This is a genomic window from Mesorhizobium sp. M3A.F.Ca.ET.175.01.1.1 (assembly GCF_004791945.1).
Taxonomy (GTDB): Bacteria; Pseudomonadota; Alphaproteobacteria; order Rhizobiales; family Rhizobiaceae; genus Mesorhizobium.
Genome location: NZ_SRTP01000005.1, coordinates 325,061 through 378,329, shown reverse-complemented (window position 1 = coordinate 378,329; position 53,269 = coordinate 325,061). Strand labels below are relative to the sequence as shown.

The 53,269-nt window shown below is 64.3% G+C and carries 68 protein-coding genes and 1 tRNA gene (1 of these 69 only partly in view); 23 read left to right on the top strand and 46 right to left on the bottom strand.

Features of this window, described 5'->3' with window-relative positions; all coding sequences use genetic code 11:
- Window positions 1-19, top strand: partial view of a nicotinate-nucleotide--dimethylbenzimidazole phosphoribosyltransferase gene (cobT, locus tag EN818_RS15560; RefSeq protein ID WP_095809443.1) — the final stretch only. Its footprint begins 992 nt before the window's first position; the window shows 19 of its 1,011 coding nt (coding positions 993-1,011); the start codon falls outside the window, past its left edge; its stop codon occupies window positions 17-19.
- A gap of 252 nt (window positions 20-271) precedes the next feature.
- Here the strand turns inward: cobT and EN818_RS15555 are convergent, their stop codons facing one another.
- The 4 genes from EN818_RS15555 to EN818_RS15535 form a co-directional block, all read right to left on the bottom strand.
- Window positions 272-664, bottom strand: a complete 393-nt coding sequence (locus EN818_RS15555; protein WP_135904772.1) for a hypothetical protein — start codon at window positions 662-664, stop codon at window positions 272-274.
- Between the two features lie 184 nt (window positions 665-848).
- Window positions 849-1,097 (bottom strand): ABC transporter permease, encoded by a 249-nt coding sequence (locus EN818_RS15545; protein WP_135904768.1) that lies wholly within the window; start codon window positions 1,095-1,097, stop codon window positions 849-851.
- A 3-nt stretch (window positions 1,098-1,100) separates the two neighbouring features.
- The gene (locus EN818_RS15540) at window positions 1,101-1,304 is read right to left on the bottom strand and encodes a hypothetical protein (RefSeq protein WP_135904766.1); all 204 of its coding nucleotides are present in this window, start codon (window positions 1,302-1,304) and stop codon (window positions 1,101-1,103) included.
- On the bottom strand, window positions 1,301-2,092 hold the full coding sequence (locus EN818_RS15535; protein WP_135904764.1) for a hypothetical protein: 792 nt from the start codon (window positions 2,090-2,092) through the stop codon (window positions 1,301-1,303). The genes EN818_RS15540 and EN818_RS15535 overlap by 4 nt, the downstream gene beginning before the upstream one ends.
- 99 nt (window positions 2,093-2,191) lie before the next feature.
- On the opposite strand from EN818_RS15535, the gene EN818_RS15530 reads away from it, so the two are divergent.
- Window positions 2,192-3,214, top strand: a complete 1,023-nt coding sequence (locus EN818_RS15530; protein WP_145972131.1) for an acyltransferase — start codon at window positions 2,192-2,194, stop codon at window positions 3,212-3,214.
- On the opposite strand, the gene EN818_RS15525 is transcribed toward EN818_RS15530, so the two are convergent.
- The 12 genes from EN818_RS15525 to EN818_RS15470 form a co-directional block, all read right to left on the bottom strand.
- Entirely contained in the window at window positions 3,211-5,532 is a 2,322-nt protein-coding gene (locus tag EN818_RS15525) for a glycosyl hydrolase family 28-related protein (RefSeq protein WP_135904760.1), read from the bottom strand. The two genes, EN818_RS15530 and EN818_RS15525, sit on opposite strands and share 4 nt — an antisense overlap.
- Window positions 5,533-5,590: 58 nt before the next feature.
- Window positions 5,591-10,600: an LPD38 domain-containing protein gene (locus EN818_RS15520; RefSeq protein ID WP_135904758.1), complete on the bottom strand. Its 5,010-nt coding sequence runs from the start codon at window positions 10,598-10,600 to the stop codon at window positions 5,591-5,593.
- A complete protein-coding gene (locus EN818_RS15515; RefSeq protein ID WP_135904756.1) occupies window positions 10,587-13,403 on the bottom strand; it encodes a transglycosylase SLT domain-containing protein in 2,817 nt (938 codons plus the stop codon). Before EN818_RS15515 ends, EN818_RS15520 begins: the two co-directional genes overlap by 14 nt.
- 15 nt (window positions 13,404-13,418) lie before the next feature.
- Entirely contained in the window at window positions 13,419-13,967 is a 549-nt protein-coding gene (locus EN818_RS15510) for a hypothetical protein (RefSeq protein ID WP_135904754.1), read from the bottom strand.
- Between the two features lie 12 nt (window positions 13,968-13,979).
- Window positions 13,980-16,025 carry a hypothetical protein gene (locus EN818_RS15505; RefSeq protein ID WP_135904752.1) on the bottom strand — a complete coding sequence of 682 codons (2,046 nt, stop codon included), beginning with the start codon at window positions 16,023-16,025 and terminating at the stop codon, window positions 13,980-13,982.
- A 1-nt stretch (window position 16,026) separates the two neighbouring features.
- A complete protein-coding gene (locus EN818_RS15500; protein ID WP_135904750.1) occupies window positions 16,027-16,644 on the bottom strand; it encodes a hypothetical protein in 618 nt (205 codons plus the stop codon).
- Between the two features lie 74 nt (window positions 16,645-16,718).
- Window positions 16,719-17,000: a hypothetical protein gene (locus tag EN818_RS15495; RefSeq protein WP_135904748.1), complete on the bottom strand. Its 282-nt coding sequence runs from the start codon at window positions 16,998-17,000 to the stop codon at window positions 16,719-16,721.
- A 71-nt stretch (window positions 17,001-17,071) separates the two neighbouring features.
- A complete protein-coding gene (locus EN818_RS15490) occupies window positions 17,072-17,947 on the bottom strand; it encodes a phage capsid protein (RefSeq protein ID WP_135904746.1) in 876 nt (291 codons plus the stop codon).
- Between the two features lie 162 nt (window positions 17,948-18,109).
- Window positions 18,110-18,973, bottom strand: coding sequence for a hypothetical protein (locus EN818_RS15485; protein ID WP_189523795.1), 864 nt, complete (start codon window positions 18,971-18,973; stop codon window positions 18,110-18,112).
- Between the two features lie 14 nt (window positions 18,974-18,987).
- Entirely contained in the window at window positions 18,988-19,332 is a 345-nt protein-coding gene (locus EN818_RS32705; protein WP_189523794.1) for a hypothetical protein, read from the bottom strand.
- 20 nt (window positions 19,333-19,352) lie between these two features.
- A complete protein-coding gene (locus EN818_RS15475; protein WP_135904739.1) occupies window positions 19,353-20,915 on the bottom strand; it encodes a portal protein in 1,563 nt (520 codons plus the stop codon).
- Window position 20,916: 1 nt separating this feature from the next.
- A complete protein-coding gene (locus EN818_RS15470; protein ID WP_135904737.1) occupies window positions 20,917-21,120 on the bottom strand; it encodes a hypothetical protein in 204 nt (67 codons plus the stop codon).
- 39 nt (window positions 21,121-21,159) lie between these two features.
- Here EN818_RS15470 and EN818_RS32700 point away from each other — a divergent pair, with 39 nt between their 5' ends.
- Window positions 21,160-21,336: a hypothetical protein gene (locus EN818_RS32700; protein WP_189523793.1), complete on the top strand. Its 177-nt coding sequence runs from the start codon at window positions 21,160-21,162 to the stop codon at window positions 21,334-21,336.
- A 160-nt stretch (window positions 21,337-21,496) separates the two neighbouring features.
- Here the strand turns inward: EN818_RS32700 and EN818_RS15465 are convergent, their stop codons facing one another.
- The 18 genes from EN818_RS15465 to EN818_RS15380 form a co-directional block, all read right to left on the bottom strand.
- Complete coding sequence (locus EN818_RS15465; RefSeq protein WP_135904735.1) at window positions 21,497-23,191, bottom strand: hypothetical protein; 1,695 nt, start codon at window positions 23,189-23,191, stop codon at window positions 21,497-21,499.
- Window positions 23,188-23,589, bottom strand: coding sequence for a hypothetical protein (locus EN818_RS15460; RefSeq protein ID WP_135904733.1), 402 nt, complete (start codon window positions 23,587-23,589; stop codon window positions 23,188-23,190). Before EN818_RS15460 ends, EN818_RS15465 begins: the two co-directional genes overlap by 4 nt.
- Before the next feature lie 364 nt (window positions 23,590-23,953).
- Window positions 23,954-24,526, bottom strand: a complete 573-nt coding sequence (locus tag EN818_RS15455; protein ID WP_135904730.1) for a hypothetical protein — start codon at window positions 24,524-24,526, stop codon at window positions 23,954-23,956.
- Between the two features lie 536 nt (window positions 24,527-25,062).
- A complete protein-coding gene (locus EN818_RS15450; RefSeq protein WP_135906534.1) occupies window positions 25,063-26,946 on the bottom strand; it encodes a hypothetical protein in 1,884 nt (627 codons plus the stop codon).
- Window positions 26,947-27,026: 80 nt separating this feature from the next.
- Window positions 27,027-27,689 (bottom strand): hypothetical protein, encoded by a 663-nt coding sequence (locus EN818_RS15445; RefSeq protein WP_135904726.1) that lies wholly within the window; start codon window positions 27,687-27,689, stop codon window positions 27,027-27,029.
- Between the two features lies 1 nt (window position 27,690).
- Window positions 27,691-28,005 carry a Gp49 family protein gene (locus EN818_RS15440; RefSeq protein ID WP_135904724.1) on the bottom strand — a complete coding sequence of 105 codons (315 nt, stop codon included), beginning with the start codon at window positions 28,003-28,005 and terminating at the stop codon, window positions 27,691-27,693.
- Window positions 28,006-28,009: 4 nt separating this feature from the next.
- Complete coding sequence (locus EN818_RS15435; protein WP_135904722.1) at window positions 28,010-29,164, bottom strand: toprim domain-containing protein; 1,155 nt, start codon at window positions 29,162-29,164, stop codon at window positions 28,010-28,012.
- Window positions 29,161-29,478, bottom strand: a complete 318-nt coding sequence (locus tag EN818_RS15430; RefSeq protein WP_135904720.1) for a hypothetical protein — start codon at window positions 29,476-29,478, stop codon at window positions 29,161-29,163. Before EN818_RS15430 ends, EN818_RS15435 begins: the two co-directional genes overlap by 4 nt.
- Window positions 29,478-29,783, bottom strand: coding sequence for a hypothetical protein (locus tag EN818_RS15425; RefSeq protein ID WP_135904718.1), 306 nt, complete (start codon window positions 29,781-29,783; stop codon window positions 29,478-29,480). Before EN818_RS15425 ends, EN818_RS15430 begins: the two co-directional genes overlap by 1 nt.
- Window positions 29,780-30,055 carry a hypothetical protein gene (locus tag EN818_RS15420; RefSeq protein ID WP_135904716.1) on the bottom strand — a complete coding sequence of 92 codons (276 nt, stop codon included), beginning with the start codon at window positions 30,053-30,055 and terminating at the stop codon, window positions 29,780-29,782. Before EN818_RS15420 ends, EN818_RS15425 begins: the two co-directional genes overlap by 4 nt.
- The gene (locus EN818_RS15415; protein WP_135904714.1) at window positions 30,052-30,492 is read right to left on the bottom strand and encodes a hypothetical protein; all 441 of its coding nucleotides are present in this window, start codon (window positions 30,490-30,492) and stop codon (window positions 30,052-30,054) included. The genes EN818_RS15420 and EN818_RS15415 overlap by 4 nt, the downstream gene beginning before the upstream one ends.
- Window positions 30,489-30,752 (bottom strand): hypothetical protein, encoded by a 264-nt coding sequence (locus tag EN818_RS15410; protein WP_135904712.1) that lies wholly within the window; start codon window positions 30,750-30,752, stop codon window positions 30,489-30,491. The genes EN818_RS15415 and EN818_RS15410 overlap by 4 nt, the downstream gene beginning before the upstream one ends.
- A gap of 129 nt (window positions 30,753-30,881) precedes the next feature.
- On the bottom strand, window positions 30,882-31,253 hold the full coding sequence (locus EN818_RS15405; protein ID WP_135904710.1) for a hypothetical protein: 372 nt from the start codon (window positions 31,251-31,253) through the stop codon (window positions 30,882-30,884).
- The gene (locus EN818_RS15400) at window positions 31,250-31,525 is read right to left on the bottom strand and encodes a hypothetical protein (RefSeq protein ID WP_135904708.1); all 276 of its coding nucleotides are present in this window, start codon (window positions 31,523-31,525) and stop codon (window positions 31,250-31,252) included. Before EN818_RS15400 ends, EN818_RS15405 begins: the two co-directional genes overlap by 4 nt.
- Window positions 31,522-31,869 carry a hypothetical protein gene (locus EN818_RS15395; protein ID WP_135904706.1) on the bottom strand — a complete coding sequence of 116 codons (348 nt, stop codon included), beginning with the start codon at window positions 31,867-31,869 and terminating at the stop codon, window positions 31,522-31,524. Before EN818_RS15395 ends, EN818_RS15400 begins: the two co-directional genes overlap by 4 nt.
- A complete protein-coding gene (locus EN818_RS15390) occupies window positions 31,866-32,111 on the bottom strand; it encodes a hypothetical protein (RefSeq protein WP_135904704.1) in 246 nt (81 codons plus the stop codon). The genes EN818_RS15395 and EN818_RS15390 overlap by 4 nt, the downstream gene beginning before the upstream one ends.
- Window positions 32,108-32,437 (bottom strand): hypothetical protein, encoded by a 330-nt coding sequence (locus EN818_RS15385; protein WP_135904702.1) that lies wholly within the window; start codon window positions 32,435-32,437, stop codon window positions 32,108-32,110. The genes EN818_RS15390 and EN818_RS15385 overlap by 4 nt, the downstream gene beginning before the upstream one ends.
- Window positions 32,434-32,703, bottom strand: coding sequence for a hypothetical protein (locus EN818_RS15380; protein WP_135904700.1), 270 nt, complete (start codon window positions 32,701-32,703; stop codon window positions 32,434-32,436). Before EN818_RS15380 ends, EN818_RS15385 begins: the two co-directional genes overlap by 4 nt.
- Window positions 32,704-32,820: 117 nt before the next feature.
- Between EN818_RS15380 and EN818_RS15375 the strand changes: the two genes are divergently transcribed.
- The 9 genes from EN818_RS15375 to EN818_RS15340 all read left to right on the top strand — a co-directional run bounded on the left by EN818_RS15375 (window position 32,821) and on the right by EN818_RS15340 (window position 36,735).
- Window positions 32,821-33,270, top strand: coding sequence for a hypothetical protein (locus tag EN818_RS15375; protein WP_135904698.1), 450 nt, complete (start codon window positions 32,821-32,823; stop codon window positions 33,268-33,270).
- A gap of 102 nt (window positions 33,271-33,372) precedes the next feature.
- Entirely contained in the window at window positions 33,373-33,627 is a 255-nt protein-coding gene (locus EN818_RS15370; RefSeq protein WP_135904696.1) for a hypothetical protein, read from the top strand.
- A complete protein-coding gene (locus EN818_RS15365; protein ID WP_135904694.1) occupies window positions 33,624-33,887 on the top strand; it encodes a hypothetical protein in 264 nt (87 codons plus the stop codon). Before EN818_RS15370 ends, EN818_RS15365 begins: the two co-directional genes overlap by 4 nt.
- A complete protein-coding gene (locus EN818_RS15360; protein ID WP_135904692.1) occupies window positions 33,884-34,216 on the top strand; it encodes a hypothetical protein in 333 nt (110 codons plus the stop codon). The genes EN818_RS15365 and EN818_RS15360 overlap by 4 nt, the downstream gene beginning before the upstream one ends.
- Window positions 34,213-34,374 carry a hypothetical protein gene (locus EN818_RS32695; protein ID WP_189523792.1) on the top strand — a complete coding sequence of 54 codons (162 nt, stop codon included), beginning with the start codon at window positions 34,213-34,215 and terminating at the stop codon, window positions 34,372-34,374. Before EN818_RS15360 ends, EN818_RS32695 begins: the two co-directional genes overlap by 4 nt.
- Before the next feature lie 139 nt (window positions 34,375-34,513).
- Window positions 34,514-34,780 (top strand): hypothetical protein, encoded by a 267-nt coding sequence (locus tag EN818_RS15355; RefSeq protein WP_135906532.1) that lies wholly within the window; start codon window positions 34,514-34,516, stop codon window positions 34,778-34,780.
- A 44-nt stretch (window positions 34,781-34,824) separates the two neighbouring features.
- Complete coding sequence (locus tag EN818_RS15350; protein ID WP_135904688.1) at window positions 34,825-36,204, top strand: hypothetical protein; 1,380 nt, start codon at window positions 34,825-34,827, stop codon at window positions 36,202-36,204.
- Entirely contained in the window at window positions 36,201-36,398 is a 198-nt protein-coding gene (locus EN818_RS15345) for a hypothetical protein (protein ID WP_135904686.1), read from the top strand. Before EN818_RS15350 ends, EN818_RS15345 begins: the two co-directional genes overlap by 4 nt.
- 37 nt (window positions 36,399-36,435) lie before the next feature.
- Entirely contained in the window at window positions 36,436-36,735 is a 300-nt protein-coding gene (locus tag EN818_RS15340) for a hypothetical protein (protein ID WP_135904684.1), read from the top strand.
- Here EN818_RS15340 and EN818_RS15335 read toward each other — a convergent pair.
- Window positions 36,732-37,292 (bottom strand): hypothetical protein, encoded by a 561-nt coding sequence (locus tag EN818_RS15335; protein ID WP_135904682.1) that lies wholly within the window; start codon window positions 37,290-37,292, stop codon window positions 36,732-36,734. The genes EN818_RS15340 and EN818_RS15335 overlap by 4 nt on opposite strands.
- A gap of 59 nt (window positions 37,293-37,351) precedes the next feature.
- On the opposite strand from EN818_RS15335, the gene EN818_RS15330 reads away from it, so the two are divergent.
- On the top strand, window positions 37,352-37,615 hold the full coding sequence (locus EN818_RS15330; RefSeq protein WP_135906531.1) for a hypothetical protein: 264 nt from the start codon (window positions 37,352-37,354) through the stop codon (window positions 37,613-37,615).
- On the opposite strand, the gene EN818_RS15325 is transcribed toward EN818_RS15330, so the two are convergent.
- On the bottom strand, window positions 37,612-37,815 hold the full coding sequence (locus EN818_RS15325) for an Arc family DNA-binding protein (protein WP_135904678.1): 204 nt from the start codon (window positions 37,813-37,815) through the stop codon (window positions 37,612-37,614). The two genes, EN818_RS15330 and EN818_RS15325, sit on opposite strands and share 4 nt — an antisense overlap.
- A 308-nt stretch (window positions 37,816-38,123) precedes the next feature.
- On the opposite strand from EN818_RS15325, the gene EN818_RS15320 reads away from it, so the two are divergent.
- Window positions 38,124-38,333 (top strand): hypothetical protein, encoded by a 210-nt coding sequence (locus EN818_RS15320; protein ID WP_135904676.1) that lies wholly within the window; start codon window positions 38,124-38,126, stop codon window positions 38,331-38,333.
- A gap of 111 nt (window positions 38,334-38,444) precedes the next feature.
- On the opposite strand, the gene EN818_RS15315 is transcribed toward EN818_RS15320, so the two are convergent.
- A tRNA-Lys gene (locus EN818_RS15315) sits at window positions 38,445-38,520 on the bottom strand.
- 106 nt (window positions 38,521-38,626) lie between these two features.
- Window positions 38,627-39,529 (bottom strand): PhzF family phenazine biosynthesis protein, encoded by a 903-nt coding sequence (locus EN818_RS15310; protein WP_095809444.1) that lies wholly within the window; start codon window positions 39,527-39,529, stop codon window positions 38,627-38,629.
- A 135-nt stretch (window positions 39,530-39,664) separates the two neighbouring features.
- On the opposite strand from EN818_RS15310, the gene EN818_RS15305 reads away from it, so the two are divergent.
- The 4 genes from EN818_RS15305 to EN818_RS15290 all read left to right on the top strand — a co-directional run bounded on the left by EN818_RS15305 (window position 39,665) and on the right by EN818_RS15290 (window position 43,189).
- Window positions 39,665-40,954, top strand: a complete 1,290-nt coding sequence (locus EN818_RS15305) for an efflux RND transporter periplasmic adaptor subunit (protein WP_095809445.1) — start codon at window positions 39,665-39,667, stop codon at window positions 40,952-40,954.
- 4 nt (window positions 40,955-40,958) lie between these two features.
- Window positions 40,959-41,663 carry an ABC transporter ATP-binding protein gene (locus EN818_RS15300; RefSeq protein ID WP_095809446.1) on the top strand — a complete coding sequence of 235 codons (705 nt, stop codon included), beginning with the start codon at window positions 40,959-40,961 and terminating at the stop codon, window positions 41,661-41,663.
- Complete coding sequence (locus EN818_RS15295; protein ID WP_095809447.1) at window positions 41,660-42,877, top strand: ABC transporter permease; 1,218 nt, start codon at window positions 41,660-41,662, stop codon at window positions 42,875-42,877. Before EN818_RS15300 ends, EN818_RS15295 begins: the two co-directional genes overlap by 4 nt.
- An 81-nt stretch (window positions 42,878-42,958) precedes the next feature.
- Window positions 42,959-43,189, top strand: a complete 231-nt coding sequence (locus tag EN818_RS15290) for a hypothetical protein (RefSeq protein WP_095809448.1) — start codon at window positions 42,959-42,961, stop codon at window positions 43,187-43,189.
- Between the two features lie 13 nt (window positions 43,190-43,202).
- Here EN818_RS15290 and EN818_RS15285 read toward each other — a convergent pair whose 3' ends face one another.
- Together EN818_RS15285 and EN818_RS15280 are read right to left on the bottom strand one after the other, a co-directional pair.
- Entirely contained in the window at window positions 43,203-43,919 is a 717-nt protein-coding gene (locus tag EN818_RS15285; RefSeq protein WP_095809449.1) for a hypothetical protein, read from the bottom strand.
- Between the two features lie 2 nt (window positions 43,920-43,921).
- Entirely contained in the window at window positions 43,922-45,034 is a 1,113-nt protein-coding gene (locus tag EN818_RS15280; RefSeq protein ID WP_135904674.1) for an endonuclease/exonuclease/phosphatase family protein, read from the bottom strand.
- 163 nt (window positions 45,035-45,197) lie between these two features.
- Between EN818_RS15280 and EN818_RS15275 the strand changes: the two genes are divergently transcribed.
- Both EN818_RS15275 and EN818_RS15270 read left to right on the top strand, forming a co-directional pair.
- Entirely contained in the window at window positions 45,198-45,782 is a 585-nt protein-coding gene (locus tag EN818_RS15275; protein ID WP_095809451.1) for a BA14K family protein, read from the top strand.
- A 171-nt stretch (window positions 45,783-45,953) separates the two neighbouring features.
- On the top strand, window positions 45,954-46,238 hold the full coding sequence (locus tag EN818_RS15270) for a PilZ domain-containing protein (RefSeq protein ID WP_095809452.1): 285 nt from the start codon (window positions 45,954-45,956) through the stop codon (window positions 46,236-46,238).
- Between the two features lie 330 nt (window positions 46,239-46,568).
- On the opposite strand, the gene ilvC is transcribed toward EN818_RS15270, so the two are convergent.
- The 3 genes from ilvC to EN818_RS15255 form a co-directional block, all read right to left on the bottom strand.
- Entirely contained in the window at window positions 46,569-47,588 is a 1,020-nt protein-coding gene (ilvC, locus tag EN818_RS15265; protein ID WP_095809453.1) for a ketol-acid reductoisomerase, read from the bottom strand.
- Between the two features lie 128 nt (window positions 47,589-47,716).
- Window positions 47,717-48,394 carry a TetR/AcrR family transcriptional regulator gene (locus tag EN818_RS15260; protein WP_095809454.1) on the bottom strand — a complete coding sequence of 226 codons (678 nt, stop codon included), beginning with the start codon at window positions 48,392-48,394 and terminating at the stop codon, window positions 47,717-47,719.
- A gap of 134 nt (window positions 48,395-48,528) precedes the next feature.
- Window positions 48,529-48,984, bottom strand: a complete 456-nt coding sequence (locus EN818_RS15255; RefSeq protein ID WP_095809455.1) for a MarR family winged helix-turn-helix transcriptional regulator — start codon at window positions 48,982-48,984, stop codon at window positions 48,529-48,531.
- A 95-nt stretch (window positions 48,985-49,079) separates the two neighbouring features.
- Between EN818_RS15255 and EN818_RS15250 the strand changes: the two genes are divergently transcribed.
- Both EN818_RS15250 and EN818_RS15245 read left to right on the top strand, forming a co-directional pair.
- A complete protein-coding gene (locus EN818_RS15250; RefSeq protein ID WP_095809456.1) occupies window positions 49,080-49,385 on the top strand; it encodes a Rieske (2Fe-2S) protein in 306 nt (101 codons plus the stop codon).
- 1 nt (window position 49,386) lies between these two features.
- Window positions 49,387-50,100, top strand: coding sequence for a glutathione S-transferase family protein (locus EN818_RS15245; protein ID WP_165350016.1), 714 nt, complete (start codon window positions 49,387-49,389; stop codon window positions 50,098-50,100).
- On the opposite strand, the gene EN818_RS15240 is transcribed toward EN818_RS15245, so the two are convergent.
- The gene (locus tag EN818_RS15240) at window positions 50,054-51,283 is read right to left on the bottom strand and encodes an NAD(P)/FAD-dependent oxidoreductase (RefSeq protein ID WP_095809458.1); all 1,230 of its coding nucleotides are present in this window, start codon (window positions 51,281-51,283) and stop codon (window positions 50,054-50,056) included. The two genes, EN818_RS15245 and EN818_RS15240, sit on opposite strands and share 47 nt — an antisense overlap.
- A 92-nt stretch (window positions 51,284-51,375) precedes the next feature.
- Window positions 51,376-51,783: a helix-turn-helix domain-containing protein gene (locus EN818_RS15235; protein WP_095809459.1), complete on the bottom strand. Its 408-nt coding sequence runs from the start codon at window positions 51,781-51,783 to the stop codon at window positions 51,376-51,378.
- Between the two features lie 136 nt (window positions 51,784-51,919).
- On the opposite strand from EN818_RS15235, the gene EN818_RS15230 reads away from it, so the two are divergent.
- Window positions 51,920-52,813, top strand: coding sequence for an SDR family oxidoreductase (locus tag EN818_RS15230; protein WP_095809460.1), 894 nt, complete (start codon window positions 51,920-51,922; stop codon window positions 52,811-52,813).
- A gap of 66 nt (window positions 52,814-52,879) precedes the next feature.
- Here EN818_RS15230 and EN818_RS15225 read toward each other — a convergent pair.
- The coding region (locus EN818_RS15225) for a KUP/HAK/KT family potassium transporter (protein ID WP_189523974.1) at window positions 52,880-53,269 on the bottom strand (390 nt) is incomplete at its 5' end.

The window sequence follows — 53,269 nt, the reverse complement described above, 5'->3', positions numbered from 1 at the left end:
GGGTGTTTCGGAGAAGTAGTTCGGCAAACAAAGTGGCGGGCTGCCTTTCTGGCAGCCCGCCAGGCAAGCCTCAGACAGTCACCAATCGCCCAAGTGCCAGCCGTCTTAGACAGCGGATTTTCCATCGGATCTGAGAGAAATTTGGTGGGTGTGCACAGGATCGAACTGTGGACCCGCTGATTAAGAGAACTCTGGGCACTAAGCAATATCAATCACTTGGCTTTTCGCCCTGTGAGCTTTGCCGGAAAAATCAGCGGGTTTGCTCACGCTGTCAAGCCCGGGATCTGGCCCTGTCATCAGAGAGCTTTTCCAACCGCTCGCCGAGCTCGTCGATCGCCTTGACCAGCCGGGCCTCCATGTCGCGCAGCGCGACGTGGCCTGCATAGTTCTTGGCCACTTCGAGCTTAAACTCGGCGAGCTCGTGCGCTCCCTTGGCGCGCACATCTTCGATGCGGTCCTGGATGATCTTCAGACTGCCGTTCATAGCCGCCGTCGACAGCGCAGACGCATTGCGCTCCGCCTCGAGCGCCTTCTCGATCCGGCCCACAGCCGTCTCGATCGCGGCGACGCGCCAACGCAACGTCACCCAGGCGGCAATGCCGCCGGCGAGCGCAAACGCGATCGTCAGCACGTGGCTGATGCTGATGGTCCAGTCGATCGTCATCAGGCCTTCCATCCGCATAGCTTCTGGCCCTTGCGATTGTGCGCAAGCAGTGCCCGGGCCTGGGCGTCGGTTAGTTGGTCGACCGCAGCTGCCGAAAGCCGCGCCGGCGTAGACACGTCACAGAAGCTCCCTCTTGCTGCGGTACAGCCGGCGAGAGCGAGAAGGAGCAGGATCCCGAGCGCGATCACTTTTCCCATGTCTTCAGCTCCTGACGCACCGCTTCGGCCGGCAGTGCGCCAACGTCGTTGTCGACCTGGTCGGCGACGTCGCGCGCCTTCGCTTCCTCGGCCGCCTGGCGAGCCTTCACGGCGGCCGCGCCCTTGGCCCGGGCGCGCCAAAGCGCCACGCCAAACGCCGCCAGGGCGGCGGCGCCGGCGACGAGATACGGCAGCACTTTTTCGATGATCGGGGCGAAAATCGGCACTAGCTCCATGGTTCAGTGCTCCCAGCCGAAGCGGCGCGCCAGGTAGTGCCAGCCCTCGACGGCCGCGCCGATCGCCGCGCCGGCGCCGGCCTCGATCGCGGCGGCGATGTCCGGATCCGACGAGAAGGCTGCAGCGTCGTCAGCGCCGAGCAGGCCGCGCGCGACCAGGAAGCCCGCGCCATAGCGCAGGCCAATGCGAATGATCAGACCCGTCATGCTTGCCTCCCGTGTAGCCAAACGCCGACGACAACGACCAGGACTAGGGCGAGCCCGCCGAACAGGATCCACTCGCCGGATTGCCAGCCGGCACCGCCCGCCCCGACGCCGATGCCGAGAGCGGCGAGGATCCCGGCGAACCACTTCTTTTTCGTCGGCGGCGGGAGAGGCGCAGGAACGCGCTCCGCTGGGCCGGCCGGTGCCGAGCTCGTCGGCGCCGGCGTTTGCGCTCTGGCGGGCGCCTGTGCCGGCGCGCCGGCCATGGCAAGCACCTGGGCGAGCATCGCCTCAACGCGCTCGGGCGCCACAAGCGCCTTGTTCAAGCCGTCGCCGGCGTAGTAGCTCTGCCCACGCTTCAGCGAGCGCGTCGCGCCCCTGGTGGCGGAGAGCACGGGAAAGGATGCCCATTCCTGCGCCAGCGCCTTGCCGAACGCTATCGGGCCGATCTTGCCGGCGACGAAGTCGGAATAGCCGCGCTCGATAAGCAGCTGGTAGCCGAGCCTGTCCTGCATGTCGGCGTCCAGCAGCTCGGCGCCGGAGAGCATGAGCTTCTTTTTCAGCCGCTGCAGCGTGGCGCGCATGAACTGCAGCTTGCCGGCGGCCGAGCTGCCAAACGTCTTCGACCAGCCGAGCCCGGCCGCGATCACCTCGTCGATCGTCATCGTGGTGAGCGGCTTTGGCAGCTTCGCCTGGTTGTTGCCGTAGACGGTGTCGTAGCCGCGCGGGGCCTCGATACTGCCGATGAAATCGAGCAGCGCCAGCGCCGCTTTGGGGATGCTCTTATCCATGCCACCGCCATCCTTCGAAGGTTTCCGCTAGGCTAAGGCGGCGGCGATGGCGTCAACTCGAGGTTGACAATCGAGGCTGTTCGCTGGCTATTCGGCGGGATGGCAACACTTCGAAACTACGACCTGGACGGCCTTCGCGGCCTGGCCGCCTTCAGCGTCGCGGTCGGGCACTGCGCTTCCGTCGCTGGCGGCATAGGGCCAGCGCTGCGAATGACGGTCGCAACCGTTCCGGACGCGACCCTGCAGGATGCGATTTTCCGGTTCCTGCATATCGTTTTTCACGCCGACGCTGCTGTCATCGTGTTCTTCGTGCTATCGGGCCTCGTGCTCTCGAGATCTCTCCGACGGAAAGACGATGGGTTCGTGCCCTATATCGTCCGCCGAGCTTTCCGCCTCATCCCCGTCGCTGCAGCGTCGGCGCTCATCATTGGGTTTCTGACTCCTTCAAGCACCTGGTCGCAGATTTTCGGCGCAGCGATCCTCTATGACACCTCGCTTAACGGGGTATTGTGGACCTTGCAGATCGAGGTTTGGGGAAGCCTATGGGTCTTTGCCGCGGTGACGGCCCGGCGCCTGCATCCGGCCCTATTTGTTGCGTTTCTGGCCACTACGTTCGCAGTGTCCTATTTCGACAATCGCCCGGTGCCGCTGTTCATGAGCGCCTTTGCCCTGGGCGCGATCGTCGACGATCTACCCGCCGCCGCGACCAATCGCATAATCGCTTTGCTAGGTCTGGCCGCCCTGATGACGGCGGACTTCCTGCTCGGCCCGGGCTTCGCCATGCGTTGCTGGCAAATGGCCGGAGCCTTCTGCGTCGTGGCATACGTCGCCCGGCATTCGATCTGGGTCACGACCAATCCAGTCGCACACTTCCTGGGGCGGATCAGCTATCCGTTCTACTTGCTGCACCTGGCCGGCGCGCTGATCATCGTCAAGCTCGGAGTGAGGTCCCTGGATCTCGACCCCTACGCGCTGTTTGCCGTCTACAGCCTCTCGTCGATCTCGATAGCGATCGGACTGGCGTGGCTCACTCACGCCATTGTCGAGGTTCCGGGCATGGTCATCGGCGAGAAGGCTCGGCGCATGATTGCAGCGCCGAGGCCGGAGCCGGTCGCGGCCTAGTCCAAGAGCTCGACCGTGAAGCCCTGACAGGTGATGTCGCCGGCGCTGGCGGTTCCGTTCTGGCCCGTGCATTTCACCGTGATCGCCACGCCATCATCGTTCGCCATGGTACCCTGCCGGACTGACGGAGTGTTGGCGGACGCAAACGCCACTCCGCTGTATTCCTGGGCATCGACGCCCGTGATGTAGATATCAGCCTGCAGCCGCCAGGGGACATTGTTCCAGGCGCCGTTGTGATCGACGATCGAGTTCGCGCCGAACCAGAGCCGGATTGTCTTGGTATTGGCGTTGGCAGCGGTAACGCCCCAGGCCGTGAGCCGGACCTTCTGCCCGACCTTCAGCACGTTGGCTGGGATTGAATAGGTCATCAGGTCTTCTGTAGTGGTGACCGCCGTGGTGGCGGCCGAGCCGGTATTGCGGCTCACTTCATTCGACGTGACGCCATTCACCACACGCTGGCCGGTTGCGTTGACGCCCGCCGTGCCGAGCACGTTTTTGCCGAATAGCCGAACGTCAACATAAGGCGACGCGCCAAGATCGACATCATAGAACGCGCCGGCAACTTGGTTGTTGTTTTCAGCGGTGAAGTTACTGACGCGGATTTTCTTAGCGCCGTTCTGCACCACCAGGCCCGACTTCTGGTCATAAGCGAAAAGCGCGTTCTCGATCACGATGTCAGTGCAGGTCGACTTGAGCAAGCACGCCTGCCCAGTGTTGGTGCGAACGTAGCCGTTCGCAAAGTTGGCGTTGGTGATGAACCACGTGCGCCCCTCGATCTCGGCGGCGCTGGTCGTATGCTGGTCCACGCCGATGTTCGCCATGTAGACGTAGGCCGGCTTCAGCGTGTCGGTCCAAGTGAGCGAATTGATGCCGATCTTCGGCCAGACGAACGTCGAGTTCGTGACGAACACGCCCTGGCAGTCGCCGCGCAGCCGCAATCCGTCCGCGCCACCGTCGAGCGAGCCAGACCAGCAGTTGTTGATCGAAAGACCTACAGCCCGCCGGCCCTCAATCCAAAAGTCGTTTTCCCAATTGGCGGCCGAACCTGTTCCGACCTGATGAATGTTGTTGAGTTCGATGTGGAACAGATACTTGGTATCGTCGAAGCCGTAGAAGGCCCACGACCCGCCGCCGTACTGCCTGATGTTGCTGATCTGTATCCAGCCTGTCTGGGTTGCCAGGACCGAGCCGCCGATGAACGACGCGCAGAAATACATCTGCGTGAAGGTGCAGCCGTCGATGGTCGTCCCGTAAGGGGACGCCTCATGCACGCCACGGACGCCAGTAAACCCGCCGCCGTGGAAATGCAGGCCGGAAACGGAGAACGGCTTGTTTGTCGTTCCCGCCACCGCGCCAGTCAGCACACACAGGATGGTGTTGTTCGCGGTCGCGCGAAGCATTGCTTGGCCACGACCGCGCCACCCACCACCAGCAGATCGGTTGACCGTGATGTTCGCGGCGCTGATCTGGTAGGTGCCAGGCGGAAAGATTAGCTCGCCGGCGACCGCCGCTCTTGCGTTTTCCGCAGCCTGGATGGCAGCCGTGTCATCAGTCACGCCGTCGCCCACGGCACCGAAGTCCTTGACCGACAGCGTCTCCGTGAACTTGTTTTGGATGGTGCGCTGCACGGCGCCCGCGCCGGTCTGCGTATTGACGAGCGTCGCCGACAGCGCTGGCAGGCTGACCGAGCCGAGCAGGCTAAGGCCGAAGGCCGTCGCAATGGCCAGCGGGATGGCATACCCCTTGACCGCATGCTCTGTCGGCACTTCGTTGTGGCTGTCGCCGGCAAGCGTTGGGTCATCACTGATCGCCACGAGGCCGAGCTGGGCCGCCGTCTTGTTCTCGAGGGCCGTAGCGTCAGCGTTCCAGCCGAGTAGCTTATCGGCCTCGGCCGGCGGCAGATCCGCGCCGGCCGTGCCGTAAGCCGCCTTCACGGCCCGCCCGATGTCTCGATCGTGCTCCTGGGCGATGATCATCAGCCGGTCGAGATCTTCGTCGGTCGCGGCGGAATTGTAGCGGCCGCCGCGCACGATCGAGAGCACGCGCTCGAGCACCGCGTTGCCGATCGGCATGAACTTCTCGCCGGCGGCCGCCGGCACTGTCAGGGTGAAGCTGCCGCCGGCGGGATTGTCGGCGCCGGCTACGGTGTAGTCCGCCGGAAGGGCAAGCGTCGTGACGGCGCCATTGAGCGCGATCTTCAGGATGGTGATGTCATCAGCGTCCTGGAATGGAAACGGGATCGCGAAGACCGTTTGCGCTGCAGCGGCCGTATAGCTGCGCCAGCGGGCATCCGGATTGACGGGGAAGACTGCGCTCATGGTTCGGGTCCCGATTGTGATCGGGGCCGATCATGAGGCCCCCGCAGTGCCGTCAACTTCACGGCACCAGGGCGGGCTTTTGCTTCCTCTTGATCTTGGCCCCGCCCTCGATCGGGTTGCCGGCCGACTGCACTTCGCCGACCAGGTCGAGCACCTGCGCCTGCGACCCTTCCTCGAGGACGCGCTGGCGCAGATCCGGCCAAGCCTCTTTCACAGCCTCATAGGTCCAGACTTTGTTTGTGGCGAAGCCGTCAGCCAGGCGCTGCGCCAGATCGGGCGATACCGCCTCGAGCTCGCGATAGAACCCGTCTTCCGGGATCTCCTGCCGCTGCGCCCAGCCCGGCACACCCGCCAGCGCGAGAGCGTTTCGCGCCATGGCCATGCTCAAGGTCGACAGGATGTCGTCGGCGGCCGTCCGCGCGGCCGAGCCGACCTCGAGCGGGTTGCCCTGCCCGTCCGTCAGCCGGTTCATGGCGAGATCTCGCCGGATAGCGCCGATCGCCTCGATCGCGCCGCGCGCGCGCAGAAGCGGGTGCAGCCGGCGGGCCTTCGCATCCATCGCCGACATGCCGATATAGACCTTTGCGATGTCATCCTGCGACGCATAATAGTCGGCCGCGCCGGCAGGATCTCCGCTTTCGATCATCGATCGCCAGCTCTTGGCCTTTCCCTCGAGGGTGCCCTGGCGCTCGCCCACCGTCTGCCAGAACATGGTCACGGATTGCGAGCCCTTGGCCGCATCCTTGATGAACCGTCGAGAGATCGGCGCATCGTCCCAGGCAAAGCCGGGCGCGTCCGGCTGTGCCAGGTCATACAGCGAAAGCGCCGATCGGCCCCACGATCCCAGATGCGCGGTGATCAGATGATCGGCGATCGCCGGCGAAATGTTGAAGGCCTTGCCAAGTTCTTTCGACAGTTCCGACGTGCGCGCCGTGTATTGCAGGAAGGGCTCGAGACCCTGCAGCTGCTCGGGCACGATCGGTGCGCCGGTGAAGAAATCGGTATTGGTCTTGACCTCGAAATAGGAGGTGATCGCCGGATTGCCCTCGAGGATCGACGGCGGCGCCAGCGTCGAAAACAGGCTGTCGACCCAGCGGCCACCGGCGGATGGATCTTTCTTGACCATCGCGTCATAAGAGGCTTCCGCCAGATTGATGACGGTCGCGAGCTCGAAAGGCTTCGGCACCGCGACCCAGCGGCCGCCGGACTTGATCATCCAGTGCGTGGCTTTGGTCTGCGCCGAGATCTCGTCATGGTCCTCGTTACGGCTCTGCAGCGCATAGAGCGACATCGAACCGACTGTCAGCGCCGCCAGATAGGCCCAGCTCTTGGCGGCCGCGCCGAGCGCGCGCGTGTCTTCCGGCGACAGCGCCTGGCCGAGCATCTTCTTGGCGATCGGCGCGATCATGTGGCGCGTCACCTTGTCCGTGCCCTGCAGCGCCACGTTGAAGAACGGGATCACGCGCGCCAGCGCCGCCATGCCGGATCCGCGCCGATCGAAGTCGAGATAGTCACGCGCGCGCCAGCTTGCCTCGAGCGCGGCTTCCATGTCGGAAAGGCCGCGGGCTTTCGCTTCCTGGGCAAAGGTACGGAAAAGGCCAAGGCGCGTCGCGGTTTCGGAAACCTCAGCCACCGCCAGGATGCCATGCCAGGACGACAGGCGGTTCGCGACCCAGCCCTTGCGGCGCAGGCCGGCCAGATCCCGCTCCGCCATCACCTTGGACAAGGAGGCTGTTTCCTGTCCGCCAGAGAGGCCGCCGACGCGCGAATAGAGCCGGGCAGTCTCCGAGCCCAGCAGATCGTCGGCCGCCCCCTGCAGCGAGCGCCCTAGCCGCTGCAGCGGCTTTCCGTAGAGGATGGCGGCCATGGCCTGGTCACGGACGAAATTGGCCCCAACGAACTCGAAAGCTGTCGTGATGCCCATGCGCAAGATCCGCGCCGGCACCGCGACGAGCTCGAGCCAGAAATTGCGCTCGTGCTGCGACATCGCCGCGAGCGTGCCGTACATCGCCTTGCCGAACTTGCCGTCCGCCAGGCGCAGCGCCTGCAGCTTGCCGCCGTCGCGAAAGAACACGATCGGCTCGCCCTTTTCGTTGATGATCGCCGGCCGGAAGATCGCGGCCTTCTCGTCGCCGATCGCGCTCTCGACGCTGTCGCGCAGCATCATGATGTCGGGCTTCGCCAGACCGGCATTGCGCGCGGCCGTCTCGACCGCCTCGAGCGGGTCGACCATCGTCGCCTTCATTTCCTTGGCCGGGATCCGCTCGGCGATCGCGCCGGCGCCCTGGCCGGCCGTCAACGCCAGTCGATCGAGAGCCTTGACGACGTCGTTCCGCGCGATCGCCATCGCCGTTTCGTAGGCGTCGGCCGCCATGCTCTCGAGCGGGTTAATGACGTCGCGTTTCGAGCCACGGAAGCGGCTGGCAAAGCCGCCCTTCGCTGTCTTGCCCCTCGAGGGACCGCCCGGCACTTTGGCGTCGGTGTCCGACGAGAAGTCGCGCAGGCCGGGCACATAGTCGACGATCTTCAGGCCTTCCTCATAGGTGACCTGGTCGATGAGGCCGGCGTCGAACTTCTTTTTCCAGAGCGCGTGACCGAACTCATGCACTTTGTCGGCCGCGCTGACAAACGCCGGATTGGCCTTGGCGAGCTCGGCGACGTTCTGCAGGTGATCGCCATGGGTTAGCTTGTCCGGCGGGTTCGGGATCTCGCCGGCGCGGAACCGCTCCCATTCGGCGAGCGCGCGCCGCGACCAGAGGTATGAGCCGAAATCGCGGACCTTGTCGGCATCCCAGCCCGACAGCGCGTTCGGCTTGCCGGTCGCCTCGACTATCGCGTCGCGCAGGCTTGGGCTCTCCGGATGCGTTCCGCGATACGGCGCAACGCCATACATCACATCCATGTGCCCGGCCGAGTAGGCGCCGCGCGACATGCGCGCCAGTTTGTAGGCATCGCTCGAGACGTTGATGTCCAGCGGCTTCCCCTTGTTGGCGATATGCACCGCCTGCAGCTCTTTCACCGCTCTGGCCAGCGGGTTGAGATCGTCAAAGGCGAAGGTGTAGATCCGCTGCAGCACATCATGAATGGTGCCGGCGACACCGTGTTTCTTCAGCTCGCCACTGGTCTTTCCGACCCAGCCCTTGCGCTTGGCGGAAACGATGGTCGAGGCGACGGCCGCCGTCGACGGCGCCGACAGGAAGTCCGACCAGGCTTTCGACGCCTTATCGATCGCGCCCGAGATCTCCGGATGCGTGGCGAGCAGGGCCTCGAAGGATTTGGCAAAGCCAGGCGCTTCCTTTTGCGCAAAGGGCCGATTGGTCAGCCAGAGCCGGAAGAACTCGGCAAAGCCCTCAGTGGGGCGGCCGGCGGCGGGATCGTAGTCGAGCTTGCGGAGCTCGACCGCGTGCGCCTTCATCAGCGCCGTCATGCCGGGAATGTTCTTCTCGACATGGTGGCCGTATTCGTGTGTGAGCACGTCGAAATCGTCGAGCGACTTTACTCGCACGACGCCGCTCGGCGACTTGAAGACGCCGAGCACCTTGCCGCCCTTGGCGCGCGGCAGGCGGCCCTGCCTGGTCGCGGCGACGTCCAGGGCGACGGCCAAGGCCTCAGCCGTCTCGCGAACGCGGGCGATGTTGGTGACGGCCTTCGACGTCGCGGCAGAGCCACCCGCCGGCCGCTGCAGCTGGCCGCGCAAGGCGCCGGTCTGCACCGGCGTTGCCATGAAGGAATTGACCTCCGCCAGATCCTTCTCATGGCTGGCCTGGCGCTTTGCCTGGCCGGCGCGGCCGAGCTCGACGCTTGCCGCGATGCGCTGATCGACCTCCCCTTTCGCGAGGCCGCCCTCGAGCGCAGTCAGCCGGTCTTTCGTCTTGGCAAGTTCGGCGTCGAGCTCGGGCTTCGTCATCGCGCCCATGCCGAGCTCATAGACCATTTCGTCCGGCGCGGCCTTGTCGTTGCGCAGCAACCCGGGGCCGTAGCCGTTCTGCAGCGGCTGCAGCTGCTCGAGCTCGGTCACGCGGTCTTGCAGGGAGGCGATTTCCTGCACCTGGACCGCGCGGCCGACGTTCTCGCTCGAGGCCGACGCCATCACCTCGTCGACATTGTGCCCGGCGGCCTCGACCTTTTTGAGATCGTGACCGGCGCCGGACAGGATCTCGTCGGGCGTCGCTGCAGCGGCGGGCGGCGGCGCCGGCGGCACGTCTCTCGCCTCGCCGGCCTTTGCCGACAGATCGTCGCCGAGCGTTGCAGCTTCGGGCCTTTCAGTCACAGGCGCGGCCTGGGCAGCGGCCGGTGCCTTGGATTTCTTGGATTTTGGCGCGGGTCCCTGTTCCGGCTTTTCAGGAACTGGCGGGGCTGACGCCGCCTGTGCCTCTTTGCCGGTGACGATCTTGCCCGGTTCGCTGGCCGGAGCCGGCGGCGCGTCGTCCAGGCCATCGAAAGGATTGGCGCCAGGCTGCGACGCCGCTTTTTCCTTTGCTGCAGCGTCGAATAGCTCCGTGGTCGCCTTGCCCTTCGATCGCACCTCGAGCCCGTGCGAGATCGAGCCGCCCAGGCCGCCGATACCGAAGCCGAGTAGAACGCCGCTGGCATAGCGCCAGGGATCGAAGCTGTCGCGATTGCCAGCGCCGAGCTCGACACCCTGGATTGCCGCGTCCGACACGGCGTTGGCGGCCGCGCTGTCTATGGCGCCGGAGAAGATCTTCGCCCAAAGGCCCGTAACGGCCGCCTTGGTGCCGACCAGGACCTTTTCGCCCAGGCCAATCGGGATGAAATTTTCCGGGCTGGCGGCTGTGCCCGCGACCGAGCCGGCGAGCGCTGATGAGCCCTCGAGGAAGCCGCTCCATTGCGGAAAGCTTTCATATTCCGCATCGAAGCGCGCCCGATCGCGGCGGTTCCGTTCTGTCTGCGCGTCGTTAATGGCGCCAAGGATCGTGTTGTATCGCTGGCCGCCCTCGAAATTCAGCTTAAAGCGCTCGACAAGGCCCGGAGGAGGCGCCGGCTGCAGCACCTGATCGGGACCGTCATCGAAACTGTCGAGCGCGTCGAAGGGATTATTGTCCGCCATCTGGAGTAAACCCTTCGCTGCCATCGGGCTCGAGCGTTTCGGTGCCGCCCGGCACTTTGAACTTCATGGTCTGCGGCTTGCCGAGCACCAGCTTGGAGGCGCCAGGGCCGAATTTCTGATCGTATTGCGGCGCCAGGTCGGGATTGGCGCTCAGCATCTGCATTTGCTTGTAGTTCGGAACGGGCCAGGCATCCGACCCCTTTGCCGTTCCCGCCTGCGCCGCCGCGTCGGTTTCGGACATCACGCCGCCCTGGCGCTTGTCGCCGATCGACGGCTTGTTGCCGCGGTTGAGCCGCGCGAACAGGCCGGCGCCGAAACCCGCCATTTCCTTGTCGATGCCCTGCACCTGCAGGATCTGCTTCAGCACCGCGTCGGCATGCGGCCCATAGGTCGCCTGCACCTGGTCGACCAGCTGGCTCATGGCCTTCGACTGCAGCGCCGGATCCGGCTGCGCCGTGACGGCCCGCGCCAGCGCCCGCGCTTCCTGGTTGGTCAGCGGCGACTGGCCGAGCTCGTCGACCCCAAGCGCCTTCTGCGCCTGCAGGCGAGCGGAAACGAGGGCCTGCATGCTGTCCGGATCTTGCGGGTTAGCCTGGTCGGCCATCGCCTTGACTTCAGGGAAGGCGTTTTCCACGGCGGCCGCCGGATCATCCGCGCGCGCCTTCAGCACCGCAGCGGCCTTTTTCGACGCGGCATCGAACACCTTGGCGTCACCGGCAAAGCCAGGCGCGCCGGCTTTTGGCGTCAAGGCGTCCAGCCGTTGCGAGATCTCGGCCGGCGTCGCCGTATCCAGGCCGGCCGTCGCCTGCCATGTCTTCTCGGCCTGCGCGCGGTCGGCGCGCCAGGCGTCGAACTTTTCCGGGCCGAGCAGGCTCGCGACCTTGTCGGGCGACAAGCCGCTGTCTTTCGGATCGAGCCCCTTGCCGGTGGCCGCGACGCTGGCAATGTCATCCTTAACCAGGTCTTCCGTCCGCGCGGCCTCCACCTTCTGAGCGGCCGTCTGGCGGTTAATCTCGGCGCGGGCCTCATTCCACAGCGTCGACGACAGGCTCTTGACGGTGTCGTACGGCAGCTTGGCGAGCGGCCCCTTGCCGGCCGTCCATTCGTCCAGCAGGCCGGTCGCGAACTGCTCTTTCTTCTCCGGCGTGTCGAGGGCTTCGTAAACGCCGCGCACGCGGCCGGTCGCCGCCGTCTCCGCCAAGTCGGCCTTGGCCTTTGCTGCCTGCAGCGGCGTCAGCGAGCCGTTCGCCAGAGCGCCGTCGATCGAACGACCGGCGCGCTCGACCTCACGCTGCATGATAGCGTCGCCCTTTGGGTTGGCTCCGAGCGCGATCGCCTGCCGCTCGACACCTTGCCGCTGCGCGGCGATACCCTCAAACGCAGCGGCCTGCTCTGTCTCCCGCATCTTCGCCGCCGCCTTGTTCTGGGCGTCGAGCATGAAGGCCTGGCTACGCTCGGCAAAGCGCTTGTCGAAGGCCTCCGCCAACAGCGGATCTCCAAGGTTCGCATCCTTGGCGAATTCGGTGTGAACCTTGGTGAGCGCGTCGGCCAAGCCGGAGGGGTTGTCCTGGTTTGCCTCATAAGCCGCCTGCATTTGCGTCTCGAGGCCGGTCTGCATGCGCCAACCATAGGCGCTCGAGGCGGCGCGGTTGTACGCGTCGCCATAGATCGTGTCGCTACGCTGCAGCGCCAGCGGCGTCGTCTGCAGGACGGGAACGACAGGACGGTTCGCCGATTGCGGTCCGCCATAGTAGGCGGCCTGGCTCTCGTGCAGGTCCTTCGCGTAGGCAGTGGCGCTCTTGGCGCTGTCGAAGATGCCCAGATGCTGGCCGGAGCGGCGATAGAGCTTGATCGCGTCCTCGTCGCTCAACAGCTTGCCATCGGGCGAAACGGTGGGGATTAGGATCTCTTTACCGTCTTGCTCGAACGACATCGACCGCACGGTGCTGATAGAACCATCTTCGTTCTTAACGACCGGACGGTTGCCCAGATCGATATTTCCAGCCTGGACGAGGCCTTTCGGCGGCGCGGCCGGCGCCGGGCCTGCAGGAACAGTGGCGGGCTGGCCGTCGATGTCGGCGAACTTGCGCGTCCACATGCCGGCGAACTCACCCGCCTGCATGCCGGCCTTTCCCCCGTTCACGGCCACGGCGCGGGCGCCGACCGCCGTTGCCGCCAATTGCTTGGGATCAGCGAGCAGCTTGGCCGCGCCTCCGGCGCCTTGCTGATGCGCAAGATAGAGCTCGCCTGAGCTCGGCTCACGGCCAAGAACACGCCGCAGATAGGCGGCGTTGTCAGCCGTCAGGCGCGCGGCCGCATCCGCAGATTGTCCCCAATCGAACGGATTGGCGAGGCCATAGCGCCGAGCCGTCCCGCCGACGAACTGAAACGGCCCTTTCGCGCCTGTCGGCGACACGGCATTGGCGTTGCCACTGCTTTCGATCATCGCGACGCGTTTCAGATAGGCGGCGCTTACCCCGTGGCGGGCGGCGGCCTGGGTGACGATGCTATCCGCATCGCCGGAAAGCTGGCCGGCCTTGCCTGCAGCGGCTGACTGCGATGCCTGCATTTGCAGATAGGCCGCACCGGACGAAGCGCCGGCCGCGAGACCGGCCATCGCACCTTCACGCGCTGCAGCGTCATCGGCCATCTTGCCGAGACGGTCGGAAAGCTTGCCGGCGACCGAGCTCAATGCGCGCCAGGCGTCGCCCGTGTCGACCGCGTAAGATTGCGCGTCGCCGATCTTCGCATACTGGTCGAATTGACGGAGCTCACCTGGATTTCGAGGTTGCCGATTAGCCATCGCGAATTCCCCTAATTACGCGGCGTCCGGTAGGCCACGAACCTGACCGTCGATATAGCTGTTGAGCATGCCGCCGGCGGCGCCGAGCAAAGCTCCGCCGATCGTCGAGCTCGCCTGGCGGCGGTAGCCCTGTGCTCGCATCTTCGCCAGGGCCATCCGGAAATCGCTGTCGCGCCTGTCGATCGTAAGCTCGTCGGCCGCGCGCTTGCTGGCCGTCTGCCTGGCGTCCTGGGCGATGCCGCCGGAAATATCGATGCCGGCGGACGCGAACGTCACGTCGTTGTCGCCCAACACCTGAAGCAACGTGCGCTTCATTTGCGTCTGGCGCTGCGTGTCCTGGACCTTGTCCTGCCCCGCCTGCAGCTCGACCGCGTTGGCCTGGTCCTTGGAGGCCTGGGCGCTGGCAAAGCCGGCGCCGAGCGTGCCGATCGCCGAAAGGACCGAGACGAGGGTTTGCGCGCCACTCAAGCCGGCCGCTGTCGCGCCCCCGGTGGCGGCCGCGCCGGTCGCTGCAGCGCCGCCACCGCCGAAGATTGAGGCAATCGCCGCAAATGCCGCCTGCATGTCTGGCCTCCCCTAGAGCGACGCTTCGATGGTGATCGACCGAACCGTCATCCGGCCAGGCCGCGTTTGTGTGATGGTGACATACGGATCGTCCTGGTAACCGGTGAGGCCGCGAATTTTGAGATCGCCGGTGAACGGCGCCTGCAGCTCGGGCACGTCCGCCACTGCGCCGTATCGGAGCAAATCGATGTCGACAGGCGCCTTGCCGTTGACGCCGATGGCGACCGACGTCGTGTCGAGCACGGACAGGATAACGGAATGGATCCGCGCTCTCCGCTTCAAGACAATGTTCGGCCCGACAGTGCGCGGCAGCGGCAACGTCTGCACTACTGGCGGCGACCAGGTGCCTACAGTCACCGCCATGACGGCGACCGGCAAGGTGAGCGAACCGCCGGCGACATGGAACGGCCCGAACACGTCGTCGTCGCCGATTGCCCAGACATCGCGCCCGTTGAAGCGCGCCAGGCCGCCGATTACCGTCGTCGGCACGCCGTAGGTGAACGAGATCGCGGCATCGAGCAGCAAGCCATTTTCGAAGCGCTCGAGGCGGCGCGCGTCCGGCCGGTCGACAAGCCAGCTCATTTCGTTGCGGCCGTTGACCGAGACGGCGATCGGCGTGCCGGCCGTCGTCATGCGCGTGAAGGCGGTGACCTCCTGTTCGCGCAGGATGGTGACCAGCCTGGCGTCACCACTGTCGAGGATCATCCCGAGCAGGTTTCCGCTGGTCGAGTTGGTGGCGCGGCGAATAGCAAGATCCTTGCCGTGATTGACCAGGTGCGGCGCCAGCAGCGAAATATCGGTGGCGACGAAATTGCCCTCGACATCGGTGTAGCGGTTCTCGCCGAGCACATCGCCGTCGGAATGCAGGAACAGCGCGGCGCCTTCGCTCTCGACGATCGGCACGCCACGGCGCGCGCCGTGGCGCGATGATTGGACGTGGTTCGGCGCCGTCGTCTTCGAAAGCGCCCGTTCGGCCAGCCAGTATTCCGCCTGGGTCGTGAAGATCAGCAGGTTGCGGTTCGGAACGATGCGCTCGATCCGTTCGCCGCCGGCGACGTCCATGGGGATCAAGGTCGGCCCATTGGCCTCGACGAAGCGCTTGTCGTAGTTGAAATAGTCGCCGACCTTCGAGAACATCCATGCATTCGGCAGCGATTTGAAACCGCCGATCAGAAGCCGCTGGCTGTAGAAGGCGCCGCAATGTGGCCAGCCCTTCGTGGCCGATATCAGATCCTCCCCAGGCTCGACGCCAGGTGTCACTTTGAATGACAGGATAGCCGCGTCGGCCTTGTTGATCACGCGGCCCGTCACGGCCCAGCCGTCGCCTTCGTTGCCCACGCCGTCGAAGGTGATCTTGACCTTGGTGCCGCCGGTGCCGCCGCTCGAGGAAACGCAGGTTACACCAGGTGCGACATTGGGAAGGTCGAGCACGGCGGTTTCAACGCGCCCTGCCATCACCAGCATGTCGTTCGTGTAGTCGATCGACAGGGTGTCCTGGTTCGACACCGTCAGCACGAAAAAGGACGAGGCCGGGTCCAAGCCTGCGAACTCGACTTCCCAGACGGCCGAGACGCCGTTGGTGTAGACGCCGCCATAGTCATAGGTCGGGATCCCGACGAACGGCACGTCGTCGACCGCCCAATTGTTCGGCGCCAGGATCTTGATGCGCTGCGGCTTCAACTCAGTGTGGAAAAGCAGCATCGTGTCGAGCTGCTGCGCAACGGTGAACGTTGCTAGCATATCGGCCGTCAGCCCCGTCACGACTGTGTCGAGCTCGGCCGTTTCACCCCACATGGCGCAGCCAAGCGGCTTGAACACCAGGTCGTAAGACGATCCATCGGAAGCGTCGAAGGGAAAGAGCCGCGTCGCTGCAGCGTCGACGGCGCCGACATCGCGCATTCCGTCCCGGACCTTGAAGCCGCCTTGCGGGATGACCTGGACGTTTTCCATCCGCCTCGAGCCGGTGCCGAAGTATTTCAGCTCCCAGCGATCGTGAAGTGAAGGGTCGAGCTCGCCGGCGGTGCTCGCCGATTGCATCCTGCCAGGGCGTGCGACCATGTCAGCTCTTCCACGCGCGTTCGAAGGGGTTGTTCGACCAGTCGGGCTTGCGCGGCGGCGTCGCCTGGGCATCCTCGTTGATGGCGGCGCGCATCTGTCCGCCACGGAAATTATCGACGGAGCTGCCGTAGGCGACTTGCGTCAGCGTCTCCAGCGTCTGGCGATCGGAGGCCAGCGAGAAGGCGAGCCTGGCGGCGACCGCGCTGATCGTGCAGGATTTGAACGTGGCGCTCCAAAGGTGCGGCGCAGGGATGATCTTGATCATCGCGAACAGCGGCTCGCAGCTCGCGTGCACCGTGGCGTCGACCAGGCTGTAGCGATTGAAGCGCCGATCGGGACTGGTGATGTCGTCCGTGACGTAGATGGGCGGCCCGATGCGCTCGGGAGGCAGATCGAACACATAGGTCCAGCCGGACAGCGGCACGGCGTCGCTGACGCGGGAAAGCTGGCGGACCGATCGGCAGAACGAAAACTGATAGACGCCGCAGTTGAAACCGACGACGTCCTCATAGATCGAGATCGCGGCGCCCCCGGCCTCGCCGTCGAAATCCTCGAGCGGATCCTCGCCAATGATGGCGCAGGCGGCGTTGACGATATCGAGAGGCTGCAGCAACGGCATGATCGGCTCCTACAGTGACCAAAAACCAGCCCCGGCGACGTGACGCGCCGGAGCTGGCGACGAAGCGCGAAACGTCAGGCGACGTTCTGCGCCGCGATCGTGACGACGCCTGCAGCGACGGCGGTGACGAGGTAGTTGCGCAGCATCGGCGCGCCGTCATTGTCGAGCGACATCATGATGATGTCGCCCTTCTTCAGCCGGGTCGCGATGCTGTTGAAGTAGCCCGCGGTGATGACAGCGGCCGTGTCGTCGTTGGTGACGTAGGCATGCAGGCAGACATTGGTGCCTGCAGCGCCGTTCACATCGGGCGTGCCAATGTGGGTGAGGGTCTTGAAGCCTTTGGCGTTGAAAGCCATGGTCCGGGATCTCCGTTGCGGTTTTGGGAACGAGCGCCCGGCAGAGCCTCCGCCGGGCGCGGTCAGTCAGATCAGACGATGGCGATCGCGCTGTTCGAGCTGGTGGTGAAGCACTTGATGCCCTTGCCTTCCTGCATCGTGGTGGCGCAGCCCTTGGCCTGCATGTTGATGGTCCACCAGTCTTCGTAGTTGTCCCACTGCGGGATCACGCGAAGATCGGTATGGTTGCCCCAGCCGAGCGCCGACTTGTGCCAGATCATCAGATCCTGCTTGTTGGCGCCGGGCACCCGGTAGAAGTCTTCCGGATCTTCCTCGACCTGCAGGAACCAGTTGACGCCGTTCCAGAAGCGGGTGTCGGTCGCCTGGGTGAACGGCAGGTCCTTCACGTGGTCGGCCGAGTTCACCACCTTGTTGCCAAGGAACTGGTTCCACTGCAGTGAAGGCAGGCCGCAATAGACCTGGCCGTCCCACGGCACCTTGTCGTCCTGCAGCGCCTTGCAGAGCGTGAGGGCATTGGCGGCGCTGAAGGCACCGGCCGAGAAATCGAGACCAGCGTCGGCGGCCGGCTTGGCCGTCTTCATGACGGTGTAGACCTCGATATCGGTGGCGCGACCAAGCGCCATGGCGCCCGACTGGTAGACGATTTCCTTTTCGTCCACCGACATGCGGTCGAGGTTGAATTCCTCGACGGTGTCGAAGGCCACCCAAGTAGCGAGCGGAACTTCGAATTTCTTGCGATCAGCGCCGCCGGGAACGTTGCGCTGGTTGGCGGCGGTCTTTTTGCGCGCGACGGTCTTGCCTGCGAGCCAGAAGACGGCCTTTTCGGCGCCTTCGATGCGGGTTGCGGCCGTCACCATCGGGCGAAGGCGATTGCCCTTGTTCTGATAGATGTGCATGGCCCGGTTCGCGTACTGGGTCGGGAACCAGGTGGGTGCATTCACGGTCATTTGGGAAACTCCGATGTTAAAGGGAAACACCGGGGTGGAGAGGCCGCGAACGCGCCGGCAGGTCCGCCTTTGATCCTTGCAAGGAGGCGGAGAGGCCACCGGCGGCGCAGGTCCGCCCGAAAGTGCAAGAGAAGCCTAATCGGGCGGCGATGCGGTCAACTTTTACCAGGCCGTCTTGTTGGCCGGGGCAAGGCGCTGATAGGCCTCGTCGTACTTCTTGCGCAGGTCCTCGTCGAAGCGCTTGGCAGGGTCCGTATGGTTGCGGTTTGCCGGATCGATGCGCGGGTCGTTGTCGAGCTTTTTCAGATCCTCGACGGTCAGCGCGCCGGCGGCGTTGCCATCGCCACCGATGCGGATGCCGTTCTCGGCCAGGCGGCCGGCCAGCGCGCGAAGCAGAACATTGCCCTCCGCCGTGTCGGTCAGGCCGAGCATCGCCGCCTCGACCTTCGGCTTGAGCTTTTCCGGGATGTCCTTCAGCTGGGTCAAAAGGCCCTTAGCGAAGGCGTCGGTTTCGGTCAGCGCCTTGGTGGCGCCAGCCGCGTCGAGGCCGAGCTCGGTCGCGAACGTCTTCAATTCCACTTTCGGATCGAAAACCTCGCCGAGCAGTCCCTTTTCAGCCAGCGGCCCGTACAGGTCCTCGATCACACCGGCGAAAGCCTGCGCCGGGATGCCGTGCTTGTGGAAGGCCTGCCGCGCCTGGTCGAAAACAGGATTGGTTTTCAGGTCGCCGAAATACGGCCGCAGCTTGTCGCTCGGCTCATAGACATAGCCGTCCGGCTTGTCCGGCGCCTTCGGCATGGTGGCCAATTTGTCGCGCAGGCCGCCGAAACGGGTGTTGACGTCGTTGTAGCCACCCAGGAGCTTGCCCAAAGTCTCGTCAGCCGACGCGCCCTTGAACTCGTCGGGCAGGCCCGCCGGCGGCGCCCAGCCACCACCCCCGCCACCGCCGCCGGCACCATCACCGCCGCCACCGCCGCCGCCTTCAGGCGCGCGCAGCGGCAGGTACTTGTCCAAAAGTTTCCACATGTCACGTTCTCCGGTTAAGTCACGTCTCTCGGAAGGAGGGTTTCGCCTTGGCCTTTGGCTATCTGGCGAAATATTTCATGCGCGAGCGCGTTCTGACCCTCACGGAACGCGCCGAAAACGGCCATCGACATGGGGTCGAGGCCGAGATTGACGAAGAACACGGTTCGGTCGAGCGTGGCCTTGGCCATGGCCAGCAACGCTTTCTGTCCGCCCGGTGTCGCGGCGAAGTCCGCCCAGGCCCGCGCGACGGCCATGCCGTCTTCCCCCTCGAGGGCCTGGCGAACGTCCAGGCGCTCACGGATCTTCTCGTCCGCGCCTTCGAACCATTCCCAGCCGCTGCGCGCCGCGCCGGCGACCATGTCCTGGACGTTTCTGTCTCTCATGCTGTCGGCATCCCACCTGCGGCGCCTGTCGCTGCAGCGGCCGCCGCCAGCAGGGCCTGTTGCTGTTGCGCGGCCTCGTCCATTTGCTTCCGCTCATCCGTCGTCACGACGTATTTCGACGGCACGCCCATGTCGCCGGCGATATCAGTCAGCAGCAGCTCGAGCTTGGCGATGCGGTTGACGCCTTGCGGCGCGCCGGCCGACGTCAGGATGGCGATGACCATTTCCAGCCATTGGACGATCTTGCCGATGCGCTCCGCCTCACGGGCCAAGGCCAGCGGCGACTTCACCTTGACGCGCACCAGCAGCTGGTCGATCGGGATCTCGCTCCGGATCAGGCCCTTGTTGTAGGCGAGCTCCATACGCCGCCGCACGGACGGAACCACGATTTCCTTCACCAGGCGGCCGAACGCGCCGATATGGTCGGCGGCAAGCCGCTTGACGCGCTCAAGGATCTCGGTCGCCGATTTCACCGCCGCGCTGTCCGGCGGCAGCGTCTGATCCATCATCGTCGCCTTGATCTCGGACTGCATGTCCTTCACGACCAGGCCGGCCAGGTCGAGGCGCGGATCCGGGAAGCGGGAAACGGAAGGTCCGAGCGTGCCGCCGTTGCGCGCGACCTTCCAGAATACGCCGGGCTCGAGCGGCGACAGGTCTGGATTGAACACGCCGTCGTCGACGGCCGTGTAGATGCCGAGCATCGCGATCGCGCCCGCCTGCAGCATCAATCGCTTTGCGGTGTTGGCTGTCTTGATGGTCGGCATGGCAAGCATGACCAGGCCGCGACCCTTGGTTTCGCCCGGCACGCGCATGTAGCGCGGCGTCAGCCAGGGACAGGTGCGCGACATTGACGTGTAGATGATCGTTTCCTGCTTTTCGCACCAGATCAGCATCACCCAGCGGCGTTTCTGCTTGTCCCAGACGGTGTCGCAGTTGACGTCGATCTCTTCCTCGGGCTTGGTCCGGTACCTCTCTGTCAGCTCGAGACCGAACTTGCCTTCCGGCCACGTGTCCCAAAGCACGCGCAGGCACATCTTTTGTGTCCAGAAGATGCCGGAGATCTTGTTGTTTCGGCCCTTCTCGAGAATGAGCTCGTCTACCGACACCGAAATCGGCTCCCATAGCAGATCGGGATCATCAGTCGAATTCATCAGCATGGCACCGGTGCCGGCCGAGAGCTCAAGCGCCATTTCGTGGAACGCCATGTCCCAGTCGCCATCATCGTCGAAGGCGGCGAGCACCTTCGAGATCGGCTCGAGCTCGGCCTTCATGCTCTCGCGCTGTTCCTGGTCGAGAATGATCGGCCCGGGCTCGAGCTCGAAATTCTGCTGGCCACTGGGCCAGAGATCTTGCTGCAGCTTGCCGGCAAAGCGGAACGCGCTGTCGATCGCCGTCTGATCGAAGACCTGGTCGACGCGCTTTTCACCGGCACCGGTATCGCGCGTCGATTTGCGGTACGGGATGGCGTATTGAAACGCCTCGTCGACGAGCGGCTGAAAGGTGTCGTGCTCGCGCTTGGCGGCGTTGCGCCGCTCCTTCAGGCGTTTCGTCTCGTACATGTCAGCCGAACGTGTCCTGGCCGGCGCCCGACAGGAAGGTCAGCAGCCCGCGACCCTGCTTGCGGGTGCCTCCGGCCGGGCTCGCCGCCGCCTGGTCGATCTCGCCTTGCTGCTTGGCTAGATCGGCGAGGCTTCGCCGCTGCTGCGCCTCGAGCTGTTGCTTGGCGATATCGCTTCCCTTGTTTCCGCCGAAAAGGGTTGCCATGACCAGACTTCTCCTGTTTGCGTTGCTTCGAAAAACGTCATGCCGACTGCAGCCGCGATCCGTTTCCCCACATCGGAGGTGCAGACCGCCACGATTTCACGGTATCCGGTCGCCCGTATCGTCAACTTGATCGCCTTGCACATGGCGAGCATGTGCCTGGCAGCCCCCGGCTGGACGTTGAACCACGCCTCGCCGCAGTCCGGCGTCAGCGGATAGATTCCGACGAGGCCGATCAGCTCGTCGCCGTCACGCACTGCCCACGTGCTGCCCTTCGCCCACATTTCGCGCGCCACCGCCCACATTAGCCGCGAGCTCGCGCCCGAGAGCTCAGCCATTTCGAACAGGGTTGCGGGCGACGTGATGGTGATCGGCATGGTCAGAACTTGTGCGGATTGAACCCGCCCCGCTCTTTCGGCACCGGCCGCCGATCGCCGCCAGCGACTTGCGAGCCCCACCTTTGCCCGCCGGCGGCGCGCTCGCCCTGGCCGCGTCCGGTGGCCGCACCACGGATTGCTGCAGCGCGGCCGCGAATGCCAAGCGTCACATACTGCCCGGCGTCCTGCAGATCGGACCACGGATGCAGCTTTTCGGGCGTGTCGTCATACTCGTTGCCCGAGTTCTCCGGCTTCTTGCGGAAACGGTACTTGCCTGCCGCGCCCTCGAGCCAAAGCGGACATTTTTCCGGGCAGACGATCAGATGCGAGTGCGGCTCGAGGTAGCCGCGCAGCTCCGAATTGATCGCATCGATGCGCATGCCGAGCTCGTTCGAGCCGTTGGCCGGAACCATCACCGGCAGGCCGAGGATGACCGACAGCAGCTCGAGCGCCGCCAGCTGGCCGCCTTCCTTGTCGGCACCGTATTGCGCTGCAGGGTCGACATAGACCTTGATCCGCGCGTCCGGATATTCGCTGTCGATCTTCATTTTCAGGCCCTCGCCAAAGCGCGCCGTGCCGACACCGTGGCCGAGATAGAATTCATCCAGGAAGGCGATGCGCGGCGTCCACGCCTGGGCGAAAATCGCCGCGGGCGACAGGCCCGATGTCGACGCATCGACGCCGATGTAGAGATCCAGTTCCGGCCGCCAGATCAGGCGGCCGCCGGCAACGTGCTTGAAGTAGGAGAAGCTGCTCAAAACCGGCTTGCCGGATCGCGAATAGCCGAACTCGTTGTCGACCATGCGCTTGACGAAATGTTCTTCCTGGTTGCGGATGATGCGGTCGTAGTAGTCCGCTTCCAGGTTGAAGCGGTTTTCGGCGTCGACCGATCGGCCGGACGGCTGGCGGAACAGCAGGCGGTCGGGCTTCTTGTTGGTGACAAAGGCCTTGTAGGTCCAGTTGTCGATTGTCGGCGCGTTCATGTCGCCAATGACGAAGCGCATGCGCGGCCCGGACGCGATCGACACCTTGCCCTTTTCCCGCGCCAGCGTGGCGAGCTCGGCTTGCGTCAGCAGGATATCGGACTTCGGATAGCGGCCGACGCGCTGCTCGAGATCGTCGAGAGCACCAGGTGCATGCGTGTCGAGCTCGTTTGGCCAAGCGCCGGAATATTCGCGGCCCTTCATCAGCGTCTCGATCGAGGCCTCGCCAAGGCCGGCGAATTCCGTGATCGCCTCGATCCGGACGCCGTCGGCGCCGACGAAGCGCAGCACATGCGTCACCGGGCGATCGTTTCCGCCCGTCCAGGTCGATCCCGGATAGCCCTTCGGGAACCACTGTTTCCAGCTTTCCAAAACGGTCTTTTCAGCCGAGCGGAAGGTGTCGCGCAGCACGATCCAGCGGCACATGCGCGTCGGCTTGCCGTCTTCCGGATGCCACGCCACCGGCGCCAGCGTCGCGGCATAGATCCGCGCGAATGCACAGGTCGTGGTTTTGCCGCCACCGAGCGGCCCCATGATGACCTTGGTCAGTGCCGTCGACAGGATGAAGGCCTGCGCCACCGGGCCAGGCGGAACGTATCGGTAGGGATCGAAGTGCTCGGCGAGCTCATACTTGGCGACGAGCTTGCGAACCTCTTCCTCCGCCAGGATGGTCAGATCGTCCCGGCTGACGATGTCGGAAATGTGCTCACTCACGACAGCACCACCAACTTGGGCCGCATCTTCCCGACCTTGGCCCGCTGCTCGACGAGCATCGGTACGCCGGGCCGCTCCCGAAACACTTTCGCAAGGATCTCGCGCACCAGGTCGGCGCCTGGCGCGTCGGTGGCGAGGATCATCAGGGCCGCGTCGGCCAGCGCGTCGCGAACGTTGGCGGAATTCGCCTCGATCGCGCCGGCCCCGGCCGCCGCCCGCGCCCTGGCCCGGCTTCGCTGCTGGGCGACCCGCATGTATTCCCGACGTTGGTCGGTCGACAGACTGGTGAAGCTGCCCGGCGCCGGCGCGCCCCGCACCGTCAGGCGGCGATAGAGCTCCGCCAACGCCTCATCTGGTGTCAATTTTGACGTGTCAAAATCCTGCGCTGCAGCATCCATCACGCGCAGTCCCCATACCCCGGACCCGCGCCCCGCAGCACCGCGTCGACCCGCGCCCAATTTTCTCCCTCACCACCGCCGGCCTCCGGCAGATGCAAAAACGGCAGACGGTGTGAGAACGCCTGCCCCTGTATGGGGGGTCGACCCCCCTTTCGGGGGAGGCCCGCGCCGCGCGCCAGGGTTGCAGTGCCGCCGGCGGCAGGCAGGGCTGCAGCTGCCGCCCTGGTCGAGGCCAGGTCGATCCTGCCAAACGAGGGGGACCCCTCCCTGCCCCGCTGATTTTCGATCAGCGGGCGCAGCACCCGAAACGCCAGCAATTGCAATGGCTTGGCCGCGTCGTGAGCCGTTTGCCCGTGAGCCGTTGTCATTCGCCCTCCGCTAAGTCGTTGTTTTCCTTGGTGTCGCCCTGCCAGGCGCGCTCGGCGTCGCCTTCGATCGGAGAGCCGACCGAGAGCGCCCGCTGCTCGGCCAGCCGGCGCGCGTCGGCCAGCTGGTTGGTGCCGAGATCGACGATCAGCGTCGGCAGGCGCTCGTCGATGATCTCGACCTGGACGGGCTTCTTGCCGTGCAGGTAGGGCGCCAGGGCGACAGCGACGGCGTGCTGTTCCTTGATGATCTCGAGCAGCGAGGGAACCGCCTGCGCCGTGCCCTTGCCGATCGCCACCCTCGTCTGCTCGTGCTCTTCGAACCAAGCCTGCAGCGCCACCGCGTCGGCCGTCAGCCACTCGGCCATGGCCTTGAGCGGATCCCGGTAGCCCATGGCCGAGTAGTAGCGCTCGAAATCCTTGGTCTTCAGGTTGAGCGCGCCGCTCGGCCGACCGCGCCCGCGCCGCTGCGCCTGCGCGCCGGCGTCGGCGAACGGATTGCCGATTTGGTGCCGTGCGCGCGCCTCTCGCGCCTGATCGTCGCTTTCGAACAGGTCCCGATCGCCGCTCATGCCGCCACCGCAATTATTTTAATGGTTTCGCCGGTGTCTTGGCCGTGTCTAGGCCGGTGTCTTTTGATTTTCGCAATGAAATCAATCACATGCAGAGAAATAGACACATAAGACACTTTAGACACATGGAAACTCGTACATGCGCGCGCGCGCATGCACATATGAGCAGCCATGGTGTCTAAGGTGTCTAACGTGTCTGAAATCATGAATTGCGCTTTGTTTTCAATGGCTTGGCGTCTAGACACTTCGAAGACACGAGCTAGACACCAGTAGCGCCCCGGACCCATCGGAGAGGCAAGAACCGCGCGATGCAGAGAGCCTACGCGGCCGCCCGAGCCGTCAACCGGCCTCCTTCTTGATCTCTGCAGGGTGAGGGTCAGGGAAAATGACGCGCGCGACTGGGTCCGGGGTGCGGACCACGGGTCAATCGCACCTGGTGCGATCGATACGAAATCGGCGCCGGCCTGCCGGCCGGCAAGATGATTTGCAATGTGACGTGTAGGATTGAAGTATTGCGAGCCAGCCATCGCAGTAATTCATCCGTGCTTGTGCAGCCAGCGCCGGAGCTCGGCCGCGCGAACGAGCGTGCAGCGCCGCTGGTGGCCGGCGACGGTGATGCGGTTCTTCGTCTTGTCGATGATGAAGATCTCGCGCGGTCCTCGTCGCAGCGCCCAGCTCCAGGACGTGGTCGAGACGCCGATCGGCGCGTAGGCCGTGCCGGCGAGCATGCGCTGCAGGATGTCGCTCTGGTGCGGCACGGCCAGGTAATAGCCCTCCAGGAGCTCGCCGCTGTCGACCAGGCCGAGATCCGCAGACGAAAGCCTGTCGGCCGCGTCGACAAACGAAATCGATTTGTTCTGCAGGTCCTCCAAGATCTGCGCCGGCGTGTGCCTGGTGCCGCCCTTGAACTGGTCGATCGGCCTGGTCAGGATCCGCTCTATGCAGTCCAGCCAGGTCGGCTTGACGTTCTCGAGCTCGGGCACCGCATCAGCCGCCAGCAGCGAGCCCCAATGGTCGAGATTTTCATACTCGAGCCCACAGGCTTCCATGCCCTCGTCGCCGAGCAGCAGATGCGCTGCAGCGAGGAACGTACCGAACGTGTTCTGTCCTCGAGCGTTGTGGCCATGCTCGCGCAGCGTTGTGCGATAGGCCTCATAGATGTCAGGGAAGTCCTCGAAGTGGTCCGCTACGCGACGCAACAGCCTTGGCCCGACCGTCTCGGCCGCCTTCAGCCGCGGCGCCTTGCCGTCGCCCGCATTGAGCGGATTGAGCTGCAGCACAGCCATGCGCGACATCGAGGCCGGCGGAATGCCCGGCGGATTGATGGCTGAAAAGCCGAAGGTCGATTGCGCCGCGAACTCGACGCCCTTGTGATCGCTGCCACCCCTGATGCGCACGGATCCCGACGCCGCGTCGCGCGCCATCTTGACGATCTTCTGCGCCTGGTCGGGATTGTCGTCGCCCTCGAGCTCGTCGATGAAGATCGGCAGGCTGTCATGGCCGACGATCTGATAGAGGCCCGCTTCACTGGCATTGGTGGTCGACAGCATCGATCGGCCGAGTGCGGCGCGAAACAGGCCGCTCTTGCCCGAGAGCTCGCTCTTGCCGGCGCCGCTGTCGCCGACAATGAAGACGGACGGCCGCCATTCCAGCGCCGCGCCCATAAGCGAGACGCCCATCCAGCCCAGGGCGAACATCACGTCGACGTCGCCGCGCTCGAAATTCCATGTCCGCAGATGCTTGACGATCTCGACGGCCGGGTTGATGTCCGACGTCACCGGGTCGGCCCAAGGCACGAGCGAGGCCTGCCGGCGGACGTAGAAGTAATCGCCGAGCTCGCCAGTGTCCTCGAGGCGGCCATTGACCCACAGATACTCGCCGCAATGCAGGACGAGCCGGCCCTCATTGTCGAGCCAGGCGCCACGGCCGCGCACGCGATCGGTCGGCGTCCAGGGACCGCGCGTCCTGCAGGCCGCGTAGAGATCCCGGCGCACTTCCTCGGCCTTGAAGCCCGTGACGCGGCGGTTCTTGCCGGCCGACCAGCTCGGCCAAGCCCAATAGAGAAAATCCTCGCAGCCGGCGAAAAGCTTCTGGACGCGCTCGACGCCGAGCGCCTTGTCGCCGCTGTTGAACACCTGGCCGGACGTGTCGACGAAATAATAGTCCTCGCCGGAATAGCCGAGTGGCCGCACCGGGCAATCGGCAGGCAGGTAGCCTGTCGTGTCGAGCTCGCCTTCCTCTCGCCAGGCGCCAGGCGTGATGCCCTCATAGGGCATGCCCTTGAGCGGCCATCGAATGGCCTGTCGCTTCAAGGCATGCTCGATCCGGCCAACCGATGCGCCGATGACGGCCGACACCTTCTTTTTGCCCGCAGATTTTTTTTCGGGTCCGGTGCCGAACCCGTCATTTTGGCCAGTCATTGCTGCTCGCGGTTGACAATTTTCCGGAAAATTTCAGGAGCGCGCGCCTCGGGTCCGGGCTCGAGGCGCGCGATAAGCGATCAGCGCTTTCGGTTGCCACGGCCGCCACGGTTCACAGGCGGTGTCGCCGGCGCCTCGCCGATCGACATAGGCGCGGGCTTCGCCGGCGGCTTGGCGGCGCCAGATCCCGACGACCTGGTCGCGCGCTTTGCCGCCTCCGCCAGCCGCTTCGCCTCGCGTTTGGCCTTCCGTTCGGCCTTCTGCGCCTGGTCGTAGCTGGCGATCTGCTCTTGCGCCGCGACGGCCTCCGGCCGCTGCGCGTGCAGGCTTTCCTCTTTCTCGTAGATCGTGTCCTCGACGTCGATCGCAGCCGGCGCCGGCCTGGTCGCGAGCTCGAGCGCCTTCTCGGCCGAGTTCTGCGCCTCGACGATGCGCGCGACGATGCTGCCGGCCGTCGACGCGAAAAGGTCGAAGGCCATCTTGATTGCCGGATCTTCGGCATTCCAGTCGCCGACATTGCGGTGCAGATACAGCGTCTCGCCGCCACAGCTACGCTTGGCGACATAAGCCGTCATGTCCTCGATCTCCGGCGTGACGTCGATGCCCTGCTCGAGCTCGTCATGCGTGAACCAGGTGGGGAGCGGCTTGACCTCGCCGAACTTCAGCAGGCCGGCGAGCTCGGCCGCCGCCACATGCGCGACGCGGCCGGCGAAGCTCACCGCGTTGATCTCCAGAATATCCATGTCAGACGCCCTCCGCGGCGGCCAGGTGCTCGCGCAATAGGTATCCCTCAAGCGGCCACATCTGGCGGAGGCAGTCTTCGCGGGCGAACTTCTCGCCCAGCTCCTGGTTGAAGTTGGCCGGGTCGGCCGGCGCGCTCTTGCCGACAAGGACGAAGCCATTGGTCAGCTTCATCAGGCAGATGGTCAGCGTCGGCTCGAGCTCGTGATTGATGAAGGCTTCATGTGCGATCTTCGCCTCCATACTGGCGAGCGTAACGCGGTGCTTTGTTTTCGCGACGGCTGCAGCGGCGGCGTCGCCGGTTTCTAGGCTGCTCATAACGTTAGTCCTCTTGGTTGAGAGCGTCGTTGACGTCCTTGCCCCAGTCTGCCGGCATCGCCAGCACCTCTACGGGCTTCTTGAACGACCGGAGCCGGGCTACCGCGCGATCGAACAGCGCGGCCGCCTGTGGCTTGCCCCAGTCGTTGTCTTTGAAGACGATCCAGGCGCTGACCGCCGGATGGTCGTGAATATGAAGGAGGCCCGACAGCGATCCTGCCGACCACATGCGCAAGGCGGGATGCGCGACGGCCGCCGACAGCGCGTCCTCTATGCCTTCCGTGATACCGCAGATCCCGGTCACGCCGGCCTCTGCAGCGCGCTCGGCCGAGAGCCCGGACGGCCCGTTCGTGCAGCGGATGACAAAGCCCTGGACGTCGCCCTTGAACAGCTTTTCGTTGATGTCTTTCGGGTCGAGGCCCTGCCGCGCGCCGAGCTCGCGCACCGGCGCCTTGCGCATGCCATCATGATCGATGAAGGTCAGGTGCAGCGCGTTCAGCCGGCCGTCGCCCGACACCATCGCCGAGACCATTGCGGGAAAGAGCGGGCCTCGACCGAGCCGCTGGCCCTCGCCATCGGTCGGCGCCAGCGGCCAGTATTCGCAGTCCGGCCGGAAGCGAAACGCCGGCGTGATGTGAGGCACGTCGGCCAGCACGACGCCACGCGTCGCTAGATACGTCTCGACCGGCGTGCCCAGGATCTTCGCCTGACAGGCATAGAACGTCTTGCGCACCCGCTCGCGCTGCTCGGCCTGGCTTTCGACGGCCGCTTTTTCGGCGAGCTCGCGCCGATCGGCGGCTTGCTTGTCCATGATGGCGCGCGTTTTCGCGTCGAGCTTGCGGATCCCGTAGCGGTCCTCCGCCCATTCGATCACGCGCATGCGGCTGTCCGGGCTGACCAGGCCTTCCTTGCCGAACGCCACCAGGTCGATGATGTCGCCCGTCTCGCCAGTCGTGAAATCCTTCCAGCCGCCGGCGCGCGCGCCGGTCAGATAGACATGCAGGTTCGCCGACTTCGACGAGCTCCACGGATTGATCAGCGCCCAGCGCAGCCGCTTGCGGCGCTTGGGGTTGGCATTGACCGAGCCGAACACGTCGGCGATCACCGACTTGATGTCGCCCTGCAGCTTGTCCTTCACCAGGCGAAACCGCGAGCTCATCTGAGATCGACCAGGGCGTGTCGGGCCAGAGCTCGAGCGGCGAATGGGTCGAAGCCGCGTTCCTCATAGGCCCGTTCGGTGAATTCGTGCGACGAATGGATCAGGTCGATTTCCATGCGACGCGGCGGGAAACCGTCGTCGAGCGCATGGGCGATCTTCACCGTGTCATAATTGAACGGCGCTGCAGCGATGACGCGGCGAATGTTCGGCGGCAGGCGGTCGAAAAACTGCATCAGCTCGACGCCGACAGGCGGCGTCGTCGAGTATTTGACGCCGTCGATCTTCTCGCCACTGTTGCCGCGATCTTCCCGCATCAGTGCGCGCAGCCGGTCCGGAGCGCGACCAGGCGCGGCAGTTCCCGCTCGATCTCCTTGATCTGCATGCGCCTGGCGTAGCGGTGCGGCGCCATGGCGATGAACTCCGCCTGCAGGGACATCAGCGCCGCCATGACCGCGTCGACGGCCGGCTGTCCGCCATTCGCCGCGATCTCGAGATTGACGGTGTTCAGCGCCTGCTTGATCGCGTCGCGGAATTCGCGGGTTTGTCCTTCCTGGCTGATCATCGCCTGGCGCTCGCGTTCGGCGATCTGCTCCGCCGTGGGTTCGATCGCTTCCATCATGTTCCTCCAAAGAGTTGCCGTTCCAGCCGCTCGAGCGCCTGGTCAAATTGCGCGTCCTCGCGCGCGTCCTCCACGCGGCGCAGATGCTTTGAGACGTTCTGCTTGGTGCAGCCGACGATCGCGGCCACGGTGGCGCCTGGCAGATTGCAGCCGACCGTCAGGAGGTAGAGTGCCACCGGCCGGCGCAGGTCAGCCGCCAGGCCGGAGGCCTCGACCACGGCGTTGACGCCGATCGCCGCTATGTGTCCCGCGCGCTCGATCAGGCGCGTCATGATGCAGCGCCTCGTGTTTCAGCAGACAGAACAAGCCAGTCGACCCAGTAGAACCCGTCATCCATAGGGCCGACGATGCCGCTGTCATCCAGGGAAGGATCGCAGATGATCCTGTTTCCATGCGCGACAACGACATGACCGGTCCCGTTCCGGCTCGTCCCGGAAAAGAGGTACGGTAGGCCCTTGCTCCAATGGCTCGCGTTATCGAGCGCCGCTTGCACACCTTCGATTGAGAAAGGGATGGACAGCCTAGTGACGCCAAGGCCCGCCAGAAAGCCGTCGATGAGCTCGCCCTGTTCCAGACCGGTGATCGAGCGATGCACGTGCGGCACCTGGTCTGCTTCGAGATCGAGGATGCACGCCACCGCAGTCCGGTAGCAGTCGCCAAAGACCCCTTTGTCAGGCGCATGACGAAACAATTGCTTTTGCAGCTTCATAGCGTGTCGCCTTCCGCCTCGAGCTCGCGCGCGATCGTCCGGAGCGCATAGGTCAGCGCCCTGATCTGGCGGGGAAAGGCGCGCTTGTGCCGCCGCATGTTGGTGAGGGTTCGTTCAGTCAGTCCGGCCCGGCTGGCGAGATCCGCCAGCGTGACGCCCAGGTGCTCGCGTTTCTTCTCGATCCGCTCGAGCTCGGCCGTGGCATCGGCCCGATAAGGCTTTCGCCGTGGCTTCTCTGCATTCTTGTTTTTGCGCGGCATGTCCCACCCATTGGAGCGCCTGAAAGGGGAGCGAGCCGGCCTTTGGGGCGAAGCCGGCTCGCAGGGAGCCACCGGCCAGGCAAAAAACCGGCGGATCCCAGGACGCAAAAGCAACACGCAACGAAATGGTCAGATGTCGATCGAGGGCGGCCCTTTCGCCTGACCGAGCTGCGGCGCGTCGAGCGGCCACAGCTTCGCGGCTTCCGGATCTTCCTTCTGCACCGGCGCGCCGGCGGCGTAGGCCGAGAGTTCGGCGCGCAACGTCTCGAGCTCGAGCGCCAGCGCGCCCGGCAAACCGCCGGCGGCCGAGCGCACTGCGCGCATGGCGTTTGTCCTCTGCAGCACGAACAGCTCGCCGGCGGGGAAATGCCGGCAGGCGTTGAGGAATACCGTTTCGAATTTCAGCAGCACGGCATCCGGGCAGCGCAGCAGCACGTCGGCGCGCGCCCGATCGCCATCGGCGTTGTGCAGTTGTTCGATGATCGGAAGTTTGTCGCTCATGCAGCCTTCCTTTCGGCGCGTTTCTTGTCGACGAGGTATTGCCGCACGTCGGCGACCGTGGCCGCGCCCTCGCCAGGCCGCAGCGAGATCACGGCCATCGGCGGCTCGCCCTTTTTCTCAATCCAGTCGGCGTCAAAGAGCTGGGTTCCGATCCAGCCGTCCTGCAGCGCCGCCACCTGCAGGCGGCCGAGAATGGCGGCAATGAATGTCGGCCGATCTTTGTATTGGCCGGTGAAGACGTCGGCCGTGGCGAAGCGCATTGATGTTCTCATGCCGCGCGCCTCATCTGAATGCGCGCCTCGAGCGCTTTGCCGTCATCGGTGAAGGACAGGCCGATTGCGCGGCAGCAGGGTTCGCAGACGTAGAACGTCATCACCCTGTTGTCGTCGCGACACTCGCTTTGCGCCCGCACGCGGCTCTTGACCGGGATCCCCTCGCCGCACAGCACGCAGTCATGCGGCTTCCTTGTCACCACCATGCGGTTTTCGATCAGCCGGACGTTTTCCCGATCGCCGGCGAAAAGGTCGAAGTTCAACACATCCTGGTCGAGCAGGCTCAGCTGCTGGTGCTGCAGTTTCTCGCGCCGGGTCGCGCGCATCGCCGGCGACCAGTTCATGCGCGCGCCTTTTTCTGATCGAGGAAGCCGCTGGCCGCGCGCTCGGCGAGTTCGCCCGGGCTGACGTCCTGGACGGCGAAGCAGCGCAGCGTGCGCGTCGTCTGCATGGCAGCTTCCATATCGACGACGGCCTCGACCATATCGCGCCGATCGGTGGCGCCGTGGCAGCGCCGGGTGAGCTCGCCGAGCGAGAGGCCGAGATTGAACGCGCGATCGCAGGCGCGGCGGAACCAGGCGCTCATTTCAGCATTACCTCCGCCAGCCTGCAGGCCTCGCCCTGGACGGCGGGACACGCCAAGCAGCCGCCATCAGGTCGCACTTTCGATTGCGCGCTCCTGCAGCCCATCAGACGGCGCAAATCGTCGAAGTCGCCGCGCGAGAGGCCGCGTGCGATTTGCGTCTCGATCATGCATTTGACGGTCGCCTCCTCGTCGAGCAGCAGCGGCCCGTTCTCTTTCGCCCAAAGAGCCGAGCGCTCTATGCGATCGGTCAGATCGTCGAAGTCGTCGACCAGCATCCAGCCCGAGACGATCTCGCGAAATCCGTCCCTCATCTGCAGCCCGTTCATGCAGCCCTCCGTTCGGCGAGATCCGGATGCAGTTCGATCAGGGAAAGCAGCAAAGCCCGTTCGCGCGCCTCGAGCACGCGCTGCACGGCGCGCAGGGTCCGCAACGTCGAGCCGCCGCCGGTTCGCCAGCGCGACGACGTCGACGCGGCAAGGCCGGCCTCTACCGCCAGCTTCGAAATCGGCACGCCGATCGCGGTGGCACGCTCGGCAATGGCTTCACTCGTAAGGATTTCCATGCGATTTTGCATTGCGCTTTCGCTCGACATATGTGCATTTATGCAACCCAAATCTGATTTGGCTTTGTTGTGTCAAGTGTGTTTGTGCAAGTCGCGTCGGCTATCCCCGTAACGCATCCTTCACTCCCGATTGTTGGAGTACGGCGGATGACGAAGGATGAGGGATCCTCGAATGCAGCCAGGGCGTTGGTCCGGCTGCATCGGGAATGGGCTTTGGAAATTTCCCGGCAACTCGATCTCACGCCGACGCAGATCGCCAAGCAGGCCGGCATGGTGCCGACGACGCTGACCAGGCTCGTCGCCAACGAAGATCATCCGCACGCCCTGTCGTCCACGACGATCGACAAGATCGTTCGCAAGTTCGGCGTCTCGCCGCCTGTCTCTCCGGACTACCAGGCGTTTCGGGAAGCCGTGGAACAGACGATCGCGGCCATGCACCGCAAGCAGGCGCTGCAGCTGGCAGGACCGGCGGACGTGGCGCGCGCTGTCGTCGAGCTCGCGGACTGGCTGGCAAAGGCCGGAAACGGCAAGGCTGAACAATTCGAAAGTGTCGTGTCGTTTGAGGTCGAACGCCTCAAGACGAAACGTTCCACGTGAAACGGAAATCACTCGCCTTTTGCATTTTTTAAAAAGGCAGTTGCATTAAAGCACACATCGGGTCATTTTTCGCCTCGCAACTGATTTGCGAGGTGATTTGCGATGACCAATGCGCTGGTGATCAGCTCGACAGAGGTCGCAGCACTGCTGCGCTACCGCTGCCGCGAGAGCTTTTCCCGTAAACGCCGCGCCCTCGAGGCGGCCGGCTTCCCCAAGAAACTGCCCGGGCTCAACGGCTGGTCGAAGCCGGCGATCGTGCGCTGGCTCGAGCACAACGGCCAGCTCGCCAGCAATGACGACACGCCGCCGGCGGCCGTGACCAAAGGGCCGACGAAGCTTGAAAGGATGTTCGGATGATCGACCCGCGCGCCCTGACGGCGACCGAGCGCGCCGCTGTCGAAATGATCCATGACCACGACCTTTACGGCAATACCAGCGGCTACTACGGCCGCCGGCCTCATCGTATCACCCGCGCGCTAGCCGCCTCACTCATCGGCCACGGCCTGGTGCGGCTCGACACCATCAGCGCGAAGGGCAGCAAGCTCGTTCTCACCGGCGCCGGCGTGGCCACCTACAACGTGATGGTCGAGCGCCGCACGCAAAGGAGGCGCGCATGAAGCGCAAGCTGGACATTGCGCAGGTCAAGCGCGCGATCGACGTCGTCGATGCCGGCCTGGCCGTCCTTTCGACGATGCCAAAGCTCGAAGATGCCTACGAGGAATGCCGGGCGCACGATCGCGCCGCGCGCACGATCCTTGCGTCGCTGCAGAACGAGCACGGCGCGACATGGAGCGCCAGCGGCCCAGGCGACTATCTGCAGCTCGCCGGCGTCCAGTCTTCCTGCACCAGCGGTGCCGCCGGCCTGCTGCGGAACTGGCGCAACGCCGCGCAGCGCCGCCTCGACGAGGCCGCGCTACGTGTCGACGCTCGGAGGATCGTCACGTGAACGACGCCCTTCTCATGCTCGCGATCGGCGTCGGCCTGGCGGTGGTGCTCGCCGCTGGCGTCGAGGCGGCGCACTGGCGGCCGATGCCGCGCCGCGTCGGTTTCGCTGTCCGCTACGAGCACCTGCCCGAGCGGCACAACCCGTTAGATCCCGCTTGAAGGGATCGGCCCGGCGGGATGGTCCTCCCACCAGCGTACCCGCCGGGCCTTATCAACCTCGCCGTCGACGAGAGTTCGGCGAGAACCTTGGGCGGGTGGCCGTGAATGGCACCCGCCAATTTCTTATCAGGAGCCCACCTTGGACATGCTGCTTACTGAGATCGAGAAACAGGCCTTGGCGGTCGCAGCGGCCCAACAAGCCGCCGACGCTCTCGCCGAATTGCTGCGGTTCGCCCGCGACGGCGAATGGCTGAATTCGACCTTCCATCCCGACGCTGACCCGGTGGAAAAGCTTTGCGATGCCGCCAAGCTGGCTTGCGAAATTATGCATGGCGAGCCGGATCCGGAAGGCGATCGCAATCAGCTGCACGGCGCCCTGGTCAAGTTCATCGAAGGCTGGGCCTGACGATCGATCCACAGGCCGTTTTGACATCACGAAAGGACTTCGCCATGTTCGCCAGTTCCAGACTGCAACCGCGCGAGGGGCACCGCATGGGCAAGGTCGAGATCAAGATCCCGCTTGTCACCTGGCGCGACGGCCGGCCGCGCTTCATTCCGCCGGAGAGCCTGCGCAAGCTCGGCTACAAGGGCGAAGATCTTCGCCATGGCAAATCCGGCCCGTGGTTCTCGCTCGATGAGGCGATCGCCTGGTCGAAGCGGCGCGAGCTCGAGATCGCGGAGAAGCGCGCAGCGATCGCCGCCGGCGAGACGACGCCAAAGAAGCTCGCCAACGCGGCCGAGCGCGCAAGGCTCGCCGGCGTCACCACCATCAGCCAGCTCGTCGAGGCCTTCCTCGACAAGAACCCGCGTATGAAGGGCGTGCCGATCATCGACGGCAAGAAGCGCCGCAAGCCGCTCGCGGCCGCCACCGTGCGCGGCTACAAGGGCTCGGCGCGCGTGCTCGAGCAGCTGGAGGACGGCGCGGCCTGGCACGAGCCGGCCGACGATGTGACGCCGAAGGTGCTGACCGGGATCCTGGACAAGGTCGAGGTCAAGCACGGGCTCGCCCAGGCGCGCGCGCTGCGCGCCATGATCTCGGCCGCCTATGGGTTCGGCCGCTCCAAGGCCGGCGGCTACATCGTCAGGCACAATCCGGTCGCCGGCCTCGAGGACACCCTGCCGGTGCTCGAGCCACGGATCCGCGTCGGCTCGATCGCCGAAATGGTGCATCTGGTCGCGGTCTGCGATGCGCTCGGCTTCCCCGATATTGGCGACAGCGTCACGCTCGGCCTCTATACGGCGCAGCGCCAAGCCGATCGCCTCGCCCTCGAGGACAGCAAGATCACCAGCGAGGGCATTCTGTTTCACCAACGCAAGAAGGGCGGCCAGCCCCTGTTGATCCCGATGGTCGAGATCCTGCGCGATCGCGTCGTCGCCGCGGCTAAACGCCGGTCCGACTGGCGCCTCAACTATGCCCACGTGCTGATCGACGAGCGGCTGCGCCGGCCGTGGGACGATCACCGCTATCGCAAAGCCTTCCGCGTCCTGCGCCACGCTGCAGCGTTCGGCACGCTGGAAAAGGTCGAGGGCAAGAACGCGCCAACGCCGATGGCCGTCCAGCTGCTCGGCAAGGTCGACGTGCGCGCCGTGATGGACGCGGCCGGTTTGAAGCCGATGCCGAGCCTGGCCGACTTCCACGACCAGGACCTGCGCGACACCGCCGTGACCTGGTTGGCGCTGGCCGGTTGCACAAAATGGGAGATCGCCTCGATCACTGGCCACAGCTTGAAGTCGATCGACGAGATCCTGAAACACTATTTCGGCCTACATCCCGAGCTCGCTCGCTCCGGTATGGCCAGGATGGAGAAGTGGCGGAGGACTGCACGATGAAGCGCGGGTCGGGAGCCGGTATTGTGTTCGCCGCAGGATGGCTCTGCAGCGAACACAGCCATGATGATATCGCGGCAGATCTACTCGAGGCGGCCGGGCTCGAGACAATCGAAAAGTGCCAGGCTGTCGCGGATCGGTACGACGTGGGCCTTGCTAAGCCCGCCTTGCAGTTGCTCAAGGATCGTCGCGACTAGAACTTGACGCCGGCGACGGCCGCGCCATCCTCTCGGGATGGCGCAGGACATTGACATAGGCGACGAGGTCACGCTCGAGATCACGATCGTCAAGCTGCTCGAGGGCGGCCGCGCCAGCGTCCGGATCACCGGCTACGATCACCCGTTTTCCATGGCCGTGCCGCCCAAGTCGAAGGTCGGTGACAAGCTCGAGCTCACGCGCGAAGCGGTGCGCGTCGACGACGATCTGGGCACAGTCACGGTCTCGATCGGCCAGCCCGTCACCGTCCGCCAGTCTGCCGTCGCGGCCAGCCGGCCGCCGCCGCGCAAGAAGCCATTGCGCGACAAGCCTACCTAGCACCCAGGCGCTGATTGGCCGTTCCATTCGTCGGCCTCTTGCCGTGGGGGCTGGTCCATATGTTCAGGCCACACAAGAGAACGCTCCGGCCAAGCAAAAGCGGCCTCGAGCCACATCAGGCATTTTCTCGTATATTCAAAATAGGCCTCCTGCTGTTTCAGGAGCTCGAGGTTCGTGGACTTCCATCGAATGATGCCATCCGCCTTCCACGGGATATCTCTGGCGTTCGTGAAAAGGAGCTTTCCGCTATGGTGCACCCATTGTGCGTGTGCGTATTGATTTCGAAGTCCCTTGCAAAAGCGTAGAGCTCCGATCGCTTCGCCAAATTTGGCTTCAAATCCTCGCTCGACCATCTTGTGCCTAACCAACCGATTGACCAGATCGAGCCGTGTTCCTTCGTTCTCGATGGTGTGAATGGCATCGAGAACCGCCCATTTTTCGCCTACAGCCAGCCCGCCGATGAAGCAAAGGCATATGTCGAGTTCACTGTAGCCTATGACCATAAGGCCGATCAGGTTCGATTCTTCGGGAAATGCGTTGTGTGACGGGTTGATCATGTTGGGAAAATTTTCCTTGACTGCTTGACGGCGCTGGCGGTCGGAACGAAATCGGAACGATGGATCCGCTTTTCGACGCCGTGCCGGGCAAGGCTTACTATGCCATCAGCTTCCGTGACATCCCGGAAACCTACATCCTGGGCGGCCGCTGCATCCTCTGTCGGCATGTCGGCCCAGTCGATCGACACCGGATAGAGCAGCGGCACGGCGCCGGCGAGCAACTGCGGTATGTCGGCCGGCATCTGCGGTGCCTGGCTTGCGGCAATACCGTGCGAAATCATTTTACGGTCGTGGGCTGTTATCTGACCGTGTTGCTGACCTAGCCGCCGCCGTCCAACTCCGTCATCGCCTGGGCCAACAGCTTCTTTACGTTCCCGCGCGTGTCGCTGGTAAGTTCGAACGATCCCTCCAGCCTGGCCGCGACCTCTTCGTTGAAGCTGCGCCCGTTCTCGGCCGCCGCAACTTTCAGCTTCTTTTTGAGCTCCGGCGTCAGGCGGATGTGAGAATCAAGGCGGCTGGTCATATCGATTTTATGGCTGAAAGCGGATCGCGGGGAAATCGGCCCACACCGTGGGTAAAAATGCCCACAACAGCGCCCACTTATCCCCGCTGTTCACACTTAGATTAATTGGTGCAACTGTTCGTGATTGATTGGCGCGCTCTACCCGCTAGCATTGCGCCCATCCCGCCGAAGAAGCGGGACGAGCAAGACCGTGGAAGGGTCATGCGGCTTCCTGACGGGACGGGAAGAAGCGGCTGACGCGTGGTTTTAAGTTCGCATTCCAACCAGCAACGCCGGGCCGTGCGAGGGGTCCAGCGAAGCCAACACGCGTGAAGGAAATGGACGAGCATTTTAATAGCATTGATCTCTACAACAGCGAGATCGAGGGCATCCTGGACGCCCTCGTTTTCATCCGCCTCGAGGCCGAGCCGGAACAGCACCAGGCGCTGAACGGCGCTTGTGTGACGCTACTCTATCTGGCCAGGGAACGCCTGCAGAAGGCTTCCGCGAAACTGGATGAGCTCAGGGCCGCCGCCTGAAAAGCTCACGTGAGCCGTGAGCCGGTCCCAAGACCGGCTCATGTTCCCTGCCTGTTCCTCACAGCGTTTTCAGGGAATGCCTGCAAGCAATTGATATGTCAGGGGTTCGAATGGTGGGTGTGCACAGGATCGAACTGTGGACCCGCTGATTAAGAGTCAGCTGCTCTACCAACTGAGCTACACACCCACACTGCCGGGAAAACCCAGCGTCGGCGGCGCATATAGCCGCCGGTTTCGGCTATGTCCAGCCCTGCCGGATCATTTCCCGAGAAATCACCGAATTGCCGCAGCTGTCAGAGGGTTAACTTGCCTTCCGCGACTTTGACCGCATGGCCGCCAATGCGCGCGGAGGCCAGTTTTCCGCCGTCGACATTGAGCTCGAGCCGGATACGCGACGGCCTGCCCATCTCCAGTCCCTGCTCGATCCAGAGCTGCGAAATGCCGTCGGTCGGGCCGTCGAAATGCATGATCGCGCCAGCAAAAGCCGCTGCCGCCGAACCGGTCGCGGGGTCCTCGTAGGAGGGATTGCCGGGCACGATCATGCGCACATGGAAGGCGCTGTCGTGGTGCAGCGTCTCGCGGCAATAGATATAGGGGCTGGCGAAGGCCCATTCGCTTTTGCGCGGCGCGAGTTCCGACCAAGCCTGGTTGTCCAGCCTGGCCCGTGCCGCCTCTTCCAGGCCTGCAACCGGAATCATGACGTAGGGCACGCCAGCCGACCAGAAGGAGACGCGGTGATTCTCGAAGCCGAGCTCGTGCGGAGCGAGGCCAAGCGCTGCTCCGATTGCTTCCGGGTCGGCTTTGAGCTCCAACTGCTCCGGCAGTTTCGCGAGATCGAACTCCGCGAAGGTGGAACCGTCGTGCTTGCTCACCGCGCAACGCACGGGGCCGATATTCTCCTCCAGCACGAAGATGCCTGCCGCCTCGCCTGCCAGTTCCGCCAGGGCGATCGCCGTGCCGACCGTCGGATGGCCGGCGAACGGCATTTCGTAGTCGGGCGTGAAGATGCGGATCCGATTGCGGTGCTTGGGATTGTCGGGCGGCAGCACGAAGACCGTCTCGGAGAGGTTGAACTCGCGCGCGATGGCCTGCATGGCCGCGGTGTCCAGACCCTCACAGTCGAGCACCACGGCGACGGGATTCCCGGCCAGCTTTTCGGTCGTAAACACATCGTAAAGCAAGTAATTGCGCGCCATGGAGAAAACCTTCTGCCTCCGCCTCGAATGTCTGCGCCCAGCCCCAACATGAGCGAAATTTAATTTGAAATTCGAAGCTCGAAGCCTGATCTGTGCAAGATAGGGACATCGATTTTTTCACTATAGGGGTCCGGGGTGGACCAGCTTGTCAATCCGCCAAAGGCCGAATCCGATCCTTCCATCGAGGCGGCTCTCGGTCTCGACCGCAAGGGCATGAACCGCAAGCGCCGGCGCGGCTGGCTCTTTGCGGTGTTGACGCTCGCGTTGGTCGCTGCCGGCATCGGCGGCTACCAGTGGTATGCAGCCTCCCCGCCCAGGATCGAGTATACCACGGTCCCGGCGGCCATCGCCGACCTTACCGTTGCAGTGTCCGCCACCGGCACGCTGCAACCGCTGACGCAGGTCGACATCTCCAGCGAGCTGTCCGGCGTCGTCCGCTCTGTTGCGGTCAACGAGAACCAGCAGGTGAAGAAGGGCGACGTGCTGGCGACACTCGACACCGCCAAGCTCGAGGTGCAGATCGAGCGCGCCACCGCCTCGGCCAAGGCGGCTACCGCCGCCATCGAGAACGCCAAGGTCACGCTGCAGGAAGACGAGAATGCGCTTACCCGGGCGAGCGAGCTTACCAAGCGCGGCATGGCGACCGACCAATCGCTCGAAGCAGCGACCGCGACGCGCGACCGCTCCAAGGCGGCGCTGGACAGCGCCGAGGCCAATCTCGCCATTGCCCAGGCCGACCTCAAGGCGCAACAGACCGATCTAGCCAAAAGCACAATCTATGCGCCGATCGACGGCATCGTGCTGACGCGTTCGGTCGATCCCGGCCAGACGGTCGCATCCTCGCTGCAGGCGCCGGTGCTGTTCGTCATCGCCGCCGACTTGCGCAACATGGAACTGCAGGCGGCGGTGGACGAAGCCGATATCGGCACGGTCAAGCCCGGCCAGCATGCCCGCTTCACCGTCGATGCCTTCCCGGATCGTCCCTTCGATGCCGAGATCCGCGACATTTCCTACGCCTCGGTCACCACCGACGGCGTCGTCACCTACAACGCAAGGCTGGAGGTCGACAACAGCGAGCTGCTGCTGAGGCCCGGCATGACCGCCACCGTCTCGGTGGTCACCAGACAGGCCAAGGGCGTGCTTACCGTGCCGGCCACCGCCTTCCGCTATCGCCCGGCGCAGCAAATGGCCCGCGGCTGGAGCCTGCGCGATCTCTTCACCGGCCGCATGGGTCGCCCCAACTGGCGGCAGCGAGAGGTGACGAAGGCGCCGACCGACGGCTCGCGCACGCTCTATGTGCTGGAAAACGGCCGGCCGCGTCCGGTGAACGTCAGGATAGGCTCGACCGACGGCGAATTGACCGAGATCACGTCCGGGCTCGACGAAGGCGCTGAGATCATCACCGGCTCGCAGCAGCGGAGCTGATGTGATGTCGGCTCCCCTGCTCATCACTTTCGAAAAAGTCTGGAAGAGCTACGGGGAGGGCGAGGCGCGCGTGCACGCGCTCGCCGGTGTCGACCTCGCGATCCGCCGGGGCGAGTTCGTCGCCATCATGGGTCCGTCCGGCTCGGGCAAGTCGACGGCCATGAACATCATCGGCTGCCTCGACACGCCGACGGCCGGAACCTACAGCTTCATGGGCATCGATGCCGGCCGGCTCGACCGCAACCGCCGTGCCCTGCTGCGCAATCTCTATGTCGGCTTCGTCTTCCAAGGCTATAACCTTCTGCCGCGCACCACGGCGGCAGAAAACGTCGAACTGCCGCTGATCTATCGCGGCGTTGCCGCGCGCGAGCGTCGCCAACTCGCCATGCGGGCGCTGGCTGAGGTCGGCCTCACCGGACGCGAACATCACACGCCGGCCGAACTCTCCGGCGGCCAGCAGCAGCGCGTGGCGATCGCGCGCGCCATCGTCACCAGGCCGACGCTGCTCGTCGCCGACGAGCCGACAGGCAATCTCGACAGCGCGCGCACGCATGAGATCATGGAATTGCTGACCAGGCTCAACGCCGAGCTCGGCCTCACCATCGCCATGGTCACGCACGAGGCCGATGTCGCCGCCTATGCCGAGCGCACCGTGCGCTTCCTCGATGGCCATGTCGCCTCCGACACCGTGAACGCGGAGGCAGCATGATCTGGGAGACCATCCGCCTTTCGCTGATCTCCATCCGCAGGAACGTGCTGCGCTCCTTCCTGACGCTGCTCGGGATCGTCATCGGCGTTGCCGCCGTCATCGCGATGCTGACCATCGGCTCCGGCACCACCGAGAAGGTCAAGGCCGACATCTCCAAGCTTGGCAGCAACCTCTTGGTCGTCCGCTCCGGCCGCCCTGCCGGACCAGGCGGGCCGGGCGGGCTCGACCAGATCACGCGTCCCCTCGCCGCAAAAGATCTCGCAGCGCTCGTGGCGCATCTCAGCGGCGCCCGCGCGATCGCCCCAGCCTCGCAGAAGCAGGTCCGCGTCATCTTCGGCACGGAGAGCTTGACGTCCGGCGTCACTGGAACGGACAGCACCTATCTCGACGCGCGTGACTGGAAGCTCGTCTCCGGTCGCCCGTTCAGCGATTCCGAAACCCGGGCCGGCGCCGGCGTCTGCCTGATCGGCGAGACGGTGCGCCAGCAGTTCTTCGGTGCCGGCGATCCCGAGGGCGAGGTCATCCGCGTCAACCGCACCTCCTGCAGGATCATCGGCCTCCTCGAACCCAAGGGCTATACCGGTTTCGGCCAGGACCAGGACAATGTCGTGCTGATGCCGCTTGCCGCCTACCAGCGGCGCATCGCCGGCAACCGCGACATCGACTCGATCTACATCGCCGCCGACGACCGCACGCCGACCACCGAGTTGCAGCCCCGCGTCGAGGACATCCTGCGCGACACGCGCCGCATCACGCCGGACCGCGATCCCGATTTCTCGATCCGCGATATGACCCAGATAGCCGACGCGATGGCCAGCGCCACCACCACGATGACCGGCATGCTGGGCGCGGTCGCCGGCGTCAGCTTGCTGGTCGGAGGCATCGGCATCATGAACATCATGCTGGTGTCGGTCACCGAGCGCACCCGCGAGATCGGCATCAGGCTGGCGATCGGCGCGCATGAGAAGCACATCCTGATCCAGTTCCTGGTCGAGGCGACGGTGCTGTCGCTGCTCGGCGGCATCATTGGCATCCTGATCGGGCTGACGCTCGCCGGCCTCGCCGCGGCGACGCTGACCATACCCTTTGCGCCGAGCCCGGCGGTCATCCTGCTCGCTGTCGGGTTCTCGGCGCTGATCGGCATGGTGTTCGGATTCTTCCCCGCGCTGCGCGGTGCAAGGCTCGACCCTATCGAAGCCCTGAGGCATGAATAGGCAAAGTCGGCGCATTCGATCTGTTGCTCGACCACAGCCGATGGTAGACCGGGCACTAGGGCAGCATCGGGAACCAGGCGGATGAGCAAGAAGGCGCGTGTGATCCTTGCAGCGGTGGCTGTCGAAGCCATGCTGGGCGGCATCTGGTGGTATCTGGCCCGCTATGGGCTGGCCAATCCTGATCGCGTCGCCGCCAATTTCCAGGAAGTCGTCGGCCAGACGATGGGCATGGCGATGGGCGGCTTTCTCGGCCTTTGCCTGATCCTGTTTTTCGTTGCCGCCCGCAACGATCGCAAGGCGGCCAAATCATAGCTTGGCAGCAAAGCTAATCGCGGCCCGCAAAATGCCATTCGATGAGCGGCTTCATGTGACCCATCAGACCGTCCGGGAGATTGTCCGCATTGCGGATGACGACCGGCCCCTCGATCTCCGGCTCCGCTTCGGCGGCGATGAAGGCATTAATGCGCCGCGCGATCTCCTCGGCCGGCTCGGGGACATGATAGCGGCGGAAGATCACCGTGCCACTTGGGGCTGACAGGGCGTGATAGCGCCGGCCACGTTCGGCTCCCGAAAGGTCGAGTCCGGTTTCCTCGGCCACCTCGCGGACCATGTTGAAGTCGACATCGACGAGACCGTCACGGAAATCGATCGGCTCGAACGAGCCGGCGGCGAAGTAGATCCGGCCGGCATTGACCGTGTGCGAGCCCATGCGGATCGCCACCAGCGCATTGTCGCCGGCGACCAGCATGGCGTGCGCGTAAGCGTGCTCGGCGCCGCTCAGCGCGCGGTTCTTGCGCCACAGCATGAACGTCGAGTACTTCACGGCATGGCAGCGGCCGGTGAGCCTGTTGTCGCGATAGCCGAGCGCCGAAAGCAGCACCACGGTTCCGTCATAGAGCGCCGGCTTTGCGCTCGTCTCGCTTCGCCAGTTTTCGGCGATCGCAGCCCGGTTGCCTTGTTCGAAGGGATGCGGCGCGGGATCGAGCCGCACGTCGACTTCGTCGACCGGCAGGATGACGTTGCGCGGCAGATCGAAACTCACGGTCAGGCCATGTCCAGTGTAATAACAACCGGGCAATGGTCCGAGGCCTTCGGCCGATCCCAGCCGGCGCGCGGGTAACGCTCGACCTCCTGTCCCGCGGGAAAAATGGTTCGCCAGGGTTGGCCGTTACGGATGATGTCCGGAACAGCCGTGGCGTTCTTCGCCGCCAGCGCTTTCGACAGCAAGATGTAATCGAGCTGGCACAGGTGCCGCTCTTCCGGGCCGCGCGTGTGATAGAAGCTCCAACGGTCCATCTCCGGCCGCCGTTCAACGACATTCTCGCAGAAACCGCCGGCGGTGAGCACATTGATCGATGATTGGGCTTCGTCGACCACATGGAAGCGATAGCCGTCGAAACTGTCGCCCTCGATCTTCACCCGTTGCCGGTAGTCGTTCATATCGCCGCAGATCGCCCAGCGCTTGCCGGCGGCATGGTCCTTGCCGAAGCGATCCTCGATGATGCGGCGGACGGCCTGCGCCTCGGCGATGCGCAGCGGCATGGTCGCCTCGCGGCCATCGAGCCCGTTGCGCGGCGAGCCCATCGACTTGAAATGCACGAGATAGAGCGTCAGCGGCACGCCGCCGACAGTCAGATCGATTTCGAGGCAGTCGCGCCGGAAGATGCGGTCAGTCGCCAGATGCCCGAGCGTCGCGAGTTCCTGCGTGAACAGGCCGAACTGTTCGAAGGTGACATAGGCATGGCTGGTCATGCGCACGAACTCGATCGGCTGGCCCTGCGCGGTCTCGCTGCGCATCATCACCGCGACGTCGATGCCGCGAGTGTCATTGCCGGCAGTGGTGTACTTTTGGCGGTAGCCTTGGCCGATCATCTTGAACAGATAGCCGTATTCGAAGGCCTTCAGCGCCTCGATATTGTCGACTTCCTGCATGCAGATGATGTCCGCGCGGGTTGCAGCGATCGCGAGCGCGGTCAGCTGCCGCGTGTCGTCCGATTGGGCGATTGTGCGCGCCTGCTCGAGCGCCGTGTACTCGGCCTCGCTCTGGATATCGAACAGCGCCAGAGTGCGATCCTCATTGAGCTGGTTTCGATAACCGGAAAAATCGAACCTGTTCATCAGGTTCTCGACGTTGAAAGTGGCCAGGCGCAGCGACATGGCCGAGACCTTTGCCTAGAAGCCAAGACGAAGACAAGAGCCAGGCCCGCTCGGGATGGTTTACGGAACCTTTCTGTTCATCTTCCGTTCAGATGAAAAGTCCCATTAATAGGCCTCTTCCGGGGTGTGCTCGGCGTGGGGCCCTTAGTCCTTGGAGAGTGAAATGAAACCGCTCTTGTCTTCTCTCGGATCCGGGGCGATTTCCCTGGGTCTTCTTGCGGGCCTGACGGTGTCGTCGCTTGCCGGTCCTATCCTTCAACCTGACCTATCGACGGCGAGCAGCACGGCCGCACCGCAGATCATTCCTGTTCGCGACGATTGGGCCGGCGGCAACAACAATCAGCAAATGTATGACTGGCGCTGGCGCCGTGGAGGTGACTTCAGATGGCGGAACGATGGCTTCCGCGCACGCAATTTCTCCCGCAACTGGGACAACGGCAATTGGGATGGCAATTGGCGCTGGCGGCACCGTCATCGTCATCGGCATTTCGACAATGGTAGCGCGGCGCTTCTTGGGCTGGGACTCGGCCTAGGCCTGGGCAGCCTCGCCTACAACAACTACTACGACCCTTACTATTATGATCCCTATCCGCGTTATTACCAGCCGAGGCGGATCTACCGGACCGAGCGGCTCTCCAGGGCGCATGTCCGCTGGTGCTACAATCGCTACCGGTCGTATCGGGCCTGGGACAACACGTTCCAGCCCAACTATGGCCCGCGTCGCCAGTGCATCTCGCCCTACATCTGAGCCGCCCATCGGCATAGGAACGGAACGGCGCCAGATCTGGCGCCGTTTTATTTGGCAGTTCCGCATCCTCCCTGCCCAAGCGATAACTGTAAATTCATGAGGGGCATCTATCCATCCGGGCTGACGCCCACATCAGGATCGCAACGCAGCGATTGCGAGGACAGGCCCGCCATGGCCGAAAACGAAATCAGAGCCAAGCACCGGCAGCGCGTGCTCAAGGGCGCCGCAATCCTGACCGGCATCACCAATTCCGAGGTGAAGTGCACCGTGCGCAACATGAACCCCGGCGGAGCCGAATTGAAGGTGCCGATCGAAGCGCGCGTGCCCGACGAGTTCCTGCTCTATGTGCCGACCGATGGCATCGGCTACAAGGCGGTCGTCCGCTGGCGGCGCGAAGGCCGCATCGGCGTAGCGTTCACCGGCACTGAGCCGAAGCCGCATTGGCACTATGGCTGAGGCGATGGTGACCTCGGCCCGCGCGTGCCGAGCGAAGCGCGTTGTGTAGCACCCTTCTCCATCGCATGAACACCAGAGCGCGAAAAGCCGGCGGATCGCTCCGCCGGCTCTGATCAACCAGCCATGGAATTTCGTTCTTGGCCTTGTCGCCCGGCTGTTCTTGGCGATCGCCCCAGCGCGACCGCAGGGCAAAGCCCGAGGACGCGCAAGGCAACGGAGCGTGGATCGCTTTAGTTCTTGGCCTTGTCGACCAGCTTGTTCTTGGCGATCGCCCCGCGCGACCGCAGGGCAAAGCCCGAGGACGCGCAAGGCAATGGAGCGCGGGTCGCTTTAGTTCTTGGCCTTGTCGACCAGCTTGTTCTTGGCGATCCACGGCATCATTGCGCGCAGCTTGGCGCCGACCTCTTCGATCTGATGGCTGTCATTGTTGCGGCGGATGCCCTTGAAGCGTGCGAGACCGGCACGGTACTCCTGCATCCATTCCGAGGTGAACTTGCCGGTCTGGATGTCCTTCAGCACGCGCTTCATCTCGGCCTTGGTCTCGGCGGTGATGATGCGCGGGCCCGAGACATATTCGCCCCATTCGGCGGTGTTCGAGATCGAGTAGTTCATGTTGGCGATGCCGCCCTCATAGATGAGATCGACGATCAGCTTCACCTCGTGAAGGCACTCGAAATAAGCCATTTCCGGCGCATAGCCGGCTTCCACCAGCGTCTCGAAGCCCGCGCGGATGAGTTCGACCAGGCCGCCGCACAACACCACCTGCTCGCCGAACAGGTCCGTCTCGCATTCCTCGCGGAAATTGGTCTCGATGATGCCCGAGCGGCCGCCGCCGACGCCGCAGGCGTAGGAGAGCGCCAGATCGAGCGCGTTGCCCGAGGCGTCCTGGTTGACGGCGACCAGGCACGGCACACCGCCGCCCTTCTGGTATTCACCGCGCACGGTGTGGCCGGGACCCTTCGGCGCGATCATGACAACGTCAACCGAAGCCTTGGGCTCGATGAGCCCGAAGTGCACATTGAGGCCGTGCGCAAAGGCGATCGCGGCGCCATCGCGGATGTTCGGCGCGATCTCGTTCTTGTAGATGTCGGCCTGCAATTCGTCGGGCGTCGCCATCATCATCAGGTCGGCCCACTTGGCGATATCCGCCACGCTCATCACTTTCAGCCCGTCGGCCTCGACCTTCTTGGCGGTCGCCGACCCCGGCTTGAGGCCGATGGCAATCTCCTTGACGCCGGAATCCTTCAGGTTGAGCGCATGCGCCCGGCCCTGGCTGCCATAGCCGATGATGGCGACCTTCTTGCCCTTGATCAGATTGAGATCGGCGTCACGATCGTAATAAACACGCATTTCGTCTTCCTTCCCGTTTGACGTTCAGACCACGATGCCGAAAAGTGTGAAGCGGTTTTCGGACGACATCATGCTCTATCTCTTTGATTTGGAGCCGGATTCAGATTTCAGGCCGACATGACCTGAAATCATCCGCCTCCAGGGCCTTGCGGCCGGTTGTTTGCTCCGAAAAGAGCGAGAAACTGCTGCGTCGCGCGTACGGCATCGCCGCCGATCGTCGCCTCAGTCGATTCCAGTCGGTCGCCCAGCAAAAGCCGGATCTGCACGTCGCGGGCGACCAGCCCGAAAAAAGTGCGGAACGCCGTCTCGGCGTCCTCGAAGTGGAGCAGCCCGGCCTGTCGGCCTGCTTCCAATACCGGTTTCAAACGCCTGGCAAGCGCGAAACGCCCATTCTGCAATACGATGGCGCCGAGGTCATCCTTACCCTCTTTGCGCTTGATTGGACCGGCACGGCCGACAGCGACGCGATTCAGCGCGACCGAGGTATCGCTGGAGATCACCTTCAGCCAGTCGGAGGCGAAACGTTCGAGGCTTGTCGTCAGCGAAGCGAGGTCGAGCCCCTTGCGGTCGACTTGCGCCACGCGCACCTTCGAGGCCTGCCATTGGACCGTCGCCGTCAGCAGCCCGTCGCGATCGCCGAACCATTTGTAGAGCGTTTCCTTTGAGCAGCTTGCCCGCCGCGCCACCGCGGTCATGGTCAGGCTGTCGCCCTCCTCGACCAGGAGACGCAGCACCGCGTCCAGAACGGCCTGCTGCCGCTCGGTCAAGGCCTCGCTGTTGTCGATCTCGGGAGCAGGCTGCAACACGCTTTCCCCGTTTCCTTGTAGGCGGGCACTGAAGCCGTACCGTACGTTACGGTTCGGCTTTATTGCGCATTCTGTCGTCCAACGCAAGGGCTATTGCCGAAAATCGAGACGAGGCGCGCCGAGAGGCCTCGCGGCTACTCGCCAATCCGGGGAACACGCAGCCGCCCGAGCAAATCGCCCAGCGCTTCCATCTCCTTGGCGGAGAGCTTGCAGCCCATCAGATCGGTGATGGCAGCGCCGTAGACCGCCCAAATACGGCGCCGCGTCTCCCGGCCGGCCGGCGTGATGCGCACGGTCTGGCCGCGGCCATCATCGGAGACAGGCAGCTTTTCCACCAGGCCCTCCGCCTCGAGCCGGGCCAAGAGCCGCGAAACGTTATACTGCGCCAAGAGCACGCGATCGATCAACTCGAAGGGCCGCAATCCCCCCTCGCCGGCCTCGGCAAGCTCATGCAGCACGTCGTACCAGGCGAGCGGCGGCAGCCCGCCAGCCTTCAGTGCGTCCTCGGTCTTTTCGATCAGCTGGCGCGACACGCGCATCAGCCGGCCCCAGGCTTTGATGGCTTCGGGTGAAGGAGACTTCTTCGTCATCGCTGCAGCCTATTCGATAGATGCAATTGCATCAAGCTTGACGATCGATGCAGATGCATCCATATAGATGCAATTGCATTTAAAGGAGACATGCTGTGAAACATGAAATCTGCAAGATCGCCGACATTCCGCAAACCGGCAGCCTTGTCGCGCCTTTCTTCGGACGCGAGGTCCATGTCTGGCGCAGCGGCGAGCGCATCCGTGCCGCGGCCAACGCCTGCCTGCACTTCGGCGGGCCGCTCGCCTGCGAGGACGGCGCCTTCGTGTGCCAGTGGCATGGCGCCAAATTCGATATGGAAAACGGCGAACGGATCAACGGCCCGGCGCCGAAGGGCTCACGCCTGATGTTCCTGTCGACCCGCGTCGAGGATGGCGCCCTGAACTATGTCTGGGGAGAGTGAGATGACGACAAAACTCACCCTCGTCAGCCATCACCTGTGCCCCTACGTCCAGCGCGCCGCTATCTCGCTTGCCGAGAAAGGCGTGCCGTTCGAACGTGTCGACGTCGATCTTTCCAACAAGCCTGACTGGTTCAGGGCGATCTCCCCGCTCGGCAAGGTGCCGCTGTTGCGCGTCCAAAATAGTGACGAAGTGATCTTCGAATCCGCGGTCATCCTGGAGTTTCTCGAGGACACCGAGGCCAATCCATTGCATCCTGCCGATCCGCTGATACGGGCCAGGCACCGTGCCTGGATCGAATTCGGCTCGGCCATCCTCAACGCCATAGGCCGCTTCTATTCCGCTGCCGACGGAGCCGCTTTTTTCGCGGAAAGCAAGGCCCTGTCCGAAATGTTCGCGCGTGTGGAGGCGGAATTGTCGGCAAGGCAAAGCGGCCCATGGTTCGCCGGCGATCGTCTCTCGCTGGTCGATGCCGTCTACGGGCCGATCTTCCGCTACTTCGACACATTTGACGGCATCGGCGATTTCGGCATTCTCGCTGGCAAGCTTCGTGTTCAGGCGTGGCGCGATGCTTTGAGCACGCGGCAATCAGTGAAGGACGCAGTCGGCGCCGACTATCCACGGCGGCTGCTGGCCTTTCTGCGGGCGAAGGGATCCTATCTTTCCGAGATCATTCGGCTGCAGGCCACCGAAATTCCGCAAGCCCGATCCGCCTGAACGGGTCGATCACCGTCCCGGCGACCATGGCGGCGAGGAATTGCGGGCCCGGCGGGACTTTGGCCAGCATCGCCACCAGCCGGTCGCGGACCAGCGGCAGCGCCGCCGAGTCGGACTGATAGAACGGTGTCAGCGCCAATGACAGCGCCTGGAAGATGCGCACATGCCAACGGCGGGCAAGGGCGTAGGCTTCCAGCGCTTCGTCGATGCCGTTCGTCCGCGCCAGCGCCTGGCTGAGCGCGGCTGCATCGAGCAGCGCCATATTCGCGCCCTGCCCGAGTTGCGGGCTAGTCGAATGCGCGGCATCCCCAATCACCGCCATGCGTCGGCCGGTCGGTAGCTTCATGGTGTGGTGGCCATAGCGAGCCAGTGAAAGCTGCTCGAAATTCTCAACCTGGCGGGTGAAGACCTCGCATTCTGGCCACACTGAGACCACCCTCGCCTTCCAGGCGTCGAGCCCTGCCCTTTGGATGTTCTCGACGTCGGCCGGCTTCAGGCTCCAGAAGAAAGCGGCCATCTCTTCGGCGTCCGGTTCCGGCCGGCCGATCGGCAGCACGCCGACCATGATGCTTGCCTTGTCGTAGCGCTGCAGCAGCGCCCTTTTGTCGAAGCCGTTGCGCCAGCCGAGAGAAGCCCAGAAGGCGCCATAGGCGAGTGGCCGTGGCATTGCGGCGCCGCCAAGGTTCTGTCGCAGCCTGGAGCGCGCGCCGCTGGCATCGACGACCATTTCGAATGGTCCCAGCCGTTGTCCATTGCCGCAAACCAGCCTCGGCTGTTCGCCGATCTCCAGAGTCTCGATTTCAGTCTTGGTTTGGATCGCTATCGCTTCACGCTGCGCAGCGCGATACAGCACGCCGAAAAGGGCCGCTCGATGCACCGCGAGTCCGAAGCGGCCGCCGCGTCGCGCGCCGTAGCGGACATCGAGCACCGTGCGTCCGCTCTTCGCGTCCGTGCCGTGCAGCCGCTCAATGCGGCTTCCCAGCGACAGGATCTCGTCGAGCAAGCCGAGATCGGCGAGCACAGTCAGTCCGGTCGGCTGCAGGATCAGACCCGAACCGACCGGCTTCGGCTCGTCGAACCGTTCGAAGACGGTGACCTTATGCCCTGCCCGTTTGAGATAGAGCGCGGCGGCCAGCCCCGCCGGACCGGCGCCGGCAATCGCGATGTCGTAAGTTTTGTCCATGGCCCGCCCAGACCCAATCTGCGGGCACAATTCCTCATGGGCAGCGCCAAATCAACTTGGCGCATTGACGCTATCGCGGAAGAGACCGGGCCTCAGGCTCGGGCATCGAAGGCTGCCCGCGCTTCGCGCACCGCGTCATGGTTGAGTTCCGCCCACTGGACGAGTTGATACAAGGGAACCAACATCGATCGGCCCAGATCGGTAAGGCTATACTCGACGCTCGGCGGCTTGGTCGGGAATACCTGGCGATGGACATAACCGTCGCGCTGCAGCTCATACAGCGTCTGGGTGAGCATGCGCTGTGAGATGTCGGGCACCAGCCGCCGCAGCTCGCCGAAACGATAGGGTTTTTCCGCAAGCGCCATAACAAGCAACGAACTCCATTTGCCGTTGATGCCCTGCAACACGTCGCGAACCGGGCAGTCGGCCAAATTGGCGCCCTCCGTCATGGCCTTGTAGATCTCGATCTTGGATTTCAGATTGACGAATTTGCTGTCCATCGCCGGTTCCCTGGCTGTGCCTACCTCCCGAAAAACTGCCTTCTTTACGCCGGCTGGTCAATTCCTAATTTAGTGCTGGTCTCTTTTTGAGACCACCAATAGCACCCGCCTCCCGGCGCAAAATCAGGATCTATCTATGACCGAAACCCTTCTCGTTACCGGCGCCTCCGGCCAGCTTGGCCGTGGCGTCATCCGCCATTTGCTCGAAGCGCAAAAAGTCACGCCCTCACGCATCATCACCACCACCCGCGATCCGGAAAATCTCGTCGACCTGGCGGCGCTCGGTGTCACCGTCAGGGCGGCAGACTTCAACGACGCCGCCTCGCTGGAGAAGGCGTTTGCTGGCGCCGACCGTGTGTTGATCATCTCGACCGGCGAGCTCGAGCTTAAAAGCGGCCGGCGTCTCAAGCAGCATGAAGCGGCCGTCGCCGCGGCCAAGCAGGCCGGCGTCGCCCATCTTCTCTACACCTCGATGCCCAATCCCGAGCCGGGCTCGCCGGTTCTCTTCTCCGGAGATCACTACGGAACGGAGCAGGCGATCAAGGCCAGCGGTATCCCTTACACGATCTTCCGCAATGGCTGGTATCAGGAGAACCTGTTCATGGCGCTGCCACACGCCCTTTCGTCGGGCAAGTGGTACACTTCGGCAGGCGACGGGCGCATCGCCCATGGCTCCCGCGACGACATGGCCGCTGCGATTGCCGCAGGCCTGGCTTCCGATTCGAAGGCGAGCCAGATCTATACACTGACCGGTCCGCAGGCTTACACCACGGGGGAGATCGCCGCACTGGTAAGCGAAGTCACCGGCAAACCGCTAGAAGTCATTCAACTGCCGGATGAGGCGCTGACCGAGGGCGTCAAGGCGGCGGGTCTTCCGGAGGACCTCGCCCGTATCATCGTCTCCTTCGATGCCAACACGCGGGCCGGGCGTATCGACATGGTGACCGATGCGGTCGAGACGCTGTCGGGCCGCAAGTCGCGGACGCTCAAGGAGTTCGTGGAGGCAAACAAGGCCGCATTGCTCGGCTGAGGCCGGCAGCATTGCGAACGGCTGCCGCAGTGTGAAGGTCGCGCTCCTTGCGGGCGCGGCCTCTCTCTATATCGCCACCTGCGTGCCGATCTCGACGACGCGCCCCGTGGGGATCTGGAAGTACTCGGTCGCGTCCGCCGCGGTACGCGCAAGGCCGATGAACAGCCTGTCCTGCCAGACCGGCATGCCGGAATTGGGCGAGGCTTTCAGCGAGCGCCGCGACAGGAAGAACGAGGTCGTCATGATATCGAACTTCCAGCCCTGCTTGCGGCAGATCGCCAGCGCGCGCGGGATGTTCGGCTGCTCCATGTAGCCGAAGGTCAGCGTCACCCGCATGAACAGCTCGTTGACCGTCTCCATCTTGACGCGGTCGCTGTCCGGCACCACCGGCTGCGGCGCCGTCACCACCGACAGGATGACGTTCTGCTCGTGCAGCACCTTGTAGTGCTTGAGGCT

Coding starts and splice junctions, on each gene's coding strand:
- EN818_RS15475 (WP_135904739.1), bottom strand. CDS start 20,915: ATGTACGAGACGAAACGCCTGAAGGAGCGGCGCAACGCCGCCAAGCGC.
- EN818_RS15245 (WP_165350016.1), top strand. CDS start 49,387: ATGACGACAAAACTCACCCTCGTCAGCCATCACCTGTGCCCCTACGTC.
- EN818_RS15270 (WP_095809452.1), top strand. CDS start 45,954: ATGGCCGAAAACGAAATCAGAGCCAAGCACCGGCAGCGCGTGCTCAAG.
- EN818_RS15255 (WP_095809455.1), bottom strand. CDS start 48,984: ATGACGAAGAAGTCTCCTTCACCCGAAGCCATCAAAGCCTGGGGCCGG.
- EN818_RS15415 (WP_135904714.1), bottom strand. CDS start 30,492: ATGAAGCTGCAAAAGCAATTGTTTCGTCATGCGCCTGACAAAGGGGTC.
- EN818_RS15345 (WP_135904686.1), top strand. CDS start 36,201: ATGAAGCGCGGGTCGGGAGCCGGTATTGTGTTCGCCGCAGGATGGCTC.
- EN818_RS15375 (WP_135904698.1), top strand. CDS start 32,821: ATGACGAAGGATGAGGGATCCTCGAATGCAGCCAGGGCGTTGGTCCGG.
- EN818_RS15280 (WP_135904674.1), bottom strand. CDS start 45,034: ATGTCGCTGCGCCTGGCCACTTTCAACGTCGAGAACCTGATGAACAGG.
- EN818_RS15555 (WP_135904772.1), bottom strand. CDS start 664: ATGACGATCGACTGGACCATCAGCATCAGCCACGTGCTGACGATCGCG.
- EN818_RS15530 (WP_145972131.1), top strand. CDS start 2,192: ATGGCAACACTTCGAAACTACGACCTGGACGGCCTTCGCGGCCTGGCC.
- EN818_RS15370 (WP_135904696.1), top strand. CDS start 33,373: ATGACCAATGCGCTGGTGATCAGCTCGACAGAGGTCGCAGCACTGCTG.
- EN818_RS15380 (WP_135904700.1), bottom strand. CDS start 32,703: ATGTCGAGCGAAAGCGCAATGCAAAATCGCATGGAAATCCTTACGAGT.
- EN818_RS15430 (WP_135904720.1), bottom strand. CDS start 29,478: ATGCGGGAAGATCGCGGCAACAGTGGCGAGAAGATCGACGGCGTCAAA.
- EN818_RS15495 (WP_135904748.1), bottom strand. CDS start 17,000: ATGGCTTTCAACGCCAAAGGCTTCAAGACCCTCACCCACATTGGCACG.
- EN818_RS15405 (WP_135904710.1), bottom strand. CDS start 31,253: ATGAGCGACAAACTTCCGATCATCGAACAACTGCACAACGCCGATGGC.
- EN818_RS15545 (WP_135904768.1), bottom strand. CDS start 1,097: ATGGAGCTAGTGCCGATTTTCGCCCCGATCATCGAAAAAGTGCTGCCG.
- EN818_RS15440 (WP_135904724.1), bottom strand. CDS start 28,005: ATGAGCAGCCTAGAAACCGGCGACGCCGCCGCTGCAGCCGTCGCGAAA.
- EN818_RS15240 (WP_095809458.1), bottom strand. CDS start 51,283: ATGGACAAAACTTACGACATCGCGATTGCCGGCGCCGGTCCGGCGGGG.
- EN818_RS15425 (WP_135904718.1), bottom strand. CDS start 29,783: ATGATGGAAGCGATCGAACCCACGGCGGAGCAGATCGCCGAACGCGAG.
- EN818_RS15295 (WP_095809447.1), top strand. CDS start 41,660: ATGATCTGGGAGACCATCCGCCTTTCGCTGATCTCCATCCGCAGGAAC.
- EN818_RS15235 (WP_095809459.1), bottom strand. CDS start 51,783: ATGGACAGCAAATTCGTCAATCTGAAATCCAAGATCGAGATCTACAAG.
- EN818_RS15455 (WP_135904730.1), bottom strand. CDS start 24,526: ATGAGCGGCGATCGGGACCTGTTCGAAAGCGACGATCAGGCGCGAGAG.
- EN818_RS15540 (WP_135904766.1), bottom strand. CDS start 1,304: ATGACGGGTCTGATCATTCGCATTGGCCTGCGCTATGGCGCGGGCTTC.
- ilvC (WP_095809453.1), bottom strand. CDS start 47,588: ATGCGTGTTTATTACGATCGTGACGCCGATCTCAATCTGATCAAGGGC.
- EN818_RS15420 (WP_135904716.1), bottom strand. CDS start 30,055: ATGACGCGCCTGATCGAGCGCGCGGGACACATAGCGGCGATCGGCGTC.
- EN818_RS15340 (WP_135904684.1), top strand. CDS start 36,436: ATGGCGCAGGACATTGACATAGGCGACGAGGTCACGCTCGAGATCACG.
- EN818_RS15360 (WP_135904692.1), top strand. CDS start 33,884: ATGAAGCGCAAGCTGGACATTGCGCAGGTCAAGCGCGCGATCGACGTC.
- EN818_RS15460 (WP_135904733.1), bottom strand. CDS start 23,589: ATGGATGCTGCAGCGCAGGATTTTGACACGTCAAAATTGACACCAGAT.
- EN818_RS15510 (WP_135904754.1), bottom strand. CDS start 13,967: ATGCAGGCGGCATTTGCGGCGATTGCCTCAATCTTCGGCGGTGGCGGC.
- EN818_RS15520 (WP_135904758.1), bottom strand. CDS start 10,600: ATGGCGGACAATAATCCCTTCGACGCGCTCGACAGTTTCGATGACGGT.
- EN818_RS15410 (WP_135904712.1), bottom strand. CDS start 30,752: ATGCCGCGCAAAAACAAGAATGCAGAGAAGCCACGGCGAAAGCCTTAT.
- EN818_RS15490 (WP_135904746.1), bottom strand. CDS start 17,947: ATGACCGTGAATGCACCCACCTGGTTCCCGACCCAGTACGCGAACCGG.
- EN818_RS15485 (WP_189523795.1), bottom strand. CDS start 18,973: ATGTGGAAACTTTTGGACAAGTACCTGCCGCTGCGCGCGCCTGAAGGC.
- EN818_RS15325 (WP_135904678.1), bottom strand. CDS start 37,815: ATGACCAGCCGCCTTGATTCTCACATCCGCCTGACGCCGGAGCTCAAA.
- EN818_RS15470 (WP_135904737.1), bottom strand. CDS start 21,120: ATGGCAACCCTTTTCGGCGGAAACAAGGGAAGCGATATCGCCAAGCAA.
- EN818_RS15400 (WP_135904708.1), bottom strand. CDS start 31,525: ATGAGAACATCAATGCGCTTCGCCACGGCCGACGTCTTCACCGGCCAA.
- EN818_RS15335 (WP_135904682.1), bottom strand. CDS start 37,292: ATGATCAACCCGTCACACAACGCATTTCCCGAAGAATCGAACCTGATC.
- EN818_RS15310 (WP_095809444.1), bottom strand. CDS start 39,529: ATGGCGCGCAATTACTTGCTTTACGATGTGTTTACGACCGAAAAGCTG.
- EN818_RS15385 (WP_135904702.1), bottom strand. CDS start 32,437: ATGAACGGGCTGCAGATGAGGGACGGATTTCGCGAGATCGTCTCGGGC.
- EN818_RS15390 (WP_135904704.1), bottom strand. CDS start 32,111: ATGAGCGCCTGGTTCCGCCGCGCCTGCGATCGCGCGTTCAATCTCGGC.
- EN818_RS15275 (WP_095809451.1), top strand. CDS start 45,198: ATGAAACCGCTCTTGTCTTCTCTCGGATCCGGGGCGATTTCCCTGGGT.
- EN818_RS15505 (WP_135904752.1), bottom strand. CDS start 16,025: ATGGTCGCACGCCCTGGCAGGATGCAATCGGCGAGCACCGCCGGCGAG.
- EN818_RS15500 (WP_135904750.1), bottom strand. CDS start 16,644: ATGCCGTTGCTGCAGCCTCTCGATATCGTCAACGCCGCCTGCGCCATC.
- EN818_RS32705 (WP_189523794.1), bottom strand. CDS start 19,332: ATGGTCGCCGGCGCGGCGCGCAGCGGCTGGGAATGGTTCGAAGGCGCG.
- EN818_RS15525 (WP_135904760.1), bottom strand. CDS start 5,532: ATGAGCGCAGTCTTCCCCGTCAATCCGGATGCCCGCTGGCGCAGCTAT.
- EN818_RS15330 (WP_135906531.1), top strand. CDS start 37,352: ATGGATCCGCTTTTCGACGCCGTGCCGGGCAAGGCTTACTATGCCATC.
- EN818_RS15300 (WP_095809446.1), top strand. CDS start 40,959: ATGTCGGCTCCCCTGCTCATCACTTTCGAAAAAGTCTGGAAGAGCTAC.
- EN818_RS15395 (WP_135904706.1), bottom strand. CDS start 31,869: ATGAACTGGTCGCCGGCGATGCGCGCGACCCGGCGCGAGAAACTGCAG.
- EN818_RS15535 (WP_135904764.1), bottom strand. CDS start 2,092: ATGGATAAGAGCATCCCCAAAGCGGCGCTGGCGCTGCTCGATTTCATC.
- EN818_RS15365 (WP_135904694.1), top strand. CDS start 33,624: ATGATCGACCCGCGCGCCCTGACGGCGACCGAGCGCGCCGCTGTCGAA.
- EN818_RS15435 (WP_135904722.1), bottom strand. CDS start 29,164: ATGAGCTCGCGGTTTCGCCTGGTGAAGGACAAGCTGCAGGGCGACATC.
- EN818_RS15445 (WP_135904726.1), bottom strand. CDS start 27,689: ATGGATATTCTGGAGATCAACGCGGTGAGCTTCGCCGGCCGCGTCGCG.
- EN818_RS15230 (WP_095809460.1), top strand. CDS start 51,920: ATGACCGAAACCCTTCTCGTTACCGGCGCCTCCGGCCAGCTTGGCCGT.
- EN818_RS15350 (WP_135904688.1), top strand. CDS start 34,825: ATGTTCGCCAGTTCCAGACTGCAACCGCGCGAGGGGCACCGCATGGGC.
- EN818_RS15450 (WP_135906534.1), bottom strand. CDS start 26,946: ATGACTGGCCAAAATGACGGGTTCGGCACCGGACCCGAAAAAAAATCT.
- EN818_RS32700 (WP_189523793.1), top strand. CDS start 21,160: ATGCCGACTGCAGCCGCGATCCGTTTCCCCACATCGGAGGTGCAGACC.
- EN818_RS15290 (WP_095809448.1), top strand. CDS start 42,959: ATGAGCAAGAAGGCGCGTGTGATCCTTGCAGCGGTGGCTGTCGAAGCC.
- EN818_RS15515 (WP_135904756.1), bottom strand. CDS start 13,403: ATGGCTAATCGGCAACCTCGAAATCCAGGTGAGCTCCGTCAATTCGAC.